The sequence below is a fragment of the Nitrospinota bacterium genome (assembly GCA_027619975.1).
GTDB lineage: Bacteria > Nitrospinota > Nitrospinia > Nitrospinales > VA-1 > JADFGI01.
Window position 1 is genome coordinate 1 of record JAQCGX010000028.1, and the last position, 48,207, is coordinate 48,207.

Genomic DNA, 48,207 nt, shown 5'->3' on the forward strand with positions numbered 1-48,207 from the left:
CTATTTTTAGAGATGCCCTAAAGTCAATGCGGAAGTGCGGAATTTAATTCCGCCTTTCCAGCCCGTGCGGACAGGCTGGAAAGCCTGTCCTACTAAAATAAAAGACGCTTCTTTGAATTGGCGATTCGGTGCCGTTGTCAATTTTTAGAGATGCCCTTAATTTTCAACCAATGGCTTTCTAATGATTTCCCTCCTGCAAAAAAAATGGCAACTCCAAGAGCCATCCACGGAACTCGTCACCGAGCTTTCGCAAGCGCTCAGCATTTCTCCAGTCCTTGCCGGACTCCTCATCAATCGCAAGATAACCGATGCCGATGAAGCGCGAAATTTCATCGCTGCCGATCTGACCCAACTGCACGATCCTTTTCTAATGAAGGGAATGCAAAAAGCCGTGGACAGAGTCGTCCAGGCGATTGAAGCGTGCGAGAAAATCACCGTATTTTGCGATTACGATGTGGACGGCGTATCCTCCGCCGCTTTCTTGATTCACTTTTTCCGCGATCTCGGAGTCGCTGTCGACTATTACCTTCCCGAGCGCATGGCCGAGGGATATGGACTCAACGCCGATGCCGTCCGAAAAATTCGGGCCGGAGGCAGCGCCCTGATGATCACCGCCGATTGCGGCATCACCGGCAACCTTGAAGTTAAAATAGCCAACGAACTGGGACTGGATGTGATCGTGACGGACCATCACCAGGTCGGCGCCGACGGTCTGCCGGACTGCGTGGCCGTCCTGAACCCGCATCAGCCGGATTGCAACTATCCGTTTCGATTTTTGAGCGGCGTGGGCATCGTCTTCAAGCTGGCCACGGCGGTTCGCTCGGCCCTGCATCATCAGGCCGGATGGGGAAAAAGCCGCTTGCCTAATTTAAAACGGCATCTCGACCTGTTCACCCTTGGCACCATCGCAGATGTCGCACCGCTGACCGGGGAAAACCACATTCTCTGTTCGCATGGGTTGAAGGTCATGGCCCAATCCGCCAAGCCGGGAATGGTTGCGCTCAAAGCGGTTGCCGGAGTCGATGGGAATGTTGACGCCCGAACGGTCGGGTTTTCCCTCGGACCACGTCTAAACGCCGCTGGCAGGTTGGGCAGGGCCGACGCCGGTCTTCATCTATTGACCTCCACCAATCTGGATGAAGCTATGGCCATGGCCCGTGGCATTGAAGAAATCAATACCGAACGCAAGGAAATCCAACAGTGGACGCTGGAGGAAGCGGAGTACCTGATTGACCGGCAAGTAGATCTGGAAAATGACCGGATCATCGTCATGGCTTCGGAAAATTTTCATGCGGGAGTGATCGGCATCGTCGCCTCCCGCATAGTCGAAAAATATTTTCGTCCCACCGTTCTCATCGCTCTGGCGGGCGGCACGGGCAAAGGATCTGGAAGAAGCATCCCAAAATTTAATCTGTTCAAGGCATTCTCGGCATGTACGGAGCATTTTATCCAGTTCGGCGGCCACGCTTACGCCGCAGGCCTGCACATCGAAGAGAAAAATGTGGAACCTTTCCGGCAATCCATCAATGCCATTGGCCACCGCTTTCTTAAAGAGGACGATTTGATTCCCGATTTACGAATCGACGCGTGCCTGCAACTGGCGGAAATCAATCGCAATTTTCTCAAAAGCATTCAACGGCTGGAACCCTTTGGGGCGGAAAATCCCTTACCGGTATTCATGGCACTGGGAGTACGCATTAAAAACCTGCGCACCATGGGGAAGGAGGCAACCCATGTTCGCTTCCGGGCCACTCAGGGAGCGGGAAAAATTGATGCGATAGGGTTTGGCATGGCAGAGGCCCTTTCCTCGATAGACACGGTGACGGAGCTTGTGGACATCGCCTTTGAGATCCACATCAACACCTGGAACGGTCAGAACAAGGTAGAATTGCAATTGCAGGACATTCGCCGCACCGGGAACGACGAATAAATTTCCCAACACTCACCCTTTCCATCCCTCGCTCAAAAAAATGAAAGACACCTTTTGTTAAACCGACGTGCCAAAACAGGCAGCATAATTTGTATCGTTGCCGCTGGAATTGCGGCGGCCTTCTTTATTCCGCCCATCGCTCAAGACCCCGAATATTTCAACTTTGCAGATCACAGAACTCTATGGAGCATTCCTAATTTTGGCGATGTCGTCTCCAACATTCTATTTTTATTGGTCGGCATTCTTGGGTTACTTGCTCTTCGGAGACATTGGAAAGATAAAACCCGGTTCACTCATCCACTCGAAGCCATCCCTTTCTGCGTCGCGTTTACAGGTCTGATACTTCTGGCCCCCGGTTCATCTTATTTCCACTGGACACCCGCCAACGATACACTCATTTGGGATCGACTGCCGATGACTCTCGTCTTCATGGCATTTTTTTCTATTATTATCGCAGAACGGATTCACCTGAAAGCCGGTTTGTATCTTCTGCCAATTTTAATGGTTGTGGGAGTCGGCAGTGTCATTTACTGGGATGTCACTGAATCTGCTGGGCACGGCGATCTTCGGCTCTACGCTCTGGTGCAGTTTTTACCTGTACTGATGATTCCTGTCATTCTCATCCTTTTTAACCCCGTATACACCGGGGGCCGACATCTGGTTGCCGTGATTGTCGGGTACGGACTGGCAAAAGGTTTCGAGTTGCTGGACGGATGGGTTTATGCTTTCACCCATCACCTCATGAGCGGCCATACCTTGAAACATCTTGTCGCGGCGATTGCCGTTTTCGGCCTGGTAAAGTATATTCGGGTTCGGCAGAGGATTTAACCCCTTTTACGCCTTCTTTGCAAAATAATTTGCTCATTGCCCATACTGGTTATAAAATGGTATCTCCCTTAATATTCCCGCCTGATCCGGGTTATTGAGTACGCGTTGGACTCCTGCCTTGTTGAGCCGGAATCGCTTTTCTAAAATTATCATTCAAAAGAGGAAATTATGGGATTCACCTGTGGCCTGGTCGGCCTGCCCAATGTGGGTAAATCGACGATTTTCAACGCCCTCACGCACGCCGGTGCGGAATCGGCCAACTACGCTTTCACCACCATCGAGCCCAACAACGGCATGGTCGCCGTTCCCGATCCGAGGCTGGATGTGATCTCACAACTAGTCACCGCGAAAGTAACCGTCCGCACCACGTTGCAGTTCGTGGATATTGCCGGGCTCGTCAAAGGAGCCTCCAAGGGCGAAGGGCTTGGCAATAAATTTCTCGGGCACATCCGCGAAGTGGACGCCATTGCGCATGTGGTCCGTTGTTTTGAAGACGAAAATATTCCACACGTCAGCAACAAAGTGGACCCGCTTTCAGACATCGAAGTCATCCAGACGGAATTGATGATCTCCGACATGGAAAACCTGGAACGCAGAATTTTAAAGATCGCAAAACTCGCCAAAAGTGGCAACAAAGAAGCCAGTTTTGAATTGAGAATGATCGAACAACTTTTAAAAATTTTAGGCGACGGCAAACCGGCTCGCACCCTCGAAACCCACAGCGAGGACGAAGCCCGGTTCGTCAAATCCCTCAACCTGATCACGGCGAAACCCGTTCTTTATGTCTGCAATATCGCCGACCCTTCGGAGTCAGAAAACGCACATGTCTTAGCCGTCCGCAAACATGCGGCTGAGGAAGGAGCGGGAGTCGTGTCTCTGGTCGGTAAATTAGAACAGGAAATCATGGAAATGGAAGACCCTGAGGAACAGAAAATGTTCCTGGAAGAATTGGGCTTTCAGGAAACCGGCCTCGACCGGATGATCCATGCCGGATACCAGTTGCTGGATCTGGTCACCTATTTCACCGTTGGCGAAAAGGAAAACCGTGCCTGGACCCTGAGAAAAAATTCCAAAGCGCCGCAAGCGGCAGGCGTGATTCATTCGGATTTTGAAAAAGGATTCATCCGCGCGGAAGTCTACAATTATGACGACCTGGTCAAATACAAATCCGAAGCGGCGGTGAAAGAAGCCGGGAAACTGCGCATCGAAGGAAAAGACTACGTTTTCCAGGACGGCGACATCGCCCACTTTAGGTTCAATGTTTAATGATTTTCAAAACTCGCTAGTTTTATAAGGCTCATCACCACCCAGGGACCAGCGACCGCGGTTGTTTCCCCGCCAGGGCATCGAGAACGTTGTCGGCAACCAACAGGGCCATGCAGTTTCTGGTATCGGTGCTTGCGCTGCCAATATGCGGCAAAAGCATCAGGTTGTCGAGTTCGGTCATGCCTTCGGTCAGTTCCGGTTCGTTTTCGTAAACATCGAGCGCCGCCCCGGCCAATTTTCCTTCCCTGAGCACCGCCACCAGCGCCCGGTCATCGACCACTTTTCCCCGTGCGGTGTGGATCAGGTACGCAGATGGTTTCATCATCTCCAACTGTGCTTTGCCGATCATGTATTTGGTTGCGTCCGTCAACGGCACGTGCAAGGTGACGAAATCGGACTGCTTTAAAAGTTCATCGAGAGAAACGAATTCCGCATTCAGCTCTTTCTCCACATTTTCCGGCAAACGATTTCTCTGATGGTACAAAACCCGCATATTGAATCCGAGCGCACGCCGGGCCACTGCTTTGCCGATTTCCCCGCAGCCGATGACGCCCAGGGTTTTTCCGTACACATCGCCCCCTAGAAACAATTTGGCCTGCCAGCCTTTGAATTTTCCCTCACGAGTATAACGGTCGGAGGGAACTATTTGCCGCGCCACGCCAAGAATCATGGCCCAGGTCAAGTCAGCGGTGGTTTCATGCAGAACGCCGGGCGTGTTGCTCACCCAGATTCCCTTTTGACGGGCGTGAGCCACATCGATATTGTTGAACCCCGCTCCGTAATTGGCGATTATTTTCAGATTCTTTCCACAATCGATTATGTCCGGCCCGATTTTATCCGATAGGTAAGTGACCAGTGCCGCGCTTTCGGCGAAGGACCGTTTTAGATCCTCCTGGGTGGGCGGAGTCTCTGTATTATTGACTCTCAATTCGCAATGGGGATATAGTTTTTCCAGGGCAATTGCCGGGAAACTATTTGTGACGGTGACGATAGGTTTCAATGGAATCCGAGTCCTTTCAATCCCACAAGTGGGTTTAATTCCCTGTAGCTTGCTGTGACTTTTAAATAAAAATCCTTGTCGAAGTCTCCGTCCGCTTGCGGCAGAGTCCTTTCAATAACAATCGTGTTGATTAATAGACATGAGTTTAAAAGAAAAATCTTCTTAATCCCATGAAAATATTATTTCTCGTTCCCCCTGAAACCCATTCCATTGAATCTTCGGTCCCCAAGGCTCTGGAAGGCGGAAAAGGCTATTATCCCAAACTGGGACTGCTTTACGTTGCCGCCTATTACGAACGGGCCACCGGAGACAGGCCGGTTTTCATCGACTGCCCGCCGGAAAAAGTATCGATCTCCGATTTGCGTCATAGGATTCGGGAAATCAAGCCGGACATGGTAGCGATGAGCATCATGACTTTTAACCTGCTCGACGCTCTCCATGCGGCGAAGGTTTTAAAACAGGAAGATCAGAATATAAAAATCTGTCTGGGGGGGCCGCATGTCAATTTATATCCCCAGGAAACGCTCAATCTGCCACTGATTGATTATGTGGTTTTCGGAGAAGGCGAACCTATTTTCACCAAACTAACCCAGGCTCTTGATGCCGAAGGGCCGGAGTCAGATGCTCTTAAAAATATCAAGGGATTGGGGTGGAAGCGAGATAACATCGCCCACGTCAATCCTAAAGAAACGGAACTTCTGGATCTGGACACCCTGCCAAATCCCGCCCGCCATCTCGTAGATATCGGGCAATACGCACATATCATCGGCGAAGGTCGGCAGTTTTTCACCATACAGGCCACCAGGGGATGCCCGGCGGCCTGCTCGTTCTGCGATATCCGCAAGACCACCTTCAGGTTTCGATCAGCGGAAAGCGTGGTCGCCGAAGTGGAAGACCTGGTCGAGCAAGGGGTGGATGACCTGTTTTTCGTGGACGACACCATCACCATCAACAAAAAGATCCTTCTTGAGATCTGCGATCTCATCGTCAAGCGGGGAATCAAAATAAACTACAAAATTTCCGCCCGCGTGGACACCGTCAATGAAGAGCTTCTTCGAGCGCTCAAGCGTTCTGGATGCTACCGGATTCATTACGGCATCGAATCGGCCACCCCCCGTCACCTGAAATACCTGGAAAAAGGGCAGACTCTGGAAAAAGTGGAACGTGCCTGTAAAATGACCCGCCAAGCGGGAATTGGCTTTTTCGCCTACATGATGATTGGCATCCCGCACGAAACTCGCAAAGAAATGTTTGACACGGTGGCTTTGGCCAAGCGGTTGAAGCCGGATTACGCGCAATTCTCCATCTGCACGCCCTATCCCAAAACCGAACTGTATTTCCAGATGCTGAAGGAAGGGATCATTTCCAATGATTACTGGCAGGAGTTCGCGGAAAATCCTACCCCTGACTTTAAAATCAAGTTCTGGAACCGGCACTTCACCGAAGAGAGTCTCCGGGAAATTCAGGACCAATGTCATTCCCGGTTTTACCGCCAACCCACCTACATCATGAAACAAATCGCTAAAGTAAGATCCTGGGAAGACTTCTCGGCTAAAGTCCGCATGGGAACCAAGATCCTGACCAGCCGTCTCAGCTTCGGTTGAGAACCCCGTTCAAGCCGCCCCCCCTATTTTCCCGCCTGCATGTTTGATGATGATCCACTTGAAAAGTTGCTGTAGAATCAAAGAATAAAATTATCGACTCTCGTTTCATCAGGTGCGCCACATGTTGAAGATCCACGAAATATTTAAAAGCATTCAAGGGGAGTCTTCCCATACGGGGCTTCCGTGCGTGTTTGTCCGCCTCACAGGATGCAATCTGCGTTGCACCTGGTGCGATACGGAATACGCTTTCTATGAAGGAAAAGGCATGACGATCGAGGATGTGGTCGACGCTGTCGACCAGTTTGGAATCTCCCTGGTGGAAATAACCGGGGGAGAACCTTTGATGCAAAAAGAGGCCATCCCTTTAATGCAAACGTTACTGGGAAAAAATTACACCGTCATGCTGGAAACAGGAGGCGCTCTCCCTATCAATGAGGTCCCTGAACAGGTGGTCAAAATCATGGACCTGAAATGTCCCGGTAGCGGAGAAGAATCCAAAAATAATTATGAAAATCTCCGGCATCTGACGTTAAAGGACGAAGTGAAATTCGTTATCCTCGACCGCGAGGACTATGACTGGAGCAAGAAAATCCTTAACGAATATTCCATTCACAAAAACGCCCAGGTATTGTTTTCCCCCGTTTATGAAAAACTCGACCTCAAAGACCTGGCTCAATGGATCCTTGAGGACAACCTGCCCGTCCGACTGCAAACCCAACTTCACAAAGTGATCTGGAGCAAGGATGCTATCGGCGTATAGCCTCTGGTATCCCGCCGCCCTGAATGATAGCTTGCAACATTCAGCCATCGTTTCCTGATCCCTGCAAACTTGGATCCCATGCCATCTCCAAAAATAATTCAACGCATTCAACAGTCGCTTTTGGAATGGTACCAAAGAGAAAAGCGTGATCTCCCCTGGCGCAACACGGACGACCCGTATCACATCCTGGTTTCGGAATTCATGCTCCAGCAAACCCAGGTCAAAACGGTGATTCCCTATTACCAGCGCTGGCTGAAATCTTTCCCCACCACCGAGACCCTTGCCGGAGCCCGTGAACCCAGAGTTTTGAAGCACTGGGAAGGCCTGGGTTACTACTCACGTGCACGAAACCTGCACAGGTCGGCAAAATTGATGGTGAATGAATTTAACGGCAACGTTCCCGACAGCTGGGATGAAATTTTAAAGCTTCCGGGAGTCGGGCGCTACACCGCCGGTGCGGTCCTCAGCATTGCATTCAACCGCAATGTTCCAGTTCTCGACGGCAATGTGAAGCGGGTGTTGTCCCGGTTGTTCTGCCTCATGGAAAACGGAAGTTCCTCCGCATCAGAGAATCGACTCTGGCAGGTTGCAGAGAAAATGGTTCCTTCTCGCCTGCCGGGGGATTTCAATCAGGCGCTCATGGAACTTGGGGCAACGGTCTGCCTGCCGCAAAATCCACTGTGTCTTCTGTGCCCGCTTAGTAGTGCTTGTCTTGCTAAAAAAGACAACGTTCAGGGAAATTTTCCACCTGCCAAAGTAAAAGCCATCTCTAAAAAAATTGAAGTCAGCGCGGCGGTGATTCACCGTAACGGGAAAACTTATATCCAGCAAAGGCCGCAGAAAGGGCTCATGGGAGGACTATGGGAATTTCCCGGCGGAAAAATTGAGAAAGGAGAAACTCCGGAAGAATGCCTGAGTCGGGAAATTGTTGAAGAGTTGGGAGTTCAAATTAAAATTAAGGAAAAGATCCTGACCATCAAGCACAGCTACACCCAGTTCAGGGTCACCCTGCATGTTTTCACCTGCACCCTCCTATCCGGGAAAATCCGCGCCACCTGTTGCGAGCAATGGAAATGGGTTTCTCCTCAAAACATTAATAAATATCCTTTTCCAGCGGCCAATGTAAAAATACTGGACCATTTAAAAACCAATGGCCTCAACGGTCATAAATTAATTCCTGCCAGCCGGGGAAGAAAAAAGGAATCCCGGCAAACCTGACCCCAGTCTTATATAATAAGTTGCATGTTTTGCGGACATTAACCTGTTACCCGTTTATTTAAAATATCGATGTCAAATTCCATTGAAATTTCACCAGGTGTCAAGGCGACGCTGGTCGGCGCTTTTGTCAACCTGGTCCTTGTGGTCGTCAAGTTCATAGGCGGAATCCTTGGTCACAGTACGGCGCTGGTAGCAGACGCCATGCATTCGTTATCCGATTTATTGACCGACGCCATTGTTCTCGCCACCCATAAAATCGGTCAGCTTCCAGCGGATTCCAACCATCCCTACGGCCACGGGCGGGCCGAAACCATTGGCGCCACGATCGTCGGTAGCGTTATCATTCTGGCGGGAGTCTGGGTGGGCTACGATGTCTGGAAAGTCCTGACGAGCGATTTCCAGCCCATTCCCGCCTGGCTGGCCGCCGGTGCAGCAACGCTTTCCATCATCGCCAATGAAGGCATTTTTCATTATACCCGCAGGATAGGAGAAAAGATCAATAGCCCGGCGGTGATCGCTAATGCCTGGCATCATCGATCCGACGCCATCTCTTCAATAGCGGCCTTGATCGGAATTCTCGGCGCGCATTACGGCTACCCTCTCATGGACCCTCTGGCTGGCGGGGTGGTTGCCCTCATGATCCTCAAAGTAGGCTATGGTATTCTCTTGGAAGGATTGCGGGATCTCATGGACACGAGCTTGAGCGCAGATCAAACCCAGGAGATTCAAAAGATCATTGACGGCATCCCCGAGGTCATTAAATTCCATGACTTGAGAACGCGTACCCTGGGCGGAGAAATCTTTATGGACGTCCACATATTGGTGGACACCGATTTAACGGTGACCGAGGGACACGCGGCGGCGGAAAAGGTGCGAAGAAAACTGGTCAACGTCTTTGACAAGGTGCAAGATGTTCTGGTTCACGTCGATGGCGAAGAAGACCAAAAACTCCTGCCCCTCTATACCGTCACCCGCAAGGACCTGGAAAAAATTGTGGACCCTGTAATTGCCGCATCGAAAGTGCAATTGAAAAGAACCCGAATGCGGGTTCATCATCTCACCGGAACCAACGTCATAGAATTATTCGTTCAGGTCGATCCCCAAAAAACCATCGCCGAAATTCATGCCCTCACGGATGACCTCACGCACCGTTTAAAGTCCGCGCCCGAAATAGACGATGTCCGGATTTTTGTAGATATCAATGCCGATTAACCGGGTTACATAGGTAACTCAACACCATACTCAATTTTTCGAGGGCCTTCTGCTTCTCGGTTTCTTCCTGCTTCAAAGCCTCCTCGGTTGACGCGGGTTTTTCAGGCAAATCCACATCGTCGCAACTTTTCAATTCTACAAAAGCACCTGGGGGAAACGGAAGATCCTTCCTAACTTCAGGGCGGAACTTTTTTTGAGTGAATTGGGCATTCTTACAGGGGGGATCGGCTGGCTTCAAGCCCATCGCCTTTGCCGTTGTGATGGGTTTAGGCACGGTATCTGCGAAAACATGCGTAGGAGAAAAAACCAGAATGAACGCGGTAATAAAAAATAGTCGCCTAATCATTTCATGATTCCTGAAATTAATTTAAACGTTCATTAGGAAGTTTCTGTCAGTGTTAAGTTAATACGATTGTTCACAATTAAAAAAGAAGGACGTCACAACCCATTGTGATCTGCGCAACACCTCCACCAACAGCGGAAAACTGACTGTCCCGGCAAACCATGTTTACTGCGAACTACCTGTAATATGCGGTTTTTCAGCGACTTTTGACAGCCTTTCTGAATTACCATCTCTTAAAAACTAAGCAAAACATAACCTACTTCTAACTCCTCCCTAATAAGGGTGCTGTTAAATAGAGACAGTAAAACCAATGAATCATTTAAATATGGAGTTTACAATGTACGTACAGGAATATTTAGATACACAGGGTCTGCTGGATCAATTTTGGAGTGAATTTTATAACTCGGGGAACAACCATCAGCACCACGCGGTAGAAAATTTGCTGAGAGGTTTCCGAAAAATCCTTGATAGCTCTTCTAAAACTGCCGCCGCCATCGACATGGATGATCCCCTCGATGCAATCATCTACTATGCAGAAAAAGAAGGTTATATGGAAATCGCCCAGCTCCTCAGCATTTGAGGAGCGTCCCCAGCCTCTTTCCCCATTTCAGAATCATCTCTTCCTCCCACATGAACCGTCATGGACATGACGGCGCGGTTCATTGAATCCGGTTCAATCTTTAAAATACGTATCGTGGTCGGAAAAAACCGGCGGGCTGTGGAAGTTTAAAAGATCGAGACCTTCATCTTTGGTAATGAACTGGTGCAGGGTGCTGGGAGGAACGCGGAAAAAGCAGCCTTTCTTTAAAATATACTCGGTGCCGTCTAACACCGCGACACCAGACCCCTCCAGCACATAATAAAGCTCTTCGCCTGCTTTATGATAACTGGTTTTCTTGATCTGTCCGGGCCGCATTTTTACCCGATAGGCGGAAAATTGACAGCACGCCTTTTTGGGCAATAGTTGATCGATACAAATGCCCTTGAGTTCAAAAGAGGGCGCCTCTTCCGGCGGCAGAAAAACCACTTGTTTTTTGGGGTCCATCCTCAAATCCTTAAGCGGGTCACTAGACTATTTTCAGTTCCTGCAGAACATCGCCGGACCAGTTCAGGTGCAATTTTTTGCGGTCCTTGTAAAACCCTTTTTGATAAGCATGACCGTAGATCAGGGGAAGCGATACGCTGGGTTCGACAAACGCCATGGCAAAATTGGCTTCTTTGTTGACCTTGCCCCAGGATTGCGCTTCCGCCAGGGTACTGCCGCTCAAGCCGCCCCAATGCGGAGAATCGGTGGTCACTTGCAAGGCGTACTTGTGGCCGCCCGTGTACTGGTCAAAAATGTAGGACATGACGATGGAATCGTTGATATAGTTTTTGGGAACTCCGCCCGCCACATAAAACGCCGCCGTTCCAGGGGACTGAACCACGAGTTGCGTCAGTTCATAATTATCGCGAATAACATCGATGGTGATGGGCGTTTTCCCCGCTTTTTTGGACATATAATAATGCTCCATCAGACCAATACCGATGCTGGAATCGCTGATGGCCGGGCAAAATATGGGGACGCCATTTTTTCTCGCGGCGACCAGAATGGAGTCCTCGTCATCAATGGTTTCCGACAATTTGTTGATAAACTCCCGGCTTGAGTACTGCCGGGGCTCCAGGGTTCCCGCGAATCGCCCGATCAGGGAATCATATTCGGCGAACAGTTCCTCATCGACATAGGTGTCATAAATCCGGTTGATGAACAGCTCCCGTAATTTCGTGTCATCCGCGTTGGGACTGCCATAATAATGCCCGCCTCCCAATGCCGCATAAAAATCCTGATAAAGAACCGCTCCCGTGGATACGATCACGTCCACCATATTGTTATGGATCATATCGCGGATTATTTTTCGTAAGCCTGCGGCGATCAAAGGCCCGGCGAGGCCCAGCATGATGGTGGGCCGCTCGGGGTCGGTCAGCATTTTTTTATACACGTTGGCGCAAAGACCGATATTGCGTGCCTGAATGGAACTGCCGCTGAAAGAATCCACCAGGTCGGCCACCGTTTCGATCTTTTCAAAATCGATCGGGGCAATTCGTGTGTGGAGAAGATCTTGTTTCTTCTGTTTTTTTATGTCACCCATGGTTTTGCGGTCTAGTGAATCTTTGTAAGCCATATTTTTCTCCAAAAACTAAAGGGGGATAGAGCGCGTCATAATATCTGTATGCCCGCTAAAGGTCAAGCCAGCGGTCATGGGGCAAAACGGAAAACCTTCAACCTGCCCAGGAAAAACCCTGGGAGGAGTCTGGTTTGAGGGTATTTTTTCACATACGGGTGCAGAGTTCGCCGGAATGGGTCTTCGTATCAACCTTGGCGATGGCCTCCTGAATTTTCCCCGCTTCATCGATCACATAGGAAATACGCGACGCATACTGGTCATCGGGATTCTGCACCGCATGATAAGCCAGGGCGATCTCGCGATTGACATCGCAAAGCAATTGAAACGGAAAGGAATATTTTTCTGCAAACGCTTTGTTATCCGCTACACCATCCAAGCTGACACCCAGAATGACGGTGTTTTTATCTTCAAACTTTTTATAATCATCGCGGAACCCCTGCCCTTCCATCGTGCATCCGGGCGTGTCGGCTTTAGGGTAAAACCAAATCACCACTTTCTTGCTGCTAAAATCTTTCAAACTGACTTGTTTGCCGTGGTGATCCTGAACTGAAAAATCCGGCGCTTGTGTTCCCACATCCAGCATGGTCGGTCTCCTTATAAATAATTTGATGACTTCAAGTATTTTTTTTAACATAAATAATTTTGCGGAAGATATTACTTGGTTAGATGCAGGCAAATGAAGATGGAAGCAAAGTTTCCGTTTTCAACAGCAGGAGTCATGGTTCACCTTCTGCCGCCCGTCTGTTTAAAATAGCCTCTCCCAGAATGAGATCCTCCTGGCGGGTGATCTTGATGTTCATCTCCGATCCTTCGATGATTTTCACCTTTTTGCCAGCGTACTCTAATAGAGAACCTTCATCGGTTCCATAATAAGAGTCCTGCACCGCCTTTTGAAACGCTTCGTTAAGAACGGCATATTGAAACGCCTGCGGCGTTTGAACACGCCATAAGCCACTGCGGTCCACGGTCTTCTCCACAAACCCATCGGCATCCGCTAACTTGATCGTGTCATTCACCGGAATGGCGGTGATGGCCGCGCCAAAGTTTTTAGCGGCTTCGATGGCTCGTAGGATCATATCCCCCGTTACAAAGGGACGCACGCCATCATGAACGAGGACCACATCCGTATCCGCATCGAGAGCCTGAAAGCCGTTATAGACGGAATCCTGACGCTCCTTGCCTCCGACAACAATTTTTTTTACGATGTCGTAACCCAGCAACCATTCTTTTTTGGCGGCGGCGGAATCTTTTTCCGGCACCACTAGAATCACCGAATCCACTTGCCCCGAGGCTTCAAACGCCCTGAGCGTGTGGTGAAGAATCGGCTTTCCTTGCAACAATAGGAACTGTTTTGGGATCGCAGAGCCCATGCGGGTTCCCTGACCGGCGGCAGGAATGATGGCAGAAATTTTCATGGCTGCAATTAGTGACGTGAGAACTGGGTAAACTCAAACATATAATTTTTTACGGAAAAATGATTTCAAACGCCTGGGTTAAATCTTCTACAAAACAAAGTTCCATACTGCTTTTGGGCACGGACTTGCTTTTCTTCGCCGCATAGGGAACGACGCAACGCTGAAACCCCATCCGTTCCGCTTCCATGATCCTCGGTTCCAGTTGATTGACAGACCGCACTTCACCTGTCAAACCGACTTCGCCGATCATGACCGTTTGCAGGTCGATCATCTGGTTTTTAAAACTGCTGGCGATGGCCGCCGCAATCCCAAGATCAATCGCCGGTTCGGATACTTTAATGCCGCCGGCTATATTAACAAAAATATCCTCACCCTGGAATTGCAGGCCGAGGCGCTTTTCCATGATCGCGACCATGAGGGTCATGCGGTTCTGATCAAACCCGGTCGCCATGCGCCTGGGCATCCCGATTGAGGAGGAGGAACATACCAGGGCCTGAACTTCCACCAGAAGAGTGCGACTGCCTTCCAGGCTTGAGACGATAACAGAACCGGGGCAGTGCGGGGGCCGCTCGGAAAGAAAAATTTCCGATGGATTATCTACCGTGACTAATCCCTCCGGCCGCATTTCAAAAACACCGATTTCCGGGGTGGCCCCGAAACGGTTTTTGATCGTTCGGAGCAGGCGATAGGAATGGCTTTTTTCGCCTTCAAAGTAGATAACAGTGTCCACTATGTGCTCCAGGGCTTTTGGCCCGGCAATGGCCCCGTCCTTGGTGATATGGCCTATCAGCAAGGCGGACAGCGACCGTTTTTTTACATCCTGAAAAATTTTGAAAGCCACTTCCCGAACCTGGCCAATGCTACCGGGGGCGGAGGACAATTCCGAGGTATAAAAAGTTTGAATGGAATCCAGTACCAAAACCGCAGGGTCCACCCGGTCGATCAATCGTTGGACTTCCTCAATGCAGATCTCCGGGCTGATAAGGAGGTTGTCCGACAAAGCGTTGAGTCTCTCGGCCCTTAACTTTATCTGCGCGGGAGATTCTTCTCCGGAAACATATAGGACTTTTCTCCCTGAACGGGCGATACAACCCATGCTTTGTAACAGCAGAGTGGATTTGCCAATTCCGGGGTTGCCCCCGATTAAAGTCAGGGACCCTTCCACCATCCCGCCCCCCAAGGTACGGTCGAATTCGCTGATCCCCGTGGTCCAGCGATTTTGATTCAGGGATTCGACAGATGTGATCGGTTGCGCACCGCCATCCCGTTTCCCGCCGGGTGCGGCCAGAGAGTTTAAATTTTTTCGTCCGCCGCGAATCAGTTCCTCGGAGAACGAATTCCATTCTTCGCATTCAGGGCATTTCCCCAGCCACTTGGGCACGCGGTAACCGCAGGTTTGACAAACGTATTCCGATACAGGTTTGGCCATTTGGAAGAAAGCATAAAAAGTGTTGTTGAGTTGCTCCCTTAGGAACTATGAATTCCCGAAGCCCGTGCATTATAAGGCACGGATAGTTCAGGGGAAGGGAAAAAGCTTAATCTCAAAGCTGGCCGGAACCTGAAATGCCGGTTTTCTTAACGGGGAGGGGTGGGAGAGGGACTCTTTTCTAAATTAGACAACGTTTTCCGAATGGCATCATTTCTCGAAATATTCACATTGGCCTTTCGGGACAATTCTTCCAGTGTTTTTTTAGTTTCCGCCTGGTCCTTGAGCGACTGCCTCTGAGCATTTTTAATTTCTTCCTGGGCTTTCAAAATCTGGGCCTGAGTGTTTAACACCTGACTCTGGGCCTGCTTGATATCCCCTTGTCCGGCCATTATCTGAGTCAGTTTTCCTTGTTCAGCGGCCATGACTTTCAAAATATCAATCAATTTTGTCAGCTTCTGGTTAGAAGCTTCCACACCGGCCAACCCCCCTTCGATGGTCTGCAAGGACTGCCCCACGCTTTGAAGAGACTGGTTCATCGCATTGCTGTGAGTGGCAAGTGCAGTGGATGAGCTGATGAGTTTGTTGATTTTTTCTCCACTCAGGGCATTATCACCCTTTATTTGTTCAAGATTTTGCTGAACTTTAGATAGAGAATCTATTTGCAGGACCAGAGCATCTTTAAGTTTAAGGACATTATTGTTTGTCGCATCCACATTTAAAGAAAGACGCTCAACGTTTCCCCGTGTTGCTTCTCCCTCTTTCAGACTCATTTGCAGTACTTCCACCAATTTTTGATTTTTAGCCTCTATATTTGCCAGGCCTGCAAGCAAGGTCTCTTTATTTTCTTTATTTGATTGAGACATTCCGGTGAGGAGTTGAGTACTGGTTTTTTCATTTTGCTGCACGATGGTGGGGATTAAGTCTGCTTTGATGACTTCTTTCTGAGCGTTCAATTGCTCAACAACTTTACCAAATGACTGGTTGTTGGACTGGACCAACTCCTGGAAAGACCCTTTATTCAAATTAGCGATTTTATCCATGTCCCCGGCCATATGGCCTTTCAACTGATCGAACTGAGTCGCGAGGTTGGCTTGAAATTTTTCATTGGCTATTGTTTGCTGGCCTAGCTGGGAGGTCACTTGATCATTAATTTTACTCAATTGCTGATTGACGCTTTTGACAATATCCGATTTGATTTGATTTTCAATATCCGCCAATTTTCTATTGGTGGCCTCCAAACGCCCGCTGACTTCCGCCTGACTTTGCTCAACGCTGCCCTGAAGATTGGGTATTAAACTTTTAATTTCATCGATTTGACGAAACAAATTCTGCTGGGTGTTTTCCAAGGCCTGCAGCTTGCCCTTTTCCAGGGTGACCAACCGGGAGTTGATTTTCTTTATATCCCTGAACATCCTTCTCCAGTTTTCCTCGTCATTATCAAAAATTCCTGCATAAGCGGTTGCAGAAGCAAATAACAGACTTAAAAAAATGATGCCAATCCGTTGGAGTTTTTGATTTTTCATTAAGAATGATGTCGGTTGGAAAACAGGGTGTTTAAAGTTGAACCCTCAACTCTGAGGGAATCCGCTCCTGTGGGGAAAATAGATAGATCGCAACGGAAAGTCCGTTGCGATCTCATTCTATCTAAATTATCACGTTGCCTCTATGCTACAAAAGGACAGCTTATTCGGCAACCATAAAGTGTGCCCTTCGATTCTGCCCCCAGCAACCTTCGTTGGTTTCACCGCAAAAGGGTTTTTCCTCACCATAACTGATGACATGCAATCTGTTCTCAGGAATCCCGAGAGAAGCCAAATAGCTTTTGGTAGAGGCCGCACGGCGTTGCCCAAGCGCGAGGTTATAGTTATTGGTCCCTCTTTCATCACAATGCCCTTGAATCTCTACCTTGACGCTGGGATGTTGTTTCAAAAAATCCGCATTCTGTTTCAAAACACCTTTGGAACTCGAATCCAGATCATATTTATCAAACTGGAAATGGATGTCTTTCAACTCGGAAGTGGGGCGAAAGGAATACAACCTGGCTTCCTGAATGCCTTGATCCAACCCGGATCCAGTGCCGTCTTTGGCGAAAGGATTGTAGGCTCCATCCTCTCTGGATATAATGGGCGCACCGTCAACGGCTCCCGATTCGGTCAGATTTTCCTCGCGGACAAAACCGGACTCTTCAGACCCGGCTCCATCAGACGAAAAATCCTGCTCCGGTGCAAACCCTTGTGTTGCATCTGAGCCTTCAGCAACTTCCTCTAATTCACTTTCCGCAACAGAACCCATCGATTCAATTTCCGGAGGCATGAGCTGTTTTGAACAAGATACCACAAATGATAACACTACAAAAATCCCCAAAGCCCTGATCCAAAGTTTTTTTCCTGACATAATTTCCCTCGTTTTCATTTAATTAGACACTCTTAATTGTATTTTTAATAATTAATCCGGCTACTTTGATAAAAGTATTGCTAAACAACCAAAAACCCGCAACTTCAAAAAGTATTATCAATCCGCAATTCCAGCGAATTATAATTCCCAATAAGAATTACACTAATTGTACAAAATTTTCAGCCCCTTGGCAACAGCAAACTATTTGATTTATATCACAATATTCTTTTTGCTTCAGCTGAACGGGCGTTAATCACCAAAAATATAAAAGTTTATGGTAAGTACACGTAAATGTAAATTTCACGCAACATTACTTGATTTTTCTTCTATTTTTTACTTTCGAGTGTAAGGAGACCAGGCCGGGCTGTATCCCCCACCCTTGACAAACGTCAATTGTCTGGGTTTTCCTCCATTCACCGGTTTGGCGAAAATCTGCAATTTTTCTTCCTGCTTATGCCGATAAACAATAAATCGACCGTCTGGCGACCAGGCGGGCTGTTCGCTGCTTCCTGGACCAAAAGTAAACTGCTCACTTTTTTTGGATTCGAGGTCGTAAATTTTTATTTGAAATTGTTTACCGACACGGGAGGTGAAGGCAATTTTATCGCCATTGGGAGACCAGGCAGGGTCGTCATTGTAACTGGAGCCAAAGGAAACTCTTTTGACGCCACCTTCGTCTCCGGACTTCACGGACATGATATAAATTTGCGGGGCTCCTGTTCCGGAACGGTCGGAAGTGAATGCAATCTGTTTTCCGTCGGGCGACCAGGTAGGGGAGGTGTCGATATTAAAATGACGCGTCAAGCGTTTGAGACCAAAATTTTTCTCTAATACATAAACCTCCGAATTACGGTCCTTGCTCAAAACCATCGCAATGCGTTGTCCGTCGGGCGACCAGGCCGGAGCGGCATTGAGACCGGGCAGTTTTAACAGGGTTCTTCTTTTTTGCCCGGAGGCGGAAATCATCATCAGATCCGGGTTGCGTGCCGCATAAGACGTATACACAAGCCAGCCCCCGTCCGGTGACCAGGCCGGGGTAAGAATAATACTTTTTTCATCCGTAATCTTACGCAACCCGTGGCCATCAAAGTCGATGGTATAAATTTCCTTGCTGCCATCAATCTGAGATAAAAATGCGACTTTTGTTTCTGCGATGCCCCGTTTCCCCGTCAGTTGCAATACGACTTCATCGGCAAACTGATGAATGGCTTTTCGTAGAAATTTCCGGGTCGATGTATATCGCTTCTCTAACAGAAACCGTTCGTTAACCGTGTCATAAAGTCGAAAGGTGACATTGAACGATTTATCCAGCGGATTGATTTTATACTGCGTCTTCAACAACCATTGGGTGCCCATTGCATTCCACCCGGAATAATCCACCGTTTTTCGATTCTGCTCCAAAAGCGCCATATCTTTATAAACATCCTGATCGATCACGACAAAATGCTCAGAAAGTTTTAAATCATTTTGCAGAATACTGCTGGCTTCCCTCCCCAATGCTTCGGGGTCTTCATATTTTTCCTCTAAGCTAAATTCAGGAATGGCAATATTTACTTTTTTACGGGTTTCCTTCTCCAGTTCAATACGAATTTTAGGTTCGGCAAAAACCATCGCTGGAAAAATTTGCAACCAAATAAACACAGTCAGTATGAGTTTAGGAATCATGTCAGCCTTTTTATGGGGTATATTTAAATTGAATGTCTATGCCAAGGTATGAAGATTCTATTTCTTTCGGAAAGGGTGGAAACGGTTCGGATTTTAGAATGGCGCTTAACGCCAGATTATCGAGCAACTCCACCTTTGAACTCATTTGGAGTTCGGGCCGGTCTATATTACCCTTGCGGTAAATATTAATGGAAAAAACAACCAGTTTATTATGATCTTGTCCTAAAGGATTCTTCCAGTTTCTAAAAACCTGTTCTTTAATCATCCCTCCGTACTGGGCCAGAGCGTCCGCACTGGGCTCCCCTTGATTTGCAGACTGGACAAAAGCCTTGCCGGGAGAGACAACAACTTCCACATGTACCTGCTCGGGAGCGTTTACTTTGCGGATATCGCTTTCGAACGCCTTGGATGATGATTGGCTAGCCACAATATCCGTTTTAATTTCCTTTGGTTCATAATTCAGAGATTCAAGTTTCTGAAGGATAGGATCATACGCTTGGAATTTTTCCGGGACCGGCGTTGGTTCCTGTGGTTGAGTTTCCAGCGGCTCATTAGCCTCAGAAGGCTTAGATTCAATCTTCGCCAGCTCTTGCAAAAGGTCCACCGCCGATTTCCCATCCTGCTGTTTTTCCAATTCCTTCATCTTAAAATTTTCAAATTGATCCAGGGAGTCTTCTATAGGAAGAGGCTCTACGTTACTTGGTTTGAACTCCAACTTTTTGTTTTTCAACGCATTCAATTCGTCAAAAGTTTTCTCTTGAATGGGCTGACTTGTTTTTATCACGGGTTTCTTGATAGAAACTTTAGGAACCAACATGGCAAGTTGGTCCAGCTCCTGCACGACCCCCGAAGGCTTTTTATTCAATTGATTCAGCTGGTTCAGCATCTTTTTCGATTTGTCGGGAGGAACAGGCGGCATCTTTAATGCCTGCCGTATCGGCTCCATTTCCTTGGGAGGAGGAACGGGCTTAGGCTCAGGAGTGGATTTTTTCTGCAGCTCCCTTTTCTGAGCGAGTTTTTGCACGGCTTTTTTGTGATTAGTGGAAACATCAACCAATTCGACCACAAATGCGGGAGTGATGATGATTTCTTTAAAAGTGGATTTGGGAAGAAAAATGACAACTGTCATTAACAACAGGTGGGCAAAGACAGATGCCACCAGCATTTGGTTAAAATCCCACGACTTTGCGATTTGCAACTTCATGATCCCGAAGGGTCAGTGACCATACCTATATTTTTGACACCCGCCCGTTTAATGGTTGCCATCACTCGCATGACGAATCCATAGTCGAGCTCCTTATCGGCTCGCAAATACACACCGCCATTTTTGTGTTGCTGAAGATATTGGTTAATATTCTGAGTCAGATCCACCAGATTGCCCACCTCCTCCTTATCCCAGAATATCTTTTTATTGCTTTGCAGGGATACTGTTGGAATATCCTCGGTTTTTACGGGGACGATCGACTCCTCGGGCAATTGAAGATCCACTCCATGTTGCAGCAAGGGCGCCGCAATCATGAATATAACAAGGAGCACCAGCATAACGTCTACAAAGGGGGTGACGTTGATTTCCGCCATCATGGGTCGCCGCCTGTTTAGCATCCTTGTCTCTCCAAATTCATGTTGTTTAAACCTGTATCAGGAAAAATCAAATGTTCTGTCACGCGCCTGTTCCCGCATGAAGTTTTTTTCCACCATATAGATATAATCATGCGAAAAATCATCCATCGAACTTGTAAACAGTCGGATTTTATCGCTGAGATAATTATAGAAAATGACTGCCGGAATAGCCGCCGCCAGGCCTGCCGCCGTGGCAATCAGCGCCTCCGCGATACCCGGAGCCACACCGCCGATACTGGCGGACCCCTGCATCCCAATCGCCCGAAAGGAGTGCATGATGCCCCAGACCGTCCCGAACAAACCGATGAAGGGAGCCGTACTGCCGGTCGTGGCTAAAAAATCCAACCCCTGCGATAACCGGGTAATTTCCCGATTGATGGCCTTGTTGAGAACCAGGCTGATGCCTTTAATGTCTTTGACGGAAAGAGGCTCTCCATGCGTAGATGGCGATTCTCCTCGTCGATCCCGTTCTTTTTTCGCCATATCTTGAAAAAGAAACAGCTCCCGGTAGCCGCTCAAAAATACTCGGGCAATGGGACTGTATCGAAGTTCTCTGGAAAAATTATAGATGTGTGTCAGGTTCTCGGATTTGGAAAAATTGGATAAAAACTTCCTGTCTTCTTTTTTCGCTAATTTGTACACAAAAAATTTACTCAGGATGATGGCCCAGGAAATCATTGAAAATATCAAAAGAATCAATAAAACACCCTTTGCCATAGTGCTGGATTGCATCACCAACTCAACAATACTTAAGGAATTATCTGTTACTGAGTTTTCCACGAGGTACCTCTGGACGGATTCAAGGGAGGGGAATCAAACTATAAATCTTTAAAATTCAACAAAATTATAGAGTTTTAAATATAATTTAAACCTTTTTAGTTGTCAAATCAAATACATCGCCAAATCCTGCCGACAACCGCAAATGAAGTTGACTAGCAGGTTGCTGAAAAAGAGAAAAATCCGTCAGCGGGTTAAGTTTTACAGGTTTTTGCTTTTAATAAGTTTTACAGGTTTTTGCTTTTAAGTGGCACAGCCTTTCCAGGCTGTGCGCACAGGCTGGAAAGGCGGAATTAAATTCCGCACTTCCGCATTGACTTTAAGGATAGGTCGCCTGTGCTACTGGTTTTCTTAAATTAACAGGAAACTTGAATTTAACATTTTAAGATCCCAAAAATAGTTTTTCAGCAACCTGCTAGCGCCAATAACTTGCGATTTTTCAAACCATTTATTGAAGTATGGCCCACTTCGTCCTGCAGATACGATCTATCTCACAATCCTCCCGATATCCATATAAATCATTATAATTCAAATACTTACACATAAATAAACTATAAACCCTTGAGAAGGAGAATTCCTTAGATAGTCACAATTCGAACGCTTCTGTGGAATTGTGAGGCCGGAACGGAGGGGAAAGCCAAGATGCGAAGCCAAAATTCGCCTGCGCAAAAGCGCTTGATGGTAAAAATTTAGGAATCGAAGTTTCCGGAAAAAGGCTGGAGTTTTAGTTTTTTACCCGTTCCAGATAGTCTCCAGAGGTTGTGGAGACTCTAACAAGTTCTCCGATCTGAATAAATTGCGGAACGTTGACCACCAGGCCGGTTTCCAGGGTCGCCGGTTTTCCAGACCCGGAGGCTGTGGCGCCTTTCAATGGCGGGTCGGTTTCCGTCACCTCAAGGTCAACGGTCTCTGGAAACGAAATCCCGATAGGCAGTTCATCACAAAACTCGACCTGAACACGGGCATTGGGTAGTAAAAACTTTTTAGCGTCCTCGACGAACTTTTCATCAAAAAAACTCTGTTCATAAGTCTCACAGTTCATGAAACAATATCCAGAGGCATCGCTATACAAATATTCCATTTCAGATTGTTCTATAACTACGCGTTCTATGGCCTCATCGGCGCGAAACTTGACCTCGGTTTGAGTTCCATCCTTGATCTTGCGAAGCTTTGCTTGCATAAAAGCTCTTTTATTTCCAGGGGTCCGGTGCTCTGCCGACATGACCCGGTACAAATTATCATTGTACTTAATGACAAACCCAGGTCGAATTGCGTTACCATTCACATAAACTGCCATCGCTCACCCTTTGTGGAAAGGCTCGGCCTGTAAAAAAGGCAAAGACTAATTTTTCAGTTAATTCAAATTAATTCCTGATTATATCCGCGCATCATCTGGAATCAAGTAAAATAAAAAAACCGGAAAAATCAATCCAGTGTCCCGCTCAGCCCGTTAAATCTGATGAATTGTCCTTTATGCAACTCACAATCCAATTTTTTTCTCGCCGGAGATAAAAGAGAATACTGGGAGTGTTCCATTTGCCGATTGATCTTTGTCCCTGAAAAATATTTCATCCCGGAGAAAGAGGAAATCGGGCATTATCTGAAACATGAGAACAGTTTGGATAACGAAGGCTACGTTCAAATGTTTCAGGAAAAAATTCAGATCGTCCAGCATGTCTGTCAGGGAGTGCAAACCATCTTGGATTATGGCTGTGGCTACGAACCTGTTTTAAAAACCCTGCTGACACACGAAGGCTATACCGTCTCAGGATATGATCGTTATTTCTTTCCCGACTCAGATTTAAGCGGCGCATTCAACCTCATCCTATCCACCGAAACGTTTGAGCATTTCAAGGAGCCGGAAAAAGAAGTCGCTCGTTTGGCCACGCTTCTCAACCCTGGAGGCTATCTGGGTGTCATGACCCGACAGGTTCCGCAAAAAAATAACCTTCCTTGTCGTGAGTCCTTCGATAACTGGTACTATAAAAGAGACCCGACGCACATTGCCTTTTATTCCAGCAAAACTTTTGCATGGATCGCCGATATTTTGGAAATGGACATCATTTTTAATAACGAGAAAGACTTCATTGTGCTACAAATGAAATCCCACAAGATCCAAATTTGAAACCGGTCTGTGGCAATTCCACTCGTCAACAATACCCCTTAACTTATATATAAAGAGGACTCATGGCAGGAGAATATATTTTTACAATGCAGGGGCTTTGCAAAACTTACGGCACCAAAGCCATTTTTAAAGACATCCACCTTTCATTTTACCATGGCGCCAAAATTGGCATCGTTGGGGAAAATGGGTCCGGAAAATCGACACTCCTCGGGATCATGGCAGGAGAGGACAAGGAATTCGAGGGCCAGGCCGAATCCATGAAGGGCACCCGAATCGGTTACCTTCCCCAGGAGCCGGTTCTGAATCAGGATAAAACCGTGCGCGAAAATGTCGAGGAAGCATTCAGCCATATTCAGCAAATGATTCAGGAGTTCAATGACATCAGTGCCCGGCTTGCGGAACCCATGGAAGACGACGAGATGCAAAAAGCGCTCGACAAAATGGGCCGCCTGCAAGATGAAATAGACGCCGTGGATGGCTGGGAACTGGACCGCCAGGTCAATGTCGCCATGGATGCATTGGTTCTTCCCGCCGACGATCAAATCGCCTCGACGTTATCCGGCGGTGAGGCCCGGCGAGTGGCACTCTGCAAACTGCTTCTGCAAAAGCCCGACATGATTCTGCTGGACGAACCCACCAACCATCTGGATGCAGAGACCGTGCAATGGCTGGAAGAAACCCTCGCCAATTTTCCCGGCAATGTGATCGTCTCCACCCACGACCGCTACTTTCTTGACAACATCACCAAATGGATTCTTGAACTGAATAATGGCAAGGGAATTCCTTTTGAGGGAAATTATACGTCCTGGCTGGAACAAAAAGCCGCCCGCTTACAGCATCAGGAAAAGAGCGCGTCCAGCATGCACAAACGCCTGCAAAAAGAACTGGAATGGTTGCGCACCAGCCCCGGCGCGCGAAGAAAATTAAATAAAGCGCGGGTGCAGAATTACGAAAATATGCTCACCAATAAACAGGAGATTCAAGAGAACTCTCTGGAAATTCAAATTGCCCCCGGCCCCCAGCTTGGCGAAAAAGTCATCGAGATCAATGGCGTAACTAAAGGCTTTGGCGACAATCTGCTGATTGAAAATCTTTCCCTGTCTATTCCGAGAGGCGCCATCGTCGGCCTGATCGGGCCTAACGGGACAGGAAAAACCACGCTATTTCGAATGATTGTCGGAGAAGACAAGCCGGATGCTGGAACGGTTGAATTGGGATCAACGGTGAAATTATCCTACGTCGATCAGCACCGTCACGAACTGGATGCAAACAAAACTGTGTTTGAAGAGATCACCGACGGCACCGACCACATTGAAATCGCGGGGAAAACGGTCAACTCAAGATCCTATGTGGGCCGCTTTAATTTTAAAGGCACGGACCAGCAGAAAAGTGTCGCCAACCTGTCCGGCGGAGAACGCAACCGCGTGCATCTGGCAAAGCTTCTGCGCCGGGGGGGGAACGTTCTCCTACTGGACGAGCCCACCAATGACCTGGATGTCACCACCCTCAGCAACCTGGAAAATGCCATTTTGAACTTCAATGGCTGTGTCCTGGTGATCAGCCATGACCGTTGTTTCCTGGATAGAATCTGCACGCATCTCCTGGTGTTTGAAGGCAACAGCAAGGTGCGCTGGTTTGAAGGAAATTTTGATGAATACAGGGAAAAACACAAGCAGGAACTGAAGGGCAAAGAGGAAAACCGCCGGTCGAAATACAAAAAACTAACGATTCATTGATCCGCAGAAACCTGTAATCCCTTGCTTCACTATGAGAGAACGATCGCAACGTCTAATTGGCGAACTGGCGGATATAATGAATCGCCTGCCAGATCTCTTCATCGGAAAGGTCGCTGTAGGCCGGCATGGCCGTGTTGGGAGACCCTTTTCTGATGACCCAGAATAACTGACCGTCGGGCAAATCCTTCATGGTTTGAGAACAGGTAAAATCTCTCGGTTTGGGAGTCAGTGCGCCTCCTATGAGTCCTTTCCCATCTCCTTGCGGTCCGTGGCATTGGGCGCAGGCAAGCGGCTTCGCATTTTTCTGATAAAGCGATTTCCCCTCGCTTATATTTTCAGAAGTGGATGCGATAGGGTTGCTCTGATTATAAATATCGGCGGGTGCCTGCTTGGTTTTCCTTGGCTGGGAGCAATCTCCAGCGAAAACAGGGGTATCCTGCCCTCCGGCCAATAATACTGAAGAAATTATTAAAAACCCGAAAAACTGAAAAGAAAAATTCCGCCGGAATTTTTTTTACTTACCATGTTGACTCTCCTTTTATCAGGATGAAATCCGGAAAAATTTATTTAAAGTCCGGCTGATCCTTCATGCCCGACCCGTGCTATTTTGCCAGCTTTCGCAGATAAAGAACCAATTGCCAAACCTGTTTCTCTTGCAACTCCGTAAATGCCGGCATTCCCGTTCCCGGAGATCCGTTTTTGATGATCCAGAACAACTGACCATCTGGAATTTCCTGCATGGTTTCAGCACAAGAAAAGTTCCGGGGTGGAGGGTTCAATCCCTGTGCCATCATTCCAAATCCATTGCCCTCCACGCCATGACAAATTTTGCAGGCCGTGGGCTGTGCCTCCACGCGAAACAAAGATTCCCCTGCATCCAGATTTTTTTGCGTGGGTTCCAACGGATTCTTCAACCGATAAATATCTTCAGGCGCCTGGGCCGTCACCCTCAGTTGCGGACAATTTCCTTTGCCGCCAAAGCCCATGCTGTGATGATGCATTCCCGGCCCTTTGCCATGCCGCATCATCATGGGGCCTGCCAAAACCTGCGCCGCCATTGCCAATATAAAAAATAAAATCAGCAAAGAAAAAATGGATTTAAGAAAAACTTTCATGAGCTTGAATCCATTTCCCTCTATTTGAATTTTTTGGAAAATTGCCGGATGAAAAGTACCAATTGCCAAACTTCCGTATCACTCAAAGCCCCGAACGATGGCATTTTGGTACCCGGCGATCCGTTTTTAATAATCCAGTAGATTTGTCCATCGGGGATGTCATCCATCATATAATAACAAGTGAAGTTTCTCGGCTTGGGAGTCAATTGTTCAAAAATTACGCCCAAACCATCCCCGCCATAACCATGACATACCTTGCAAGCCGTAGGCCCAGCATCAATTTTAAACAGCGTCTCGCCTGCCCGCAGATTTTCCGAAGTCGGTTCCAGAGGATTTGTCATCTTGTAAAAGGGCTCAGGAGCCTGGGGGGTGTTTCGCTCCTGAGGACAAATACCCTGGAGAGGTTCTTCCAAGTCCACGGGATTTTTGTGGGGCATTCCCTCACGCACCACCTTTCGAATCATCCCGTTGGGAAATTCCTTTTCCTGCCCCCCCAAAGTCTGCTGATTTTCTTTCCACTCCGGTTCCACCGCAAATACCGATGATCCAGGCAAGGAGAGAATTGCAAAGGTCGCTAAAAATAATGTAAAAATCCACACCTGCCGTCTTTGAACTTTGTTAACCATTTATGTCAACTCCTTTATAGATTAAGGGAGGCAGTCAATCCTGCGAAAAAGTTCGGATGAAGTGAATAACATTCCAGCCTTCCTCCTCTGAAATCACATTCCCAACCCGGATGGGCATTCCCGTTCCGGGGCTGCCATTCCTCAAGACCCACATCAATTCTCCGTCCGTACGCAACTCCTGCCATTTTTTATTAGTGAAGTTGCGGGGAGAATGACCGGGAACCCTCACTCCAGTCCCGTCCTTGCTGTGGCAGGTCACGCACAATCCCTTGCCGAAATATATTTGTCTTCCGGCTTCTATTCGCTCAGGGTCCGCTGGATAAGGATTCTCGATCTCCTGAACCTTTTCCAGAATTTCTTTTGGAACCCTCGGCTCGTAAATACTTGAATGAAACGCAAACGCGGTTGGCAAACCTGTAAGGGCCGGAAGAATTAAAGCACCCAAAATATATCCTGCCAGTTTTGTCATCGAAAACTTTCCTCAAACATATCGATCACCCGCCCACCTTCTTTAGCTTGCAGGAAGAAGGCGAGCGGGTATGGTGTTATTGTCTCTTTAAAATCGTCACTTACCAAAAGACCCCGCCGTTTCAGAAATTCCCAGCTTCTTGAAGATTTCATCTGTCAGATGGGCGATGCTTCCGGAAGAACTGGTTTCTTTTTCCTATTTGGCGATTTCTTTACCCATTTGCCCATGCAGCGCTTCCCAATGTCCGATGGATTGAGCGATCATGACCGAACCGTCAGGAATAGGAGCCCCTTTAGGCCAAAGGTGAAAAATGATGCCATCGGTCTCGCTCACATACTCCGCCAAACCCTTCTGCTCTTTAGGGTCCGTGGGGTTGAGAATAACAACACGCCCGGTTTCAATTTCCTGCTTATGGTCATGCCAGTTTTGCAGGTGAGACCATTCAGGAATCACCGACCGCGCCAGCTTTTTAGAAACCATGTATTCGACTTCCGTCATGCGGGCATTTTCATCCGTGGATTCAAACAAGATGCATTGGATGATATCTGCATTGATCGGTTTGCAATAATGATGAAAAGGACCGATCACTTCCCCATCCATAATATGCGGAGCCGATACATGTATCGTGTATCCCTTGAGAGGATTCGGAGGGGCATCCCCGGCTATGACTGGAGACGAAATAAACCCTGCAAGAACCAATACCAGAAAAATTACTTTAATGTTCACCATTTTTGTTACCTCCTTTATTTGTGTTACCCCTAATAAGGACGATCAAAAATTAAACAAAATATTCCAGCAACTTCCTCGCCCCTTTCCCGGGGAAAATCAAACTCGCTCTCGTGATCTATAAAATATTGCCAACAACTCTTTATTTATTTTTTCCGACTAACAAAATAATAAACCCCTAAAGCCTTCTTGACCACACTACTTTAATGATTCTACGGAAATAATAAAAAGAGAAGTTACTTATTGACGATTCTGCTATGAAGTTTTACGCAATCAGGAGAGGTTTCTGAAATTTGAAAAGCCGCACGGAGTGCTGAAGAAGATGCTAATAGATCAATATGTTGAGGAAATTTCTTAGGGAGTGGGCCGAATCAGGAAACTGGACCACGGATCAGGCGCAGAAAAGCATCGGCGCCACTAATTTTGTCTTGATAAGTTGCACCGCCCTCATCTTTCAAGGAGACAACGACCGCTTTACCGCTTTTTTCCTTATTGGTCCAGGTGCTCCACCCGGCCCCGGCAGGAAACATGCTGTCCATATAGATTTTATCGCCATCTTTGTCTACGTTTCGTTTACGACGCTCATAAAGAGTCTGGGCTTCTTCAGGCGTGGGCAACCGCCAGTCGGAGTATCCGGCAAAGTTTTTATTGTTCATGCGTTGCGAATATTCCTGGGCGGTGTACCAATTGACCCATTTGCCTTCCCGTTGCCAGGTATCTTCTTTCATCCACATCAAGTTCGTTTTTGCATCCAAAATGGTGCCATCGCCAAAATCTTTGAACCGTTTGTCAACCGATTGGGCGACGGGTTTTTTATCTTTCAAACCAACGGCCAGAACCGGCGTCGCGCAAAGCAACACCACCAAAAATATTGAAAGCGCCTTTAGGGTCTGGAACCTTGAGGGATGTTGCATGTGAACCTCCAAACAAATTCTTTAACCAAGAATCAAGATTATTGATAGGGGTTGGGATCGCTTCATTTTACAATCTTCCGGCAGGCAAATCAAATGGGCAAATCGTCTTGACAGAACCCCTCCATCCGGTAGAATAAATAAAAATCCCCTTTAAGGAACACTCCCATGATACCACTTTGCCGACCTGTGCATCCTTCGATTTTCAGAGGAATCTGTATTCTGGTCTTTCTCCTTCTGATCCCGGCTCAGGGGATTGCCAAAGAGAAAGATAAATCCCGATGGGACGGTAAATACGACACGGAGACCTACATTTTCGGGAAAACTCCCATCCCTTTTCTGGTAGAAAACTTACACCTGCTCCCGAAAGGGAAAACCCTCGACATCGCCATGGGCGAAGGACGCAACGGGGTCTATCTGGCCGCCAAGGGGTTCAATGTTCTGGGGCTGGATATTTCGGAGAAGGGACTGCAAAAAGCCCGGCAACTGGCTGAGTCTCAAAATGCGAAAATCGAAACCCAGGTCGTCGATCTGGAAACGCATACCCTTGAAAAAAACGCCTACGACCTCATCATCTGCACCTACTATATGCAACGGGATCTGTTCCCCCAGTTTATGGAAGCCCTCAAACCCGGTGGCATGGCCCTGGTCGAAACCTACAATATGGATTATCTGAAATACGCGAAGTTCAACCCCAAATGGCTTCTTGAAACCAACGAGCTTCTCGAAATTTTTAAAGGGTTTAAGATCATCCGCTACCAGGCCTTCGACGATGGCGAGATCGCCTATTCCAGCATTCTCGTCCAAAAACCTTGAACCCACTTTAAGTGAATTCCACTGAGAAGTTTTTTCTCACCCTAGCGAATGCGTTTCCCCTTTGGGTGTTGGCAGGCGCTGTTTTAGCGCTGTGGGAACCCGCCACCGCGATGTGGTTCCAGCCCGACTGGATACCGATGTTCCTCGGCATCATCATGCTGAGCATGGGGTTGACGCTGAGCTTAAGCGATTTTCAGCAAGTACTGAAAATCCCCCGCTCCATTCTTCTCGGCGTGAGCCTGCAATACATCATCATGCCCGCATTGGGCTACGGGTTGGCCAAGGCCTTCAACCTGCCCATCGATTATATGATCGGCATCGTGCTGGTGGCGTGCAGTCCGGGAGGCACCGCATCCAATGTGGTTTGTTTCATTGGCCGCACCAATGTCGCCTTATCTGTCAGCCTGACCACATTTTCTACCTTACTGGCGGCACTCATTACGCCCGTTTTGACAACTCTATTGATCGAGTCCTTATCCAGGGACCTGACGGGAACCGCCATTCAGGTGGATACTCTTGGATTATTGCTCAACACCCTGAAAATCGTGATCCTCCCCGTCCTGCTGGGAGTTTTCCTGAATCATTATTTTCACCAGGCGGTCAAAAAAATAAATCCCTACACGCCCCTGCTGGCCGTGCTTTCCATCGTGTTCATCGTGGATTTTATTCTGGCCGCAAAAAAAACCGCCATCATGGAAACCGGGTTGCATTTGTTGATCGTCATCCTCTCTCTGCATGTACTGGGATTTTTACTAGGCTACCTGTTATCTCGTATGCTGAAATTTAAGGAAAAAGACGCGCAAACGGTTTCCATCGAGGTGGGGATGCAGAACTCCGGGTTGGCCACGGAGCTTGCTCGCAGTAATTTTCCGGGCTATGCGCTGGCCACCGTTCCAGGAGCGATCTCGGCACTGACGCATTGCATCCTGGGAAGCATCGTCGCGGGGCTGTGCCGGATCAAGGCAGGGAAAACCGAAAAACTGACTCTCAAACCAAAGGAAAGCGAAGCCTCGGGGTGATGGTTTCACCTCCGGTTCAGGAAGAGGATAAAGGATGTTTTTTTTCAGGCCGCGCTTCGATAACCCAACCGATGGCAAATAACGAAGGCCATTGATGGCACGCAAAAGAAAAAATAAGACGCTTCCACTTCGATGAAATCACCGGCATTTCCGGAACCATCTCGCTCACATCATAACCGTTGGTTTCGATGAATTCCCTCCCTGTACGCAGGGTGAAAAACCGCAAATGGGTCCGGTCAAGAATTCCTTCGTCCTGATACTCCCACCGACCGAAAAGCAGGCCCATCCGGTTCGAATAATAAGCTACATTGGGCAATGAAATTAAAACTTTTCCTTTATCTTTCAGGAGCGCGCGCGATGTTTCCAGAACCTTCTCGGGAGCTTGCAGGTGTTCTAAAACGTCTGCAAGAACTACTACATCATATTGGTGAGCGTGTTGATCAAATGCGAATGTTTCAATATTTCCTTCATATAAATTTTTATAATGGGAGCGGGAGGCCGTCATTCGACGGATATTAATATCCATTCCATCCACGCGGCATCCTTTTCCAGTCAGAACGGGGGCCAATTGCCCTTCGCCGCACCCCATATCAAACACATGGCTTCCGGCATCAATGAAGGAAGCGATTTGACGGAATTTATTCTCTATCAGATAGGAGTCTAACTTGGCCATGACATTCCCAAAAACCGGACCGGTCTCAAATCATTTCCCAGGTGATTAATTCTTCGGCGCAAATTTTAGACTTGGCTTTCTTGCCGATGATGCGCTCCAAACCGTCGGGCGGAATTCCCGTGCCCGGTCGTTTCACCGCCACCATATCGGAAGAAATGACCGTGCCCGCCTCGATGTCCACGCGGGCCACCAGGCTTCTGCGCGCCGATTGCTTGACCGGCACCTCCGAAGGCTGAAGTTTTCTTTTTCCATCGCCTAAAATTTTTCCAACAGAAACCGTCGCCTGTTTCAATTGCTTTAGCTCTTCGGGCTCCATCGATAGGGCGTTGTCGGCACCGGGTAGATTTCTATCGAGGGTGAAGTGTTTTTCGATCATCACCGCACCCAGAGAGGCCGCGACGATAGCCGACAAGTTGTCGGTGGTATGATCCGAGAGTCCGACAGGAACCTTGAAGCGGGTTCTAAGTTCCGCCAGGCAGTGCATATTCATTTCTTCATAGCGGGACGGGTAGTTGGAAACACAATGCAAAAGTACGATGCGGTCGTTTCCCTCGCCGCGAACGGCATTCACGGCCTTTTCAATTTCACCGACGTCTCCCATTCCCGTTGACAACACAACCGGAAGATGTTTTCGCGCCACCCGCTTTATAAAATCGAGATAAGTCAAATCGGGCGATGCCACCTTGATCGCCGGCACGCCAAGCTCGACCAGCATGTCCAACGATGCTTCGTCAAACGGCGTCGAGAACAACGGAATGCCAAGCTCCTCGGCATAGGCAAACAATTCCTCATACTCTTCAGGTTTCAACTCCGAACGTTGGAAAAATTCGTACAAAGGAATTTCCTTTTTAGGGTCCGCCGGGTCATTGGCTAGGAATCGTTTGGAATACAATTCTCCTGCCACGAACGTCTGCAACTTGACAGCATCGGCGCCATTGGCAGCAGCGGCCTGAATCATACGCTGGCACAGAGCGACATCGCCATTATGATTGAAGCCTATCTCGGCCACAATCAGCGGCGGATGACCGGCTCCCATCGGTTGACCGCAAAATTCAAATTCATGCGTAACACTCATAACTTTAACGCCTCCACACGCCTGCTTTCCATTTTCACCGCGCCTGCACAAAACACCGAACCCACGGGTCCAGGCCGGGATAAATATTGACGATTAAATGACGGTGATCCTGAGTAAACGGTTTCCGCCAAACTAAAAGAATAAAAAACGCTAGCAGATAGACCACCCCATTCCATATCAGATGCGAACCTGCAACTTGCGACAGAATCAAAGTCGGAGCGATCGCCGCTATCGAAAACATGAAACACTTGCCGATGACAGGAAACACGGGCCGGATATCCATCTCCTTTTGAATCACCAGCAACTGTCGCACTACCATATACACCATAACCGATCCCGTGGCCACCACCGCTCCCATCACCCCATAAATTGGAATGCAAATCAGGTTCAGCCCGACATTCAGGATACTGCCTTCCACGGTGGAGCGCATGGCCGTGTCCCTGCGGTGCAGAACGAAAAGCGTGGATACAGTAAAATTGGTCCCCAGCACCACACTGATTCCCAGCAACACAATATAAAAAGAAAGAAGGGGAGCGGCATCAGAGAATGCATCTCCATAAACAAAGGTGATCAGCGTCTCGGCGTTAAAAAAGACAAACACGTAAATGGGAACGGTCAGAAACGCGGAGAACCCAACAATCTCGCACCAGGACCGGGACAACCCACCTTGCGACTCACGCGCATAAGCTTCCGAAAACAGCGATAACGCCAGAGGGCCGATTCCCGCCAGCACAAAGGCCGCCATGCCCCCCAGACTGGTGACCAGATGATAATAACCAATGCTCACGGGATCGACATGAAAATAATTCATGAGCAGAACGTCGCTTTGCGTCATCAGCCCAAAGCTCAACAAACTGATCCAGTACGACACCCAGGCCAGGTGCTTCATCTCCTGCCACTTCGGGACCGCGCTCTCGCCTTTGAAGTCCTGCACCGATAAAAATAAATACACGATCACATTCAGGCTCACCGACAAAATATAGGCGTACAACACACCGACAATGCCGTGATCCATAGAAATAAAAATTCCAAGAAAGACCAGATTGAGAAGAGCGCTCCCCGTTTCCACAAGAGAGACGGTTTTGAATTGCAGCCGGGTCATGAACAAAGTGCTTAAGAAGGACTCCAGCGTGATGCCGCCAAAATACAGAATGAGGGCCGCCCGGTAACTCAGGAGTTCCGGCATGTGAATGAAATTAAAGTAGATGGGAAGAAAATAATAAAGCGCACCGCAAAACACCAGGGACGAGACCAAACGAACGCTCAACAGCCGCCGCACCAGAAAGCGTGCCTGTCTCCCGCTCGGATCCTGTACATTGATTTCAGGCAGTTTTTTGTTGATCAGCGTTTCCAGGCCGAATTGATTCACCAACCGCACAAACGCCGGAATGACGAGCAGGGTGGCGTATACCCCCAGTTGTTCTTTTCCCAGATAGCGCGTGATCAGAATGGAAACCGCAAATAAAATAACTTGCACGCAACCCTTGCCGAAAACGGTCCAGAAAATATTAGTGAGGAATCGATGCAAGGAGGACAAGAGAAATCACGAATCGGTTGAGTGGCAGGAAGGCACGACCTTAAAAGGAAAAGGAAACTTTAGAACCACCGGTTCCCATTTTCCCTTGTGTATTATACACTACCCCCTCATATATCAACCAACCGATAATTGCAAAAGGAGTTTAGCGTCAATGCCAGTTTTCAATGTATTGATCGTGGCGGAATTCCACGACATTCAGGAACACGATCAAAAGGATGTTTTGTTGCGCCTGGAAGAACACGGCTTTGAGAAAATCCCCACCGTTGCCAATGTCTGGGAGATGAAATGCGACGCCGAAGATGAAACCGACGCTAAAGACAAAGCCATTCAGGGCATGACCAATATTTGCCGCACCCACCCTTTTGAACTCAAAATGGTGGTCCATGCGGGAACCTCCCAGATCCTTAGAAGAAAGAAAAAATTTGAGTCTTGAGTAGAAAGTAGGGTCATTCCCGCCCTTCAGTGCTATGATAAAAAGATAAATTCCTACAATGACAAGGAATTATCCCACGCAACCAAAAAAACCTTTTAATTTAACAGGTTATGGGTCAGTTGGGGGTTTTGTCATACACTTTTGGGGCCAGCCCATGAATATTATATTGAACAGTTATTGCAATTTAAAGTGCAATTACTGTTTTGCGGACGAATACATGGAAGAAACCGTGAAAACGCCGGGAAAATCCATGGAATACGATTTTTTTCTCGATCAACTCCTGCCCAAAATCAGGTCGCACCCCGTCATCAATTTTTTAGGGGGCGAACCCACCCTGCACCCAAAATTCAATGATATCTTTCAGCAAACGCTGGATGCGGTCAATCCTTACACCTCCCTCAACGTTTTCACCAACGGGTTGATGCCGGACAAGGTCCTCGACCTGATGGTAAAAACCGCCAGCATTGAAGGCTCGGTCAAGCGGAATATCTATTTCGCCATCCTTTTGAATTGGCAGACTCTGGAAAACATCAGCAAGAAAAACCATCAACGGTGTAAAGAGGTTGCCGAACAGCTGATGAGGACCAACGGCTACAGCGTGATCTTCAGTATCAACGTGTATTCCAAGACTCAGGATTTATACACCCAGTGCGCCGAGATCGATGCGATTTACCAAAAAGTGGGCCTGCCCAAAGATCAGAAATACAAGATCCGGGTCAGTCCGGCCTTCCCCATTGTCGGCGAAGCCAATAACATCTACCTCCCCATCCGGGATTTCCCCAAAGTGGGAAAAAGCATGCTGAAAATTTTAAATGACTTTCCGCAACTTTGTTTTCGTTTCGACTGCTCGTTTCCGCCGTGTTTTCTGGATGAGATTGAGGAAGATCAATACCCTCTGGTTGAACGCATTTTCTTTCATGGCAGCAAACAACTTCCTGAGATGACAACATGGAAAGATCAGGATCTTTATTTCGGCTGCGCCGATGGCAGCCCGATGGATATCGATGGGCAGGGGGACTGTTTCAACTGTTTTCCCTTCCACAACCTCAAACTGGGAAATGTTAAAAATTTTAAAGAGGTGAATTCCATCGCCCTCGCCAAAATGGGCTCCAAGTTTCTGACCACGGTGTTTGAAAGCACCGAGGTGAAGGAGCCATGCCGATCTTGCCCGCATCACATGGTGCGATGCTCTAGCGGCTGTTTCGCCTACAATTTTGTGGACCCGGATGACGGCAACGCCAAAATGACGAATAAACAGGAACCCGCCGTTAAAGAATCCGGTTCGTATGGAATTCGTTTGCAATCATGAACAGGTGATAACCCTCGTGGGTTTTAACCGGACCGTTTGCGACTTTACTCACTATGGATTTATTATCCAATCCAGCACTGATGATGTTATAGAGTTCCTCGTTTTCAAGCTTTTTGAAACCGCCACGCGGCACTCTGGGGTCGGCGATGTTCCACCCCATCTCCAGCCATCCCAAACTACCGCCATCATCCTTGGTCGGGCATTTGCTGTATTTTTCAGCCAGGCTCATAAACATTTTGACCCGACCGGTCCCAGACTTTGAGGTATTGATCGTTTCCTTTAAAAGCTCCGCCACTTCTATATCGTCCACCAAAATATGTCTTACCTGAACTTGAAAAGATGCACCTGCCATATTCTTTTTCCCTCTTAAAGCGCTTAAACTGAAATCAAAGCCTCTGCACCCGGCAGGAGCTATTATGAACTCACTTGATCTACTGGAAGTTTTCCTATAATAAAGTAGTTTGGAATGAATTTCCATGCAGGATCTCTATTGCCAAACCAGAAGGCAATTTCATTATACGCATATTAGGACCCACCTGGGTATGACACATCCAAAAAATAAAGTCATTCTGGCGTCTCAATCTCCACGCCGGATGGAACTTTTAAAAAAGATCGTTGCAGATTTCGAGATTATCCCCAGTTCAGTGGAGGAAATTTTGCAACCCGGCCTCAGCCCCAGGGAGAACGCCATCGCCATCGCGCGCCTGAAGGCCGTGGATGTCGCCCGCAGTCACCCCGGCCACTACGTGATCGGCGCCGATACCATCGTCGTGCTTGATGATGAAATTATCGGCAAGCCCAAAGACGCGGCGGATGCCTGCAATATCCTCAAACGCCTGAGCGGCAGACGGCATCAGGTGATGACCGGCGTCGTCATCGTCAATTCCGAGCGAGTGGAAGATGTCGGGGTATCGGAAGTGGATATCCGTCCTCTGAACGAGGAGGAAATCTCCCGCTATGTTGCAACCGGAGAACCGCTGGACAAAGCCGGGGCTTATGCCATTCAAGGCGAAGGCGCTTCCATCGTCGCGTCCTATTCAGGGTCCTATTCCAATATTGTGGGACTGCCTCTCGACACAGTTAAAGCCATGCTGGAACAGGGAGGCTACAAATTTGGCTGACATTTTTTCTCCCGGCGTGAAACGACCCGCCCTGAAAATATCCTTGACTTATTGAATCCTATTCAAAAATCTAAATCAGGGAAAACGCAAAATATTCCTTGCGGTCCATTGATTTATAAGACTAAAATTTGTAATACCTTTAACAGTCTTTTTAGGTTGAAAGGTTTCGATTAAATTTTCTGATGTAAATTTTGAAGGAAGGTTTTTCGGTAATGATTGATATCCGCGGGTACTGCAAAAAATGCCAGGCGCCGATTTTTCTGAATCGGACAGACGATGTCTATGGAAATGACATCGTCACCCTCAACTGCTGGAACGGTCATTACCAGTGGATCAACATTGAAAACCTTGCGACAGACCTTCCGGTCGAAACCAGAGAAGACCTGGTGACCCACATCGGCTTTTTTTCCATCCCATGAACGTCCCGCGTGGCACAAAATTTCTAGCGCAACTCGGGTTCATCCTTTTTCTTTCCATCCCCTCTCTCTTTGCGGCACCGCCTGAATCATCCTCACCGACACCACCTCTCGATATGGTTTATATCCCCGCAGGCTATTTTCAAATGGGAACCGCAGGGGGAAAGAATGACGAAAAACCCATGCATTTCGTATTCACACCGGCCTACTTCATCGACAAGTATGAAGTCAGCAACGAAAAATATATGGAATTCGTGCGTGCCACCGGGCATGAAAAACCACTGCTCTGGCAGAATGTTAATTTCAACCAACCCGATTTTCCTGTCGTGGGCGTCAGTTGGCACGACGCCATGGCCTATGCCAAGTGGAAGGGCGGACGTTTGCCCACCGAGGCCGAATGGGAAAAAGCCGCGCGGGGAAACGACGGTCGTCTGTGGCCCTGGGGAAGTGTGTGGGACAAGGGATTTTTCTTTTACTTCGTAAATATTTTTGGCGACCAGGACAACTACCCTCACACCGCTCCCGTCAACTATTATCAGTCCGGCGCCAGTCCGTTTGGATTACTCAACACGGCAGGCAATGTCTGGGAATGGTGTCTGGACTGGTACGATGCAGACTATTACCGCATGAGCCCGGAAATCAATCCCGAAGGCCCAATAAAACCGGGCAAGATGAAAGTCCTGCGCGGCGGTTCCTGGATCAATGATATCGACGGAGTGCAGGTGGTTCACCGCGCCCGTAATTCCCCCGGCATTAAAAATAAAATCTACGGGTTCCGAACGGTCCACCCGGTCCCGTGACCCTTCCCAGCGAAAGCCCAGCGCCTGACAAACGCGTCATCGCCTCCTGGGCGCTTTACGACTTCGCCAATACTATTTTTTCGATGAATGTCATCTCCCTCTACTTTGCCCTTTGGGTGACGGTAGACCACGGGGGACCCGACATTCTTTACAGCGTCGCCCTTTCAGGGTCCATGCTGGCAGTGGCCCTCAGTGTTCCGGTGTACGGCGCGATCTCCGATCAAACCGGGCGAAGACGTATTCCCTTGACAATATTGACCTTGGTTTCAGTGGTGGCAACCGCCTGCATCGGCCAAACTGATCATTTGTTGACCGGGATATTTTTTTTCGTCATTGCTAATTACTGTTACCAGTCGGCCCTGGTATTTTACAATGGGATGCTTCCCTCTGTAGCGCGGGGGTCGCACGTCGGTCTTGTTTCAGGATATGGAGTGAGCCTGGGGTATCTCGGCTCCATTGCCGGCCTGCTCCTGGTCAAACCGTTTGTCGAGGCAGGAGGACGATCGGCGGCTTTTATCCCCACCGCCGCCCTGTTTCTCATTTTTTCGATTCCCTGTTTTCTTTTCGTCAAAAACCCGGAAGTTAATACACATAAAAAAGTTCAAATCGGCCATGCGTTTCACACTCTCAAGCAAACCCTGGCAAATGCCAGTGAATACAAACTCCTGCTGAAATTTATCCTCATTCACTTTCTCATTCTCGATGTGGTCAACACCGTGATCGCGTTCATGTCCGTGTACGCCAATAAAGTGATGCATTTCACTGATGCTGAAATCACCACTTTTTTGATCTCATCAACCGCCGCCGCCATGATCGGATCGTATCTCATCGGCTGGATGGTCAAGCATAAAGGAACCGGGTGGTGCTATGCGTTGGTCTTGTGGTTGTGGGTGGCGGCTCTTTCGATCGCGATTTTGAGTCAAAGTCAACTCGTCTTCTGGCTGGTCGGCCCTCTGGCCGGTATGGGGATGGGCGGGGTGTGGGTGGTCAGCCGCGCCTACATTGTGGAACTCTCGCCGCCGGAAAAACTGGGTGAATTTTTCGGGTTGTACGGGCTGGCGGGAAAAGCCGCTTCTATTTTAGGCCCGCTCCTGTGGGGAACCGTCGTCTGGATTTTCCAGGACACACAAACTTTCAAATACCGCGCCGCCTTAACCGCGCTGCTGTTGATTACAATAGGAACGCTGTTTTTGTTCCGCTCCCTCCAGAGACAAATCGCTCAAAAAGACACCTATTAAATTTCAGGAATCCGCTTTAATTAAAGGGCATCTCTAAAAATGGTTCCGGGCCATGAGCGGGCCTTATGAAATAAAGGTCCGCGAGTTGCCAGACATAAAAATATCGAATTATTAGAGACACCCTAAAGGTTTAACGGAACAGATCAAGGAAAATACGCCTTGAGAACGTACTGCTGGATCATGCGTTGCGTGTTAAAGAAAGAACCATTCAGCGCAATGGCGACCATGGGAATCTTAAGGTCAGCCGCTGAACCGATGGTATCTCCCGCAAGAATTCCAAGTCCTCCCGCATAGGTGGGAATTTCGGGATCGATTCCGATTTCCATGGAAAAATACGCGATCTTTACGTCATTGGTTAACATTTTTTCCTTCGCTATTCTGGTTAAAAAATAAATCAGTGAATCGGATGAATCTTTGCCTTCATGATATGGGAAAATCAAGCTACAGGCATAAATTTTTTGGCGGTTACTGAAAAACTGAAAATTCGATTATTTAAAATGTCAACAGGTGCCCCCGCACATAAAACGAAATCGGTTGACAACCGGGAACCGAATGTTTAGGCTTGAATTTATTCCAGAAATTGTTCACAAATTCCAGAATTTCACTTTATGCAAGGGGTTCACATGTTCCGCTATGGTTTTATGAGGCAATTGGCAGTTTTGGGTTTCGTATCGCTCCTGATCGCAGGCGCGTCGTCTGAAGTTTTCGCCCATTCAGGGCACAAGCACGACGACAAACCTCCCATCAGCCTGCCTGACGTGACCGCCAGAGTCAATGACACGGATATCAAGCGGGATATCATCCTGACAGAGCTCAACAAAGTCATCCGCAATTACAAGGCCAAGGGAATGACTCTCAAACCCGACCAGATGAAAATTGTAGCGAAAAAACTGATCGACGATGAAATCGGCCGCACACTTTTGCTGCAAAAGGCGGAAAAAATCGGTATCTCGGTAACTCCCGAAATGGTGGCTACGAAATTAAATCAGGTCAAGGGAACTTTTAAGTCGAACGCGGTGTTTGAACACAAGCTGGCGGACCAGGGGATGAGCCTCGATCAATATCAGGAGGAATTGCGAACCGACCTGATCATGGATCAAGTCATCAAAAAGGAAGTGGAATCAAAGATCCAAATTGACGAAACGGAACTGCAAGCCTATTACGATAAAAATATTGACCAGTTTCGCACTCCAGAAAAGGTGAGGGCAAGCGTCATCCTGCTCAAGTTGTCGCCAGACAGCAGTGCGGAGCAGGAACGCAAGGTCCGGCAAAAAATGGAATCGATTCTGGAACAGATCAGTGGAGGAACGGATTTTTTCGGATTAGCTGAAAAACTCTCGCAGGACAGTTTAGCTCCCAAGGGAGGCGACTTAGGATTCTTTGCAAAAAATCAGATGCTACCGGCCTTCAGCGAAAGAGCCTTCAAATTACAAGTGGGCGAGGTGAGCGAAATTTTTAAAACCAAACACGGGTTTCACATCCTGAAAGTAACGGATAAAAGCCCCGCTGTGGATCGCTCATTTAAAGAAGTGAAAGAAAGTATCCGCGACACCCTGGTTGAAAAGAAAAGCGTTCAAGCTACCAAGGCTTACGTGCAAACGCTTAAAAAACAGGCCGACCTGAAAACCTATTTCTAGGCAAAGTAGGAAGTTCTTTTTCCGCCTTTTGCTTTATACTTTTTCTTAATGGGACTTTGTTTCCGAAGCGATTCTATCCATCAAGGCGAAGAAAACGCCGCTCAGAACAAATGCCATGTGAATAGTCACCTTCCACAGGAACATTTCGGTGTTGCCCTCGGTGGGTTCAGAAGGAATCTCAACAAAAGTTTTAAGGAGGTCGATGGCTGAAATGGCGACGATGGCTCCAATGACTTTCAACTTCAGTCCACCAAAATCAACTTTCCCCATCCAATCCGGCCGGTCCGCATGCTCGGCGACATCTATTTTTGAAACAAAAATCTCATAGCCTGAGAAGATAATCATCATCAGTAAAGATCCGACCAGGGCCATATCGATAAGGGTCAGAATACCGATAATAATGTCACTTTCAGTAACGGATATGACGTGGAGCGATAAATGAAAAAGCTCCTGAACGAATTTTATCAGGAGTAGCAGGACGCTGACGATCAACCCCAAAAAAAACGGGGCTAAAAGCCATCGGCTCCTAAAAATAATAACTTCTAATAAGTGTTCGACTTTACCGGACATCGGATGGGTCTTCTACAGGGAAGGAGGTCATTATTTCTCGGTTTTCGTCTTTTCTTTTTTCTTGCCGGATTTTCCCTTATTGAGTTCATTGAGCTTTCGCTTCACGACTTTCCCTTTATCTTTATCAAAATCCATCTTCAAATAAACCGTATTAGGAAACAACTTGAAAACAACGCCGTCTTTTTTCTTGCCTGCAAAATCAACTTTAACCGTATCTCCAACTTTCATGATCTTTAATCCTCCTGCACCTTTAAGGGTGAAAACTGAATATCCAGTAACGCATTGGGACTAAGGAGGGTAGAGGAAATCTTTTTGCGAGTCAATTATTTCTTCAAATAAGACCCACCGTTGGGTTCTTATAAACCCGGTTCTCTGGTAAACTTGCTTGCAAATAACTCTGATTTATCGAAATGAACCTGACTTTGACAATCGAACCGCCCTCCCCGCCACCACCCTCCAGAGATCAAAAAATCTTTGCCCAGGTCGTATTGAATTTACCGCTACGGGAACCGTTCACCTATGCCGTTCCAGAGCCATTCATTCCCCTGCTTGAGCCGGGGATGCGCGTTTTTGTTCCTTTTGGCAGGCGCAAGCTCACAGGTTATGTGGTCTCCCTGTCCGATCACTGCGACCCGGCACTCACTTTAAAAAATATTGAAGATGTCCTCGACACAGCTCCGGTTCTCTCTAAGGAAATTCTGTCTTTGACCCGGTGGATCGCGGACTATTATCAGTCTTCATGGGGGGAAGCTGTCAAGGCCGCCCTGCCAGCGGGATTGGAGGATGAAGGCCGGGAACTCCTGACGCTTTCTCCTGAGGGTGCGGAAGCCCTGGCCGCTGGAGAAATGAAAGACTCCCTGGAAATCATCCTGAAAACAGTTCAAGAACGAGGGCAGATCACGCCAAAACAAATCCAGCGACTTTTGCTGAAAAAATTCAGCGCTCATGCACTGGCCCGGTTGAAACAAAGCGGGTGGGTCCGATCGCAATTGCAAATCAAGCGGAGTACCGTCGGTTACCAGTACGAAAAGCTGGCACGGCTGGTCACACCGGCCCCGGATGGACAGGAGGTGGATAAACTTCTCGCTCGCAGTCCCAAACAAAAAGAGGTTTATGCCTTGCTCATTGAGGGAGAAAAAACCCTGAAACAACTGGCCGCGAAAATTCCGTCCTATGCCGCGCCTTTTAAAAAGCTTCAAGAAAAGGGACTGGTGGACGTGGTGCCGATCAAGACTCAACGCCAGGACGACTCTGACACCTCCGGTTCCAGTGGAGGAACAGAAGCCCCCTTGCCTCTCACCCAGGACCAAAAACGAGCCTACGAGGAAATAAAGCGCTCGCTGGATGATTACGAGTATCAAACCTACCTGCTGCATGGTGTTACCGGCAGCGGAAAAACCGAGCTTTATATTCGTTGCATTCAAACGGCGCTGGATTTGAAAAAAACAGGAATCATGATGGTTCCTGAAATATCTCTGACCCCGCAAACGGTGTCGCGGTTTCACAAACGGTTTGGCAATAATGTAGCGATTCTGCACAGCGGGCTGTCGCAAAGAGAGCGTTATCAGGAATGGAAAAAAATTCAGGAGGGCCGCGTGTCCATCGTGGTCGGGGCGCGTTCCTCCATCTTTGCGCCGCTCAAAAATCTTGGTGTCATCGTCATCGACGAAGAACACGATTCTTCCTACAAGCAGGATTCCAGCCCACGCTACCATGCCCGAGACACGGCCATCGTCCGCGCCCGATCGGAAAAGGCGGTGGTGATTTTGGGCTCCGCGACCCCTTCCCTCGAATCTTTATCCAACACCGAGTCGGGAAAGTACCGCTACCTGTCACTGGACAAACGAGTTCAGAACCGCCTGCTTCCTGTCGTGCAAATCATCGACATGCAAAAAGAAAAAGATGAAAGTAAAAATTTCACCATTCTCTCAGGAAAACTCAAAACGGCAATCCGTCACCGGCTCGACCGGAAGGAGCAGGTGTTTCTGTTTCTCAACCGCCGCGGGACCGCCAACTACGTTTTCTGCAAGGAATGCGGATTTGTATTCGACTGCCATCATTGCAGCGTGACACTGACCTTTCATGGCAAGGAAAATCGGATCCGATGTCACTATTGCAATTATACCGCCCGCGTCCCGACAACCTGCGCCGACTGCCAGGGGGAAGTGATCAAGTTCAGCGGATTCGGCACGCAACGGCTGGAGGATGAAATCCACCGCTTGTATCCTGAAGCTAAAATCCTCCGCCTCGACCGGGACACCGCCCGCGATCGATCCGCCTTCGAGTCCATGCATCGGGTAATGACGGCAGGAGAAATCGATATCCTGATCGGAACGCAGATGATCACCAAAGGCCACGACTTCCCCAACGTCACCCTGGTGGGTGTAGTGCACGCCGACCTGTCGTTAAACATTCCCGATTTCCGCTCCGCCGAACGATCCTTTCAACTGCTCACCCAGGTGGCGGGCCGAGCCGGACGCGGCGAGGTTCCGGGGCAGGTGCTCATCCAAACCCATGAGCCTTCGCATTATGTGTTTGATTATGTGCAGACGCATGATTTTAATAACTTTTATAAAAAAGAAATCGTTTCCCGAAAGCAATTAAACTATCCTCCGTTCACACGCATGGCGGCCCTGGAAATCGAAAGCGAATCAGAAACCAGAGGCGAAACGGCGGTGGAGAAAATAAAAACGATTTTGATGAGAATGATTGGGCGCAACGGCGATATAGAATTGCTTGGGCCTTCCTGCGCGGCCCTGTACCGGATCAAAAATAAATTCCGCTGGCACATTCTGCTGAGGGCAAAAAAATCCCAGACCCTGCAAACCCTCCTCAACCAGTTCAGGGACCGGCAGGAATTAAAATCACCTTTTATGAACAAGATCAAACTATCCATTGATGTGGACCCGGTCAATCTTTTATAAACTTCTCATAGTTAAAACTTATTTAGAAAGCCGAACATGAAACTTTTTCGATCGCTGTATTACTGGGTCCTGCACCTGGCCGCCACCCCTTACGCCGTACCGGCCTTGTTTGCCATTTCGTTCATCGAATCCTCGTTCTTCCCGATTCCCCCGGACGTTTTGCTCATCGCCATGACCGTTGCCGTTCCTGCGTTGTGGATTCGATACGCAGCTTTATGCACCGGCGCTTCCGTGCTCGGCGGAATGTTTGGCTATCTCATCGGCTGGAAATTCATGGATGTCATCGGCTATAAAATTCTGGAGTTCTACCATTTGCAGGATAAATTTGAAAAAATTGGCGAACTGTATAAGCAATACGAAGCCTGGGCGGTAGCGGGCGCAGGGTTCACGCCGATCCCTTACAAACTTTTCACCTTGGCCGCCGGGGCGTTTAAAATCGATTTGCCGACCTTCGTTTTCGCATCGACCCTGGGACGGGGGGCGCGGTTTTTTGTGATCGGCTACCTCATCTATAAATTTGGACCCAAGGTCAAAGTGTTGATCGAAAAATATTTTGGCTGGTTCACCCTTTTCTTTTTCGTTTCATTGTTTCTTGGCTTTTACCTGTTAAAATTTGTTCTTTGATGAGGGGAGCTTGTGCGCATGGAACAACAACACATCATGGTTTTCGTCACTGCCGGGTCCGAAGAAGAAGCGGACAAACTCAGCCGCGGACTGGTCGAGGCAAAACTGGCCTTCTGCGTGAACGCCCTGCCAGGAGTCAAATCCACTTACTGTTGGGAAGATAAACTCTGCGTCGATGAGGAAATTCAGCTCATCATCAAAACCCGGTCCGAAAAATTCGAAATGCTGGAAGCCTGGGTGCGCAAAAACCATAGTTACTCTGTCCCGGAAATCATCGCCCTTCCCATCATCAAGGGATCGGAACCTTATCTGAAATGCATCGACGACTGGGTCTCAATAAAATGAGCCACGTAAAATTTTCCAAAGGCTGGGAAATTTCCGGCAATCTGGCAACACCGGAATCGGTCTACATGAACCGCCGAAAGTTTTTGCAAGGCGCCGCCCTGACCACGCTTGCCACCACGGCTCTGCTCAGCGGTTGCACATCGCGCCCACCGGACCCTGATGCCGAAATCGCTCTCAGCGAAATCGAAAAGAAAATTTATCCGGCGCAGCGCAATGAAAAATTCCAACTCGACCGCCCCTTGACATCGGAAAGAATCGCCGCGTCCTACAATAATTTTTACGAATTCACCAGCGTCAAGGAAGACGTCATCGTTCACGCGCAGGCTTTGGCTAAACGTCCGTGGGCCGTCGAAGTTTCCGGCCTCGTGCGCCACCCAAAAACTTTCGATGTCGATGACCTGTTAAAAAACCTGCCGATGGAAGAGAGGCTGTACCGCTTGCGTTGTGTCGAAGCCTGGGCGATGGCGGTTCCGTGGACGGGTTTCCCGTTGCAAGCGTTGCTCAGGCAGGTGGAGCCGTTATCCCAGGCCACGCACGTTAAGATGACCACGTTTTACAAACCGTTCGTAGCCCAGGGGCAGTTGGCCTTCTGGGAACCCTGGCCCTACATTGAAGCTCTGACCGTTCCCGAAGCCATGAACGACTTGACCTTCATGGCCACCGGCATCTACGGGCATCCCCTGCCGAAACAGCACGGCGCGCCCATTCGCCTGGTGGTGCCGTGGAAATACGGGTTCAAAAGCATCAAGTCGGTGGTCAAAATCGAGCTGGTGGATTACCGTCCCGCCACGTTCTGGAACACCTTGCAAGGGTTGGAATACGACTTCACCGCCAACGTCAATCCCAAAATTCCGCATCCGCGCTGGCCGCAGTCCAGGGAGAAGATGATCGGCACCGAAGAAGTCCGCCCCACCCTGCCCTTCAACGGTTACGGCAAACACGTCGCGCACCTGTATACTTAAAGATCACCGGATCGGGGATAATGGCTTAAATTTTTGCTTTTCAAGAGCAACTCGCATACCATTATTTGTTCGAGCAACCACTCTATTTCAGGAGCCAATCGATCATGGAAACAGCCACTTTCGGCGCAGGATGTTTCTGGGGCGTAGAACTAAATTTCAGCAATATCGACGGCGTCACAGCCACCTCTGTGGGTTATTGTGGCGGCACTGCACCCAACCCGACTTATGAGATGGTGTGCACCGGGCAATCAGGCCATGCGGAAGTCGTACAGTTGGAATTCGACGCATCCAAAGTAACCTATGAAACTCTTCTGGAAGCCTTTTGGAACCTGCACGACCCGACCACGCTCAATCGGCAGGGGCCGGACACCGGCACGCAATACCGTTCGGCTATCTTTTTTCATAACTCGGCACAGGAAACTACCGCCAGAGAATCCAAAGAAAAACTTCAGCAGTCCGGCAAATTTTCGAGAGACATCGTCACCGAAATCGTCGCCGCGCCTCAGTATTACCGGGCGGAAGACTATCACCAAAAGTATCTGGAAAAACGCGGCATGAAAAACTGTCACTGATTAAAATTTATAGGGCCACTTAAAATGCAACGCGATTACGAAACTCTAAAAATCAAACCGGGCGCAACATTTGCAGAAGTCAAACGCGCCTATAAAAAACAGGCGATGGAGTGGCATCCCGACCGCTTTCCCGGCGACGATGAAGCCCAGCAGATAAAAGCCACCAAAAAGTTTCATCAGATCACCGAAGCCTACACGCGCATTGAGATCTGGCATAGCAAACGGGAACAAGGCCAATACGCCGACCAGCAGCCGGATTACTCGTCCTACGGTGGCGACCCGATGGGCGACGACGGTGGGTGGCGGGACGAAATCCGGCAGGACCTGCCGCAGTTCATCACCCGCACCTGGCGCAACGGCGACAAATACGAGGGCATGGGCATCAACCAAATGATGCACGGAATGGGCATCTTCACCTTCGCCAACGGCAGTGTTTTCACCGGGCAGTTCCGGTCCGGCACGATGACTGGGCAAGGCAAATACAATTTTGCCAACGGTGATGAATACACTGGCGGAATGATGGATAACCAGTTCCACGGGCAGGGGAAGATGACCTTCGCCAACGGCAGTAAATATATGGGCCATTTTGCCCAGGACAAGTTTCACGGCGAGGGCGTGTTCGTCACCCCCGAGGGCAAAGTGCATGCCGGCCAGTGGGAATACGGCAACCTGATGACCGAACCCGAATCGCCTTTCGACAGGTATTGAACTTTCAATGCACGAATAACTTCAGGGCATCTCTAAAAATTAGTTTATTACAGGAAATCGAACATTGTACAAGGATTTCTTATATCGGTGGCAC

52 protein-coding genes are annotated in these 48,207 nt (G+C 48.4%); 25 read left to right on the top strand and 27 right to left on the bottom strand.

The features are described 5' to 3' along the window. Window positions 1–181: 181 nt before the first annotated feature. From recJ to ychF, 3 genes are all read left to right on the top strand, one after another. Window positions 182–1,930, top strand: a complete 1,749-nt coding sequence (gene recJ, locus O3C58_10300; GenBank protein MDA0692250.1) for a single-stranded-DNA-specific exonuclease RecJ — start codon at window positions 182–184, stop codon at window positions 1,928–1,930. A 54-nt stretch (window positions 1,931–1,984) separates the two neighbouring features. Continuing rightward, a complete protein-coding gene (locus O3C58_10305; GenBank protein ID MDA0692251.1) occupies window positions 1,985–2,758 on the top strand; it encodes a ceramidase domain-containing protein in 774 nt (257 codons plus the stop codon). A 168-nt stretch (window positions 2,759–2,926) separates the two neighbouring features. After that, window positions 2,927–4,024, top strand: coding sequence for a redox-regulated ATPase YchF (gene ychF, locus O3C58_10310; protein ID MDA0692252.1), 1,098 nt, complete (start codon window positions 2,927–2,929; stop codon window positions 4,022–4,024). Between the two features lie 34 nt (window positions 4,025–4,058). On the opposite strand, the gene O3C58_10315 is transcribed toward ychF, so the two are convergent. Continuing rightward, complete coding sequence (locus tag O3C58_10315) at window positions 4,059–5,024, bottom strand: D-glycerate dehydrogenase (GenBank protein ID MDA0692253.1); 966 nt, start codon at window positions 5,022–5,024, stop codon at window positions 4,059–4,061. A gap of 170 nt (window positions 5,025–5,194) precedes the next feature. Between O3C58_10315 and O3C58_10320 the strand changes: the two genes are divergently transcribed. The 4 genes from O3C58_10320 to O3C58_10335 all read left to right on the top strand — a co-directional run bounded on the left by O3C58_10320 (window position 5,195) and on the right by O3C58_10335 (window position 9,818). Continuing rightward, on the top strand, window positions 5,195–6,628 hold the full coding sequence (locus O3C58_10320; GenBank protein MDA0692254.1) for a radical SAM protein: 1,434 nt from the start codon (window positions 5,195–5,197) through the stop codon (window positions 6,626–6,628). A gap of 121 nt (window positions 6,629–6,749) precedes the next feature. Next, on the top strand, window positions 6,750–7,388 hold the full coding sequence (locus tag O3C58_10325) for a radical SAM protein (GenBank protein MDA0692255.1): 639 nt from the start codon (window positions 6,750–6,752) through the stop codon (window positions 7,386–7,388). A gap of 78 nt (window positions 7,389–7,466) precedes the next feature. Then, the gene (mutY, locus tag O3C58_10330; GenBank protein ID MDA0692256.1) at window positions 7,467–8,606 is read left to right on the top strand and encodes an A/G-specific adenine glycosylase; all 1,140 of its coding nucleotides are present in this window, start codon (window positions 7,467–7,469) and stop codon (window positions 8,604–8,606) included. A 69-nt stretch (window positions 8,607–8,675) separates the two neighbouring features. Next, window positions 8,676–9,818 (top strand): cation diffusion facilitator family transporter, encoded by a 1,143-nt coding sequence (locus O3C58_10335; GenBank protein MDA0692257.1) that lies wholly within the window; start codon window positions 8,676–8,678, stop codon window positions 9,816–9,818. Here O3C58_10335 and O3C58_10340 read toward each other — a convergent pair. After that, window positions 9,805–10,164, bottom strand: a complete 360-nt coding sequence (locus tag O3C58_10340) for a hypothetical protein (GenBank protein MDA0692258.1) — start codon at window positions 10,162–10,164, stop codon at window positions 9,805–9,807. The two genes, O3C58_10335 and O3C58_10340, sit on opposite strands and share 14 nt — an antisense overlap. A gap of 334 nt (window positions 10,165–10,498) precedes the next feature. Between O3C58_10340 and O3C58_10345 the strand changes: the two genes are divergently transcribed. Next, complete coding sequence (locus O3C58_10345) at window positions 10,499–10,741, top strand: hypothetical protein (protein MDA0692259.1); 243 nt, start codon at window positions 10,499–10,501, stop codon at window positions 10,739–10,741. A gap of 93 nt (window positions 10,742–10,834) precedes the next feature. Here O3C58_10345 and O3C58_10350 read toward each other — a convergent pair whose 3' ends face one another. The 12 genes from O3C58_10350 to efp all read right to left on the bottom strand — a co-directional run bounded on the left by O3C58_10350 (window position 10,835) and on the right by efp (window position 22,923). Then, a complete protein-coding gene (locus tag O3C58_10350) occupies window positions 10,835–11,206 on the bottom strand; it encodes a cupin domain-containing protein (protein ID MDA0692260.1) in 372 nt (123 codons plus the stop codon). 22 nt (window positions 11,207–11,228) lie between these two features. Beyond that, complete coding sequence (locus O3C58_10355; protein ID MDA0692261.1) at window positions 11,229–12,323, bottom strand: deoxyhypusine synthase family protein; 1,095 nt, start codon at window positions 12,321–12,323, stop codon at window positions 11,229–11,231. A gap of 148 nt (window positions 12,324–12,471) precedes the next feature. Continuing rightward, window positions 12,472–12,960, bottom strand: coding sequence for a peroxiredoxin (locus O3C58_10360; GenBank protein MDA0692262.1), 489 nt, complete (start codon window positions 12,958–12,960; stop codon window positions 12,472–12,474). 82 nt (window positions 12,961–13,042) lie between these two features. After that, window positions 13,043–13,741 (bottom strand): 2-C-methyl-D-erythritol 4-phosphate cytidylyltransferase, encoded by a 699-nt coding sequence (ispD, locus tag O3C58_10365; protein ID MDA0692263.1) that lies wholly within the window; start codon window positions 13,739–13,741, stop codon window positions 13,043–13,045. A gap of 49 nt (window positions 13,742–13,790) precedes the next feature. Beyond that, a complete protein-coding gene (radA, locus tag O3C58_10370) occupies window positions 13,791–15,170 on the bottom strand; it encodes a DNA repair protein RadA (GenBank protein MDA0692264.1) in 1,380 nt (459 codons plus the stop codon). Between the two features lie 146 nt (window positions 15,171–15,316). Then, a complete protein-coding gene (locus O3C58_10375) occupies window positions 15,317–16,693 on the bottom strand; it encodes a hypothetical protein (protein ID MDA0692265.1) in 1,377 nt (458 codons plus the stop codon). A 160-nt stretch (window positions 16,694–16,853) separates the two neighbouring features. Further along, the gene (gene pal, locus O3C58_10380) at window positions 16,854–17,483 is read right to left on the bottom strand and encodes a peptidoglycan-associated lipoprotein Pal (protein MDA0692266.1); all 630 of its coding nucleotides are present in this window, start codon (window positions 17,481–17,483) and stop codon (window positions 16,854–16,856) included. A gap of 414 nt (window positions 17,484–17,897) precedes the next feature. After that, a complete protein-coding gene (gene tolB / locus O3C58_10385) occupies window positions 17,898–19,229 on the bottom strand; it encodes a Tol-Pal system beta propeller repeat protein TolB (protein MDA0692267.1) in 1,332 nt (443 codons plus the stop codon). 10 nt (window positions 19,230–19,239) lie between these two features. After that, on the bottom strand, window positions 19,240–20,433 hold the full coding sequence (locus O3C58_10390; protein ID MDA0692268.1) for a TonB C-terminal domain-containing protein: 1,194 nt from the start codon (window positions 20,431–20,433) through the stop codon (window positions 19,240–19,242). Further along, the gene (locus O3C58_10395) at window positions 20,430–20,831 is read right to left on the bottom strand and encodes a biopolymer transporter ExbD (protein ID MDA0692269.1); all 402 of its coding nucleotides are present in this window, start codon (window positions 20,829–20,831) and stop codon (window positions 20,430–20,432) included. Before O3C58_10395 ends, O3C58_10390 begins: the two co-directional genes overlap by 4 nt. A gap of 36 nt (window positions 20,832–20,867) precedes the next feature. Continuing rightward, on the bottom strand, window positions 20,868–21,629 hold the full coding sequence (tolQ, locus tag O3C58_10400) for a protein TolQ (protein MDA0692270.1): 762 nt from the start codon (window positions 21,627–21,629) through the stop codon (window positions 20,868–20,870). A 721-nt stretch (window positions 21,630–22,350) separates the two neighbouring features. Continuing rightward, window positions 22,351–22,923, bottom strand: coding sequence for an elongation factor P (efp, locus tag O3C58_10405; GenBank protein ID MDA0692271.1), 573 nt, complete (start codon window positions 22,921–22,923; stop codon window positions 22,351–22,353). A 246-nt stretch (window positions 22,924–23,169) separates the two neighbouring features. Here efp and O3C58_10410 point away from each other — a divergent pair, with 246 nt between their 5' ends. Both O3C58_10410 and ettA read left to right on the top strand, forming a co-directional pair. After that, complete coding sequence (locus tag O3C58_10410; GenBank protein ID MDA0692272.1) at window positions 23,170–23,751, top strand: class I SAM-dependent methyltransferase; 582 nt, start codon at window positions 23,170–23,172, stop codon at window positions 23,749–23,751. Window positions 23,752–23,813: 62 nt separating this feature from the next. Next, complete coding sequence (gene ettA / locus O3C58_10415) at window positions 23,814–25,487, top strand: energy-dependent translational throttle protein EttA (GenBank protein ID MDA0692273.1); 1,674 nt, start codon at window positions 23,814–23,816, stop codon at window positions 25,485–25,487. A 52-nt stretch (window positions 25,488–25,539) separates the two neighbouring features. Here ettA and O3C58_10420 read toward each other — a convergent pair whose 3' ends face one another. The 6 genes from O3C58_10420 to O3C58_10445 all read right to left on the bottom strand — a co-directional run bounded on the left by O3C58_10420 (window position 25,540) and on the right by O3C58_10445 (window position 29,337). Further along, window positions 25,540–25,938: a cytochrome c gene (locus O3C58_10420; GenBank protein MDA0692274.1), complete on the bottom strand. Its 399-nt coding sequence runs from the start codon at window positions 25,936–25,938 to the stop codon at window positions 25,540–25,542. A 151-nt stretch (window positions 25,939–26,089) separates the two neighbouring features. Next, window positions 26,090–26,602: a c-type cytochrome gene (locus tag O3C58_10425; protein MDA0692275.1), complete on the bottom strand. Its 513-nt coding sequence runs from the start codon at window positions 26,600–26,602 to the stop codon at window positions 26,090–26,092. Between the two features lie 20 nt (window positions 26,603–26,622). After that, window positions 26,623–27,228, bottom strand: a complete 606-nt coding sequence (locus tag O3C58_10430) for a cytochrome c (protein ID MDA0692276.1) — start codon at window positions 27,226–27,228, stop codon at window positions 26,623–26,625. Window positions 27,229–27,262: 34 nt separating this feature from the next. Further along, window positions 27,263–27,697, bottom strand: coding sequence for a cytochrome c (locus tag O3C58_10435; GenBank protein ID MDA0692277.1), 435 nt, complete (start codon window positions 27,695–27,697; stop codon window positions 27,263–27,265). 195 nt (window positions 27,698–27,892) lie between these two features. Continuing rightward, window positions 27,893–28,426 carry a DUF1264 domain-containing protein gene (locus O3C58_10440; GenBank protein MDA0692278.1) on the bottom strand — a complete coding sequence of 178 codons (534 nt, stop codon included), beginning with the start codon at window positions 28,424–28,426 and terminating at the stop codon, window positions 27,893–27,895. Window positions 28,427–28,794: 368 nt separating this feature from the next. Next, entirely contained in the window at window positions 28,795–29,337 is a 543-nt protein-coding gene (locus O3C58_10445; GenBank protein ID MDA0692279.1) for a DUF1566 domain-containing protein, read from the bottom strand. A gap of 165 nt (window positions 29,338–29,502) precedes the next feature. On the opposite strand from O3C58_10445, the gene O3C58_10450 reads away from it, so the two are divergent. Then, window positions 29,503–30,150: a class I SAM-dependent methyltransferase gene (locus tag O3C58_10450; protein ID MDA0692280.1), complete on the top strand. Its 648-nt coding sequence runs from the start codon at window positions 29,503–29,505 to the stop codon at window positions 30,148–30,150. 11 nt (window positions 30,151–30,161) lie between these two features. After that, window positions 30,162–31,169, top strand: a complete 1,008-nt coding sequence (locus O3C58_10455; protein ID MDA0692281.1) for a bile acid:sodium symporter family protein — start codon at window positions 30,162–30,164, stop codon at window positions 31,167–31,169. 16 nt (window positions 31,170–31,185) lie between these two features. Here O3C58_10455 and O3C58_10460 read toward each other — a convergent pair whose 3' ends face one another. Genes O3C58_10460 through O3C58_10470 form a run of 3 tightly spaced genes read right to left on the bottom strand, consistent with a single transcriptional unit; the run spans window position 31,186 to window position 34,454 of the window. Next, window positions 31,186–31,842 carry a class I SAM-dependent methyltransferase gene (locus tag O3C58_10460; protein ID MDA0692282.1) on the bottom strand — a complete coding sequence of 219 codons (657 nt, stop codon included), beginning with the start codon at window positions 31,840–31,842 and terminating at the stop codon, window positions 31,186–31,188. 25 nt (window positions 31,843–31,867) lie between these two features. Next, window positions 31,868–32,917 carry an N-acetylneuraminate synthase family protein gene (locus tag O3C58_10465; GenBank protein MDA0692283.1) on the bottom strand — a complete coding sequence of 350 codons (1,050 nt, stop codon included), beginning with the start codon at window positions 32,915–32,917 and terminating at the stop codon, window positions 31,868–31,870. A 34-nt stretch (window positions 32,918–32,951) separates the two neighbouring features. Then, window positions 32,952–34,454, bottom strand: coding sequence for an oligosaccharide flippase family protein (locus O3C58_10470; GenBank protein MDA0692284.1), 1,503 nt, complete (start codon window positions 34,452–34,454; stop codon window positions 32,952–32,954). Window positions 34,455–34,605: 151 nt separating this feature from the next. Here O3C58_10470 and O3C58_10475 point away from each other — a divergent pair, with 151 nt between their 5' ends. Together O3C58_10475 and O3C58_10480 are read left to right on the top strand one after the other, a co-directional pair. Further along, window positions 34,606–34,887 (top strand): hypothetical protein, encoded by a 282-nt coding sequence (locus O3C58_10475; GenBank protein MDA0692285.1) that lies wholly within the window; start codon window positions 34,606–34,608, stop codon window positions 34,885–34,887. 154 nt (window positions 34,888–35,041) lie between these two features. Next, window positions 35,042–36,196, top strand: a complete 1,155-nt coding sequence (locus tag O3C58_10480) for a radical SAM protein (GenBank protein MDA0692286.1) — start codon at window positions 35,042–35,044, stop codon at window positions 36,194–36,196. Here the strand turns inward: O3C58_10480 and O3C58_10485 are convergent. Continuing rightward, window positions 36,156–36,548: a peptidylprolyl isomerase gene (locus O3C58_10485; protein MDA0692287.1), complete on the bottom strand. Its 393-nt coding sequence runs from the start codon at window positions 36,546–36,548 to the stop codon at window positions 36,156–36,158. The genes O3C58_10480 and O3C58_10485 overlap by 41 nt on opposite strands. 190 nt (window positions 36,549–36,738) lie before the next feature. Here O3C58_10485 and O3C58_10490 point away from each other — a divergent pair, with 190 nt between their 5' ends. From O3C58_10490 to O3C58_10505, 4 genes are all read left to right on the top strand, one after another. Continuing rightward, window positions 36,739–37,317, top strand: a complete 579-nt coding sequence (locus O3C58_10490) for a Maf family protein (protein MDA0692288.1) — start codon at window positions 36,739–36,741, stop codon at window positions 37,315–37,317. Between the two features lie 212 nt (window positions 37,318–37,529). Next, a complete protein-coding gene (locus O3C58_10495) occupies window positions 37,530–37,736 on the top strand; it encodes a hypothetical protein (GenBank protein ID MDA0692289.1) in 207 nt (68 codons plus the stop codon). Continuing rightward, window positions 37,733–38,533, top strand: a complete 801-nt coding sequence (locus tag O3C58_10500) for an SUMF1/EgtB/PvdO family nonheme iron enzyme (GenBank protein MDA0692290.1) — start codon at window positions 37,733–37,735, stop codon at window positions 38,531–38,533. Before O3C58_10495 ends, O3C58_10500 begins: the two co-directional genes overlap by 4 nt. Next, entirely contained in the window at window positions 38,530–39,771 is a 1,242-nt protein-coding gene (locus O3C58_10505) for an MFS transporter (GenBank protein MDA0692291.1), read from the top strand. The genes O3C58_10500 and O3C58_10505 overlap by 4 nt, the downstream gene beginning before the upstream one ends. A gap of 143 nt (window positions 39,772–39,914) precedes the next feature. On the opposite strand, the gene O3C58_10510 is transcribed toward O3C58_10505, so the two are convergent. Next, the gene (locus tag O3C58_10510; protein ID MDA0692292.1) at window positions 39,915–40,133 is read right to left on the bottom strand and encodes a hypothetical protein; all 219 of its coding nucleotides are present in this window, start codon (window positions 40,131–40,133) and stop codon (window positions 39,915–39,917) included. A gap of 288 nt (window positions 40,134–40,421) precedes the next feature. Between O3C58_10510 and O3C58_10515 the strand changes: the two genes are divergently transcribed. Continuing rightward, complete coding sequence (locus O3C58_10515) at window positions 40,422–41,408, top strand: peptidylprolyl isomerase (protein ID MDA0692293.1); 987 nt, start codon at window positions 40,422–40,424, stop codon at window positions 41,406–41,408. A 45-nt stretch (window positions 41,409–41,453) separates the two neighbouring features. Here the strand turns inward: O3C58_10515 and O3C58_10520 are convergent, their stop codons facing one another. Both O3C58_10520 and O3C58_10525 read right to left on the bottom strand, forming a co-directional pair. Next, on the bottom strand, window positions 41,454–41,978 hold the full coding sequence (locus O3C58_10520; protein ID MDA0692294.1) for a TIGR00645 family protein: 525 nt from the start codon (window positions 41,976–41,978) through the stop codon (window positions 41,454–41,456). 30 nt (window positions 41,979–42,008) lie between these two features. Next, window positions 42,009–42,206, bottom strand: a complete 198-nt coding sequence (locus tag O3C58_10525; protein MDA0692295.1) for a hypothetical protein — start codon at window positions 42,204–42,206, stop codon at window positions 42,009–42,011. A gap of 182 nt (window positions 42,207–42,388) precedes the next feature. Between O3C58_10525 and priA the strand changes: the two genes are divergently transcribed. The 6 genes from priA (at window position 42,389) to O3C58_10555 (ending at window position 48,113) form a co-directional block, all read left to right on the top strand. Continuing rightward, window positions 42,389–44,902, top strand: coding sequence for a primosomal protein N' (gene priA / locus O3C58_10530; protein ID MDA0692296.1), 2,514 nt, complete (start codon window positions 42,389–42,391; stop codon window positions 44,900–44,902). A 36-nt stretch (window positions 44,903–44,938) separates the two neighbouring features. Next, the gene (locus O3C58_10535; GenBank protein MDA0692297.1) at window positions 44,939–45,526 is read left to right on the top strand and encodes a DedA family protein; all 588 of its coding nucleotides are present in this window, start codon (window positions 44,939–44,941) and stop codon (window positions 45,524–45,526) included. Window positions 45,527–45,544: 18 nt separating this feature from the next. After that, window positions 45,545–45,871 (top strand): divalent-cation tolerance protein CutA, encoded by a 327-nt coding sequence (locus tag O3C58_10540; protein MDA0692298.1) that lies wholly within the window; start codon window positions 45,545–45,547, stop codon window positions 45,869–45,871. Continuing rightward, window positions 45,841–46,833 carry a protein-methionine-sulfoxide reductase catalytic subunit MsrP gene (msrP, locus tag O3C58_10545; protein MDA0692299.1) on the top strand — a complete coding sequence of 331 codons (993 nt, stop codon included), beginning with the start codon at window positions 45,841–45,843 and terminating at the stop codon, window positions 46,831–46,833. Before O3C58_10540 ends, msrP begins: the two co-directional genes overlap by 31 nt. A 104-nt stretch (window positions 46,834–46,937) precedes the next feature. Continuing rightward, a complete protein-coding gene (gene msrA, locus O3C58_10550) occupies window positions 46,938–47,405 on the top strand; it encodes a peptide-methionine (S)-S-oxide reductase MsrA (protein MDA0692300.1) in 468 nt (155 codons plus the stop codon). Window positions 47,406–47,429: 24 nt separating this feature from the next. Beyond that, a complete protein-coding gene (locus O3C58_10555) occupies window positions 47,430–48,113 on the top strand; it encodes a DnaJ domain-containing protein (GenBank protein ID MDA0692301.1) in 684 nt (227 codons plus the stop codon). The last annotated feature ends 94 nt before the right edge of the window (window positions 48,114–48,207 follow it).

Coding starts and splice junctions, on each gene's coding strand:
- recJ (MDA0692250.1), top strand. CDS start 182: ATGATTTCCCTCCTGCAAAAAAAATGGCAACTCCAAGAGCCATCCACG.
- ychF (MDA0692252.1), top strand. CDS start 2,927: ATGGGATTCACCTGTGGCCTGGTCGGCCTGCCCAATGTGGGTAAATCG.
- O3C58_10320 (MDA0692254.1), top strand. CDS start 5,195: ATGAAAATATTATTTCTCGTTCCCCCTGAAACCCATTCCATTGAATCT.
- O3C58_10325 (MDA0692255.1), top strand. CDS start 6,750: ATGTTGAAGATCCACGAAATATTTAAAAGCATTCAAGGGGAGTCTTCC.
- mutY (MDA0692256.1), top strand. CDS start 7,467: ATGCCATCTCCAAAAATAATTCAACGCATTCAACAGTCGCTTTTGGAA.
- O3C58_10335 (MDA0692257.1), top strand. CDS start 8,676: ATGTCAAATTCCATTGAAATTTCACCAGGTGTCAAGGCGACGCTGGTC.
- O3C58_10340 (MDA0692258.1), bottom strand. CDS start 10,164: ATGATTAGGCGACTATTTTTTATTACCGCGTTCATTCTGGTTTTTTCT.
- O3C58_10345 (MDA0692259.1), top strand. CDS start 10,499: ATGTACGTACAGGAATATTTAGATACACAGGGTCTGCTGGATCAATTT.
- O3C58_10350 (MDA0692260.1), bottom strand. CDS start 11,206: ATGGACCCCAAAAAACAAGTGGTTTTTCTGCCGCCGGAAGAGGCGCCC.
- O3C58_10355 (MDA0692261.1), bottom strand. CDS start 12,323: ATGGCTTACAAAGATTCACTAGACCGCAAAACCATGGGTGACATAAAA.
- O3C58_10360 (MDA0692262.1), bottom strand. CDS start 12,960: ATGTTAAAAAAAATACTTGAAGTCATCAAATTATTTATAAGGAGACCG.
- ispD (MDA0692263.1), bottom strand. CDS start 13,741: ATGAAAATTTCTGCCATCATTCCTGCCGCCGGTCAGGGAACCCGCATG.
- radA (MDA0692264.1), bottom strand. CDS start 15,170: ATGGCCAAACCTGTATCGGAATACGTTTGTCAAACCTGCGGTTACCGC.
- O3C58_10375 (MDA0692265.1), bottom strand. CDS start 16,693: ATGAAAAATCAAAAACTCCAACGGATTGGCATCATTTTTTTAAGTCTG.
- pal (MDA0692266.1), bottom strand. CDS start 17,483: ATGCCTCCGGAAATTGAATCGATGGGTTCTGTTGCGGAAAGTGAATTA.
- tolB (MDA0692267.1), bottom strand. CDS start 19,229: ATGATTCCTAAACTCATACTGACTGTGTTTATTTGGTTGCAAATTTTT.
- O3C58_10390 (MDA0692268.1), bottom strand. CDS start 20,433: ATGAAGTTGCAAATCGCAAAGTCGTGGGATTTTAACCAAATGCTGGTG.
- O3C58_10395 (MDA0692269.1), bottom strand. CDS start 20,831: ATGCTAAACAGGCGGCGACCCATGATGGCGGAAATCAACGTCACCCCC.
- efp (MDA0692271.1), bottom strand. CDS start 22,923: ATGGCAGTTTATGTGAATGGTAACGCAATTCGACCTGGGTTTGTCATT.
- ettA (MDA0692273.1), top strand. CDS start 23,814: ATGGCAGGAGAATATATTTTTACAATGCAGGGGCTTTGCAAAACTTAC.
- O3C58_10425 (MDA0692275.1), bottom strand. CDS start 26,602: ATGAAAGTTTTTCTTAAATCCATTTTTTCTTTGCTGATTTTATTTTTT.
- O3C58_10430 (MDA0692276.1), bottom strand. CDS start 27,228: ATGGTTAACAAAGTTCAAAGACGGCAGGTGTGGATTTTTACATTATTT.
- O3C58_10435 (MDA0692277.1), bottom strand. CDS start 27,697: ATGACAAAACTGGCAGGATATATTTTGGGTGCTTTAATTCTTCCGGCC.
- O3C58_10440 (MDA0692278.1), bottom strand. CDS start 28,426: ATGGTGAACATTAAAGTAATTTTTCTGGTATTGGTTCTTGCAGGGTTT.
- O3C58_10445 (MDA0692279.1), bottom strand. CDS start 29,337: ATGCAACATCCCTCAAGGTTCCAGACCCTAAAGGCGCTTTCAATATTT.
- O3C58_10450 (MDA0692280.1), top strand. CDS start 29,503: ATGATACCACTTTGCCGACCTGTGCATCCTTCGATTTTCAGAGGAATC.
- O3C58_10460 (MDA0692282.1), bottom strand. CDS start 31,842: ATGGCCAAGTTAGACTCCTATCTGATAGAGAATAAATTCCGTCAAATC.
- O3C58_10465 (MDA0692283.1), bottom strand. CDS start 32,917: ATGAGTGTTACGCATGAATTTGAATTTTGCGGTCAACCGATGGGAGCC.
- O3C58_10475 (MDA0692285.1), top strand. CDS start 34,606: ATGCCAGTTTTCAATGTATTGATCGTGGCGGAATTCCACGACATTCAG.
- O3C58_10480 (MDA0692286.1), top strand. CDS start 35,042: ATGAATATTATATTGAACAGTTATTGCAATTTAAAGTGCAATTACTGT.
- O3C58_10485 (MDA0692287.1), bottom strand. CDS start 36,548: ATGGCAGGTGCATCTTTTCAAGTTCAGGTAAGACATATTTTGGTGGAC.
- O3C58_10490 (MDA0692288.1), top strand. CDS start 36,739: ATGACACATCCAAAAAATAAAGTCATTCTGGCGTCTCAATCTCCACGC.
- O3C58_10495 (MDA0692289.1), top strand. CDS start 37,530: ATGATTGATATCCGCGGGTACTGCAAAAAATGCCAGGCGCCGATTTTT.
- O3C58_10500 (MDA0692290.1), top strand. CDS start 37,733: ATGAACGTCCCGCGTGGCACAAAATTTCTAGCGCAACTCGGGTTCATC.
- O3C58_10510 (MDA0692292.1), bottom strand. CDS start 40,133: ATGTTAACCAATGACGTAAAGATCGCGTATTTTTCCATGGAAATCGGA.
- O3C58_10520 (MDA0692294.1), bottom strand. CDS start 41,978: ATGTCCGGTAAAGTCGAACACTTATTAGAAGTTATTATTTTTAGGAGC.
- O3C58_10525 (MDA0692295.1), bottom strand. CDS start 42,206: ATGAAAGTTGGAGATACGGTTAAAGTTGATTTTGCAGGCAAGAAAAAA.
- priA (MDA0692296.1), top strand. CDS start 42,389: ATGAACCTGACTTTGACAATCGAACCGCCCTCCCCGCCACCACCCTCC.
- O3C58_10535 (MDA0692297.1), top strand. CDS start 44,939: ATGAAACTTTTTCGATCGCTGTATTACTGGGTCCTGCACCTGGCCGCC.
- O3C58_10540 (MDA0692298.1), top strand. CDS start 45,545: ATGGAACAACAACACATCATGGTTTTCGTCACTGCCGGGTCCGAAGAA.
- msrP (MDA0692299.1), top strand. CDS start 45,841: ATGCATCGACGACTGGGTCTCAATAAAATGAGCCACGTAAAATTTTCC.
- msrA (MDA0692300.1), top strand. CDS start 46,938: ATGGAAACAGCCACTTTCGGCGCAGGATGTTTCTGGGGCGTAGAACTA.
- O3C58_10555 (MDA0692301.1), top strand. CDS start 47,430: ATGCAACGCGATTACGAAACTCTAAAAATCAAACCGGGCGCAACATTT.